Source organism: Spiribacter salilacus, assembly GCF_009649225.1.
GTDB lineage: Bacteria > Pseudomonadota > Gammaproteobacteria > Nitrococcales > Nitrococcaceae > Spiribacter > Spiribacter salilacus.
The window spans coordinates 122,210-179,143 of the sequence record NZ_WJPP01000005.1 but is presented as its reverse complement, the minus strand read 5'-3'; the positions used below and the strand labels follow the sequence as shown (position 1 = coordinate 179,143).

General features: G+C 53.2%; 54 protein-coding genes and 1 pseudogene (2 of these 55 only partly in view). 37 read left to right on the top strand and 18 right to left on the bottom strand.

All coding sequences use genetic code 11. The features are described 5' to 3' along the window. From GH984_RS10225 to GH984_RS10835, 15 genes are all read left to right on the top strand, one after another. Window positions 1-564: the 3' portion of a glycosyltransferase family A protein gene (locus tag GH984_RS10225; RefSeq protein ID WP_153720118.1), read on the top strand. 408 nt of this gene lie to the left of the window's left edge; only the last 564 of its 972 coding nucleotides appear in the window; its start codon lies off the left edge, out of view; it ends in the stop codon at window positions 562-564. Then, complete coding sequence (locus GH984_RS10220) at window positions 564-1,415, top strand: class I SAM-dependent methyltransferase (protein WP_172973226.1); 852 nt, start codon at window positions 564-566, stop codon at window positions 1,413-1,415. Before GH984_RS10225 ends, GH984_RS10220 begins: the two co-directional genes overlap by 1 nt. 36 nt (window positions 1,416-1,451) lie before the next feature. Further along, window positions 1,452-2,291, top strand: coding sequence for a class I SAM-dependent methyltransferase (locus tag GH984_RS10215; protein ID WP_153720116.1), 840 nt, complete (start codon window positions 1,452-1,454; stop codon window positions 2,289-2,291). A gap of 8 nt (window positions 2,292-2,299) precedes the next feature. After that, window positions 2,300-3,553, top strand: a complete 1,254-nt coding sequence (locus GH984_RS10210) for a glycosyltransferase family 4 protein (RefSeq protein ID WP_153720115.1) — start codon at window positions 2,300-2,302, stop codon at window positions 3,551-3,553. A gap of 105 nt (window positions 3,554-3,658) precedes the next feature. Then, window positions 3,659-4,093 carry a DUF433 domain-containing protein gene (locus GH984_RS10205; RefSeq protein ID WP_153720114.1) on the top strand — a complete coding sequence of 145 codons (435 nt, stop codon included), beginning with the start codon at window positions 3,659-3,661 and terminating at the stop codon, window positions 4,091-4,093. A 125-nt stretch (window positions 4,094-4,218) separates the two neighbouring features. Beyond that, window positions 4,219-4,986 (top strand): glycosyltransferase, encoded by a 768-nt coding sequence (locus tag GH984_RS10200; RefSeq protein ID WP_153720113.1) that lies wholly within the window; start codon window positions 4,219-4,221, stop codon window positions 4,984-4,986. Window positions 4,987-5,122: 136 nt separating this feature from the next. After that, a complete protein-coding gene (locus tag GH984_RS10195) occupies window positions 5,123-6,157 on the top strand; it encodes a glycosyltransferase family 61 protein (RefSeq protein WP_153720112.1) in 1,035 nt (344 codons plus the stop codon). Between the two features lie 36 nt (window positions 6,158-6,193). Further along, a complete protein-coding gene (locus tag GH984_RS11000; RefSeq protein ID WP_369692053.1) occupies window positions 6,194-6,340 on the top strand; it encodes an NAD-dependent epimerase/dehydratase family protein in 147 nt (48 codons plus the stop codon). Between the two features lie 40 nt (window positions 6,341-6,380). Then, on the top strand, window positions 6,381-6,614 hold the full coding sequence (locus GH984_RS10185; protein WP_172973225.1) for a hypothetical protein: 234 nt from the start codon (window positions 6,381-6,383) through the stop codon (window positions 6,612-6,614). Window positions 6,615-6,867: 253 nt separating this feature from the next. Next, complete coding sequence (locus tag GH984_RS10180; RefSeq protein WP_216643661.1) at window positions 6,868-7,716, top strand: glycosyltransferase family 2 protein; 849 nt, start codon at window positions 6,868-6,870, stop codon at window positions 7,714-7,716. Window positions 7,717-7,727: 11 nt separating this feature from the next. Next, window positions 7,728-8,834: a glycosyltransferase gene (locus GH984_RS10175; protein WP_172973224.1), complete on the top strand. Its 1,107-nt coding sequence runs from the start codon at window positions 7,728-7,730 to the stop codon at window positions 8,832-8,834. Next, on the top strand, window positions 8,834-10,759 hold the full coding sequence (gene asnB / locus GH984_RS10170) for an asparagine synthase (glutamine-hydrolyzing) (protein ID WP_153720108.1): 1,926 nt from the start codon (window positions 8,834-8,836) through the stop codon (window positions 10,757-10,759). The genes GH984_RS10175 and asnB overlap by 1 nt, the downstream gene beginning before the upstream one ends. Beyond that, a complete protein-coding gene (locus GH984_RS10165) occupies window positions 10,756-12,015 on the top strand; it encodes an ArnT family glycosyltransferase (protein ID WP_172973223.1) in 1,260 nt (419 codons plus the stop codon). The genes asnB and GH984_RS10165 overlap by 4 nt, the downstream gene beginning before the upstream one ends. 236 nt (window positions 12,016-12,251) lie before the next feature. Then, complete coding sequence (locus GH984_RS10160) at window positions 12,252-13,442, top strand: AAA family ATPase (protein WP_153720106.1); 1,191 nt, start codon at window positions 12,252-12,254, stop codon at window positions 13,440-13,442. A gap of 16 nt (window positions 13,443-13,458) precedes the next feature. Beyond that, the gene (locus GH984_RS10835; protein ID WP_216643660.1) at window positions 13,459-13,989 is read left to right on the top strand and encodes a hypothetical protein; all 531 of its coding nucleotides are present in this window, start codon (window positions 13,459-13,461) and stop codon (window positions 13,987-13,989) included. Here the strand turns inward: GH984_RS10835 and GH984_RS10150 are convergent. Together GH984_RS10150 and GH984_RS10145 are read right to left on the bottom strand one after the other, a co-directional pair. Then, the gene (locus GH984_RS10150; RefSeq protein ID WP_369692050.1) at window positions 13,962-14,630 is read right to left on the bottom strand and encodes an RES family NAD+ phosphorylase; all 669 of its coding nucleotides are present in this window, start codon (window positions 14,628-14,630) and stop codon (window positions 13,962-13,964) included. The genes GH984_RS10835 and GH984_RS10150 overlap by 28 nt on opposite strands. Next, entirely contained in the window at window positions 14,627-15,028 is a 402-nt protein-coding gene (locus GH984_RS10145; protein WP_153720104.1) for an MbcA/ParS/Xre antitoxin family protein, read from the bottom strand. Before GH984_RS10145 ends, GH984_RS10150 begins: the two co-directional genes overlap by 4 nt. A gap of 213 nt (window positions 15,029-15,241) precedes the next feature. Here GH984_RS10145 and GH984_RS10140 point away from each other — a divergent pair, with 213 nt between their 5' ends. Genes GH984_RS10140 through GH984_RS10120 form a run of 5 tightly spaced genes read left to right on the top strand, consistent with a single transcriptional unit; the run spans window position 15,242 to window position 19,225 of the window. Further along, complete coding sequence (locus GH984_RS10140; protein ID WP_153720103.1) at window positions 15,242-15,490, top strand: ribbon-helix-helix protein, CopG family; 249 nt, start codon at window positions 15,242-15,244, stop codon at window positions 15,488-15,490. Continuing rightward, a complete protein-coding gene (locus tag GH984_RS10135) occupies window positions 15,487-16,644 on the top strand; it encodes a glycosyltransferase family 4 protein (protein ID WP_153720102.1) in 1,158 nt (385 codons plus the stop codon). The genes GH984_RS10140 and GH984_RS10135 overlap by 4 nt, the downstream gene beginning before the upstream one ends. A gap of 34 nt (window positions 16,645-16,678) precedes the next feature. After that, the gene (locus tag GH984_RS10130; protein WP_153720101.1) at window positions 16,679-17,890 is read left to right on the top strand and encodes a hypothetical protein; all 1,212 of its coding nucleotides are present in this window, start codon (window positions 16,679-16,681) and stop codon (window positions 17,888-17,890) included. Further along, entirely contained in the window at window positions 17,880-18,872 is a 993-nt protein-coding gene (locus tag GH984_RS10125; protein WP_153720100.1) for a glycosyltransferase family 2 protein, read from the top strand. The genes GH984_RS10130 and GH984_RS10125 overlap by 11 nt, the downstream gene beginning before the upstream one ends. Continuing rightward, complete coding sequence (locus GH984_RS10120; protein ID WP_153720099.1) at window positions 18,872-19,225, top strand: DMT family transporter; 354 nt, start codon at window positions 18,872-18,874, stop codon at window positions 19,223-19,225. The genes GH984_RS10125 and GH984_RS10120 overlap by 1 nt, the downstream gene beginning before the upstream one ends. A 109-nt stretch (window positions 19,226-19,334) precedes the next feature. On the opposite strand, the pseudogene GH984_RS10115 reads toward GH984_RS10120, so the two are convergent. Further along, window positions 19,335-19,611, bottom strand: a pseudogene (locus GH984_RS10115) (IS3 family transposase); the annotation flags it as partial. A 109-nt stretch (window positions 19,612-19,720) separates the two neighbouring features. Here GH984_RS10115 and GH984_RS10110 point away from each other — a divergent pair. The 7 genes from GH984_RS10110 (at window position 19,721) to GH984_RS10080 (ending at window position 28,832) form a co-directional block, all read left to right on the top strand. Further along, on the top strand, window positions 19,721-21,004 hold the full coding sequence (locus GH984_RS10110) for a nucleotide sugar dehydrogenase (RefSeq protein ID WP_153720098.1): 1,284 nt from the start codon (window positions 19,721-19,723) through the stop codon (window positions 21,002-21,004). Window positions 21,005-21,250: 246 nt separating this feature from the next. Then, on the top strand, window positions 21,251-22,231 hold the full coding sequence (locus GH984_RS10105; RefSeq protein ID WP_172973222.1) for a glycosyltransferase family 4 protein: 981 nt from the start codon (window positions 21,251-21,253) through the stop codon (window positions 22,229-22,231). Beyond that, the gene (locus GH984_RS10100) at window positions 22,231-23,166 is read left to right on the top strand and encodes a glycosyltransferase family A protein (RefSeq protein ID WP_153720096.1); all 936 of its coding nucleotides are present in this window, start codon (window positions 22,231-22,233) and stop codon (window positions 23,164-23,166) included. The genes GH984_RS10105 and GH984_RS10100 overlap by 1 nt, the downstream gene beginning before the upstream one ends. 6 nt (window positions 23,167-23,172) lie before the next feature. Beyond that, window positions 23,173-24,927: a glycosyltransferase family 2 protein gene (locus GH984_RS10095; protein ID WP_153720095.1), complete on the top strand. Its 1,755-nt coding sequence runs from the start codon at window positions 23,173-23,175 to the stop codon at window positions 24,925-24,927. Continuing rightward, entirely contained in the window at window positions 24,924-26,480 is a 1,557-nt protein-coding gene (locus tag GH984_RS10090) for a hypothetical protein (protein WP_153720094.1), read from the top strand. Before GH984_RS10095 ends, GH984_RS10090 begins: the two co-directional genes overlap by 4 nt. Then, complete coding sequence (locus GH984_RS10085; protein ID WP_153720093.1) at window positions 26,470-26,970, top strand: glycosyltransferase family 9 protein; 501 nt, start codon at window positions 26,470-26,472, stop codon at window positions 26,968-26,970. The genes GH984_RS10090 and GH984_RS10085 overlap by 11 nt, the downstream gene beginning before the upstream one ends. Continuing rightward, on the top strand, window positions 26,967-28,832 hold the full coding sequence (locus GH984_RS10080) for a glycosyltransferase family 2 protein (RefSeq protein WP_153720092.1): 1,866 nt from the start codon (window positions 26,967-26,969) through the stop codon (window positions 28,830-28,832). The genes GH984_RS10085 and GH984_RS10080 overlap by 4 nt, the downstream gene beginning before the upstream one ends. A 101-nt stretch (window positions 28,833-28,933) precedes the next feature. Here GH984_RS10080 and GH984_RS10075 read toward each other — a convergent pair whose 3' ends face one another. Continuing rightward, entirely contained in the window at window positions 28,934-29,944 is a 1,011-nt protein-coding gene (locus GH984_RS10075) for an NAD-dependent epimerase (protein ID WP_153720091.1), read from the bottom strand. 90 nt (window positions 29,945-30,034) lie between these two features. Here GH984_RS10075 and GH984_RS10070 point away from each other — a divergent pair, with 90 nt between their 5' ends. Both GH984_RS10070 and GH984_RS10065 read left to right on the top strand, forming a co-directional pair. Next, window positions 30,035-31,633, top strand: coding sequence for a sulfatase-like hydrolase/transferase (locus tag GH984_RS10070; protein WP_172973221.1), 1,599 nt, complete (start codon window positions 30,035-30,037; stop codon window positions 31,631-31,633). A gap of 13 nt (window positions 31,634-31,646) precedes the next feature. After that, on the top strand, window positions 31,647-32,243 hold the full coding sequence (locus tag GH984_RS10065) for a hypothetical protein (RefSeq protein ID WP_153720089.1): 597 nt from the start codon (window positions 31,647-31,649) through the stop codon (window positions 32,241-32,243). Here GH984_RS10065 and GH984_RS10060 read toward each other — a convergent pair. From GH984_RS10060 to GH984_RS10045, 4 genes are read right to left on the bottom strand one after another with little or no spacing between them, the layout of a single operon-like run. Next, window positions 32,193-33,728: a hypothetical protein gene (locus tag GH984_RS10060; protein WP_153720088.1), complete on the bottom strand. Its 1,536-nt coding sequence runs from the start codon at window positions 33,726-33,728 to the stop codon at window positions 32,193-32,195. The genes GH984_RS10065 and GH984_RS10060 overlap by 51 nt on opposite strands. Next, window positions 33,719-34,318 carry a hypothetical protein gene (locus tag GH984_RS10055; RefSeq protein WP_153720087.1) on the bottom strand — a complete coding sequence of 200 codons (600 nt, stop codon included), beginning with the start codon at window positions 34,316-34,318 and terminating at the stop codon, window positions 33,719-33,721. The genes GH984_RS10060 and GH984_RS10055 overlap by 10 nt, the downstream gene beginning before the upstream one ends. Further along, window positions 34,318-34,692: a GtrA family protein gene (locus tag GH984_RS10050; protein WP_153720086.1), complete on the bottom strand. Its 375-nt coding sequence runs from the start codon at window positions 34,690-34,692 to the stop codon at window positions 34,318-34,320. The genes GH984_RS10055 and GH984_RS10050 overlap by 1 nt, the downstream gene beginning before the upstream one ends. Continuing rightward, window positions 34,689-35,633 (bottom strand): glycosyltransferase, encoded by a 945-nt coding sequence (locus GH984_RS10045; RefSeq protein ID WP_153720149.1) that lies wholly within the window; start codon window positions 35,631-35,633, stop codon window positions 34,689-34,691. Before GH984_RS10045 ends, GH984_RS10050 begins: the two co-directional genes overlap by 4 nt. Window positions 35,634-35,729: 96 nt before the next feature. Here GH984_RS10045 and GH984_RS10040 point away from each other — a divergent pair, with 96 nt between their 5' ends. From GH984_RS10040 to GH984_RS10020, 5 genes are read left to right on the top strand one after another with little or no spacing between them, the layout of a single operon-like run. Continuing rightward, complete coding sequence (locus GH984_RS10040) at window positions 35,730-37,772, top strand: ArnT family glycosyltransferase (RefSeq protein WP_153720085.1); 2,043 nt, start codon at window positions 35,730-35,732, stop codon at window positions 37,770-37,772. Then, window positions 37,765-39,027, top strand: a complete 1,263-nt coding sequence (locus tag GH984_RS10035) for a rhamnosyltransferase WsaF family glycosyltransferase (RefSeq protein WP_153720084.1) — start codon at window positions 37,765-37,767, stop codon at window positions 39,025-39,027. The genes GH984_RS10040 and GH984_RS10035 overlap by 8 nt, the downstream gene beginning before the upstream one ends. Before the next feature lie 2 nt (window positions 39,028-39,029). Continuing rightward, window positions 39,030-39,950 (top strand): glycosyltransferase family protein, encoded by a 921-nt coding sequence (locus GH984_RS10030; RefSeq protein WP_153720083.1) that lies wholly within the window; start codon window positions 39,030-39,032, stop codon window positions 39,948-39,950. Beyond that, window positions 39,943-41,535, top strand: a complete 1,593-nt coding sequence (locus GH984_RS10025; protein ID WP_153720082.1) for a glycosyltransferase family 39 protein — start codon at window positions 39,943-39,945, stop codon at window positions 41,533-41,535. Before GH984_RS10030 ends, GH984_RS10025 begins: the two co-directional genes overlap by 8 nt. Then, complete coding sequence (locus tag GH984_RS10020) at window positions 41,532-42,203, top strand: hypothetical protein (protein ID WP_172973218.1); 672 nt, start codon at window positions 41,532-41,534, stop codon at window positions 42,201-42,203. Before GH984_RS10025 ends, GH984_RS10020 begins: the two co-directional genes overlap by 4 nt. Here the strand turns inward: GH984_RS10020 and GH984_RS10015 are convergent. Genes GH984_RS10015 through GH984_RS10005 form a run of 3 tightly spaced genes read right to left on the bottom strand, consistent with a single transcriptional unit; the run spans window position 42,187 to window position 45,864 of the window. Continuing rightward, entirely contained in the window at window positions 42,187-43,884 is a 1,698-nt protein-coding gene (locus tag GH984_RS10015) for an SGNH/GDSL hydrolase family protein (RefSeq protein ID WP_153720080.1), read from the bottom strand. The genes GH984_RS10020 and GH984_RS10015 overlap by 17 nt on opposite strands. Continuing rightward, window positions 43,868-44,824 (bottom strand): lysylphosphatidylglycerol synthase domain-containing protein, encoded by a 957-nt coding sequence (locus tag GH984_RS10010; protein ID WP_172973217.1) that lies wholly within the window; start codon window positions 44,822-44,824, stop codon window positions 43,868-43,870. The genes GH984_RS10015 and GH984_RS10010 overlap by 17 nt, the downstream gene beginning before the upstream one ends. Then, window positions 44,821-45,864, bottom strand: coding sequence for an acyltransferase family protein (locus GH984_RS10005; protein WP_153720078.1), 1,044 nt, complete (start codon window positions 45,862-45,864; stop codon window positions 44,821-44,823). The genes GH984_RS10010 and GH984_RS10005 overlap by 4 nt, the downstream gene beginning before the upstream one ends. 40 nt (window positions 45,865-45,904) lie before the next feature. On the opposite strand from GH984_RS10005, the gene GH984_RS10000 reads away from it, so the two are divergent. Then, window positions 45,905-47,986, top strand: a complete 2,082-nt coding sequence (locus GH984_RS10000; RefSeq protein WP_153720077.1) for a glycosyltransferase family protein — start codon at window positions 45,905-45,907, stop codon at window positions 47,984-47,986. On the opposite strand, the gene GH984_RS09995 is transcribed toward GH984_RS10000, so the two are convergent. The 6 genes from GH984_RS09995 to GH984_RS09970 are packed head-to-tail and all read right to left on the bottom strand — an operon-like array spanning window position 47,893 to window position 55,096. Further along, window positions 47,893-49,719, bottom strand: coding sequence for a glycosyltransferase family 2 protein (locus GH984_RS09995; RefSeq protein ID WP_153720076.1), 1,827 nt, complete (start codon window positions 49,717-49,719; stop codon window positions 47,893-47,895). The genes GH984_RS10000 and GH984_RS09995 overlap by 94 nt on opposite strands. Beyond that, window positions 49,716-50,690: a glycosyltransferase family 2 protein gene (locus GH984_RS09990; protein WP_369692047.1), complete on the bottom strand. Its 975-nt coding sequence runs from the start codon at window positions 50,688-50,690 to the stop codon at window positions 49,716-49,718. Before GH984_RS09990 ends, GH984_RS09995 begins: the two co-directional genes overlap by 4 nt. 49 nt (window positions 50,691-50,739) lie before the next feature. Beyond that, window positions 50,740-51,732 (bottom strand): glycosyltransferase family 2 protein, encoded by a 993-nt coding sequence (locus tag GH984_RS09985; RefSeq protein WP_153720074.1) that lies wholly within the window; start codon window positions 51,730-51,732, stop codon window positions 50,740-50,742. Then, window positions 51,732-52,697, bottom strand: coding sequence for a polysaccharide deacetylase family protein (locus GH984_RS09980; protein ID WP_153720073.1), 966 nt, complete (start codon window positions 52,695-52,697; stop codon window positions 51,732-51,734). The genes GH984_RS09985 and GH984_RS09980 overlap by 1 nt, the downstream gene beginning before the upstream one ends. Before the next feature lie 6 nt (window positions 52,698-52,703). Next, window positions 52,704-54,011, bottom strand: a complete 1,308-nt coding sequence (locus GH984_RS09975; protein ID WP_153720072.1) for a protoporphyrinogen/coproporphyrinogen oxidase — start codon at window positions 54,009-54,011, stop codon at window positions 52,704-52,706. An 11-nt stretch (window positions 54,012-54,022) separates the two neighbouring features. Then, on the bottom strand, window positions 54,023-55,096 hold the full coding sequence (locus GH984_RS09970; RefSeq protein ID WP_153720071.1) for a glycosyltransferase family 4 protein: 1,074 nt from the start codon (window positions 55,094-55,096) through the stop codon (window positions 54,023-54,025). Window positions 55,097-55,147: 51 nt separating this feature from the next. On the opposite strand from GH984_RS09970, the gene GH984_RS09965 reads away from it, so the two are divergent. After that, a complete protein-coding gene (locus GH984_RS09965; RefSeq protein ID WP_153720070.1) occupies window positions 55,148-55,957 on the top strand; it encodes an ABC transporter permease in 810 nt (269 codons plus the stop codon). After that, on the top strand, window positions 55,954-56,742 hold the full coding sequence (locus GH984_RS09960; RefSeq protein WP_153720069.1) for an ABC transporter ATP-binding protein: 789 nt from the start codon (window positions 55,954-55,956) through the stop codon (window positions 56,740-56,742). The genes GH984_RS09965 and GH984_RS09960 overlap by 4 nt, the downstream gene beginning before the upstream one ends. Here the strand turns inward: GH984_RS09960 and GH984_RS09955 are convergent. Further along, on the bottom strand, window positions 56,684-56,934 hold the end of the coding sequence (locus GH984_RS09955; protein ID WP_172973216.1) for an acyltransferase family protein. It continues 838 nt past the right edge of the window; 251 of the gene's 1,089 nt are visible here — the last part of the coding sequence; its start codon lies off the right edge, out of view; its stop codon occupies window positions 56,684-56,686. The genes GH984_RS09960 and GH984_RS09955 overlap by 59 nt on opposite strands.

The window sequence follows — 56,934 nt, the reverse complement described above, 5'->3', positions numbered from 1 at the left end:
ATTACCGGTAACAATTTCCAACATGGCCAGCGGCGCGGCGAGGCGTCCTACTACTTTTCCAAGTACAACCACTGTTGGGGCTGGGCGAGCTGGCGTCGCGCTTGGCGGCACTATCAAGGCGATCTGCCGTTTTGGCCGGCATGGAGCGCGTCGGATACCTGGCAGCGGCATACCCCAGACACAGTGGAGCGCCGGTACTGGGAAAAGATTTTCGATCGCGTCCGGGCTGGGCAAATCGATTCTTGGGGCTACCCTTGGACGGCAAGTGTCTGGTTTCACGGTGGCCTAACCGCAACGCCGAATGTGAATTTGGTCAGCAATATCGGTTTTGGGCCGGATTCGACGCACACCGCATCTGCCAATAGCCCGTTGGCAGGAATGGCGACCAGCGCAATAGGCGAGCTTACTCATCCAGCATCTATTACCCGAGATCAAGCCGCAGATCGTTATGTTTTTGATCACACTTTCGACGGGAAAAACCAACGCTTTCCATGGTCGTTGCTGCGCCTGCCGCGCCGTACAGGTGGATTTGTCTATCGCAAGTTAAAAAGGAGTTTCGCCTAATGCCTGCAAAATACATCAACCTTGCCTGCGGGCCAGTCTTTATTGATAAGTCGGCCTGGGCAAATTTTGATTTTGTCGCGGCATCGGGTGTCCAACAAGCTGACTTACTTGGTCGGTTACCCTTGACTGATAACTCTGCTCAGTTGGTCTATTCATCACATTTTCTTGAGCATATTCCCAAGCCTCAAGTGGAAAGTTTTCTACGCGAATGTCTGCGTGTTCTCGAGGCTGGCGGTGTGATTCGTCTCGTTCTCCCGGATTTGGAGAACATGGCCCGCACCTATTTGCAATTGCGTGATGATGGCAAGCACGACAAAGCTGATTTTCTAGTGCTGGAAATGATCGATCAATGTGTTCGAAGACAATCGGGGGGCGAACTCGGTAAGTACTATCGAACATTACAAGAGCAAACGAAGCAAGGTGTGTCAGAATCTGGAGAAAACACGGTAATGATCGATTTCATCAGGCATCGCACAGGCGAGCAGATAGGTGCTCCTGATCAGTCGAAGCCTGCTGCGGGGGGGGCACAAACCCAGTTCAAACGCGCACTCAGAGCTGTTCCACGACGGTTGCAGCGTTACTGGGTTCAAGCAGTGCTGCAGGCGCTTCCACCGGCATTCCGCGCGCAAAACGTCAGTCTCGCCGCGGTGGGCGAGAAGCATCACTGGCTCTGGGACTTCCACCAGTTGCAGCAAGCGCTCGAAGCGGTGGGCTTCATTTCAGTGGAGCGCCGTTCAGCCGACAGCAGCGCAATTACAGATTTCCCATTTTACCCGCTCGATCTCGACGCAGACGGACTACCGCGCAAAGGTGCCGAGTCAATGTATATCGAGGCGCGCAAGCCACAGTAGGTACATTGTCCATGACGCTCTCGCGAGGAGAGTGTCATGACTGAGTTAGATAAGTTTGTCCCGGCGTTGGTCCTGCAACATTTGACGACGGCAGAAGCAGAGTACCTGAAGGAAGTTTTTGACCGTTTTGGTGGATATCCGGACCTTGAGCAGATTTGGTCTTTGATGGATGAACCTTGGGTTGAACTGAGTTGTGATCCTTTGAACATGGATGAGCGTGTTACGGCTTATTACCAACATCCGGTTTGGCTGTTGAATGGTTTATTTGTTGAGCGACATGAGCTGAGCCTAGAAAATCGCCGTCAATTTACGCACTGGATCGTCAATCAAGCGCCTCTGCGCGTCGCTGACTTTGGAGGTGGGTTTGGTGGATTGGCACGTTTCATCGGCGAGGCCCTGCCGAACGCTCAGGTAGAAGTCGTTGATCCGCACCCTCATCCGGCTGCGATCGCACTTGCGGCAAATACACCGAATGTCCGTTTTGTGCCCGAGTTGACTGGCGAATATGACATTTTGATCGCCACCGATGTTTTTGAGCATGTACCAGATCCGATTGGCCTAACCGCCAAAACAGCCGAGCACTTGCGTGTTGGTGGGCAGTATTTGATCGCGAATTGTTTTGCTCCGGTGATTCTTTGCCACCTACCGCAGTTGTTTCATTTCAATACTTCTTGGGATGCTGTAATGCAGGCAATGGGTTTGCAACCAGAAGAGAAGGTTCTTTATGGCCGATCTTATCGTCGCAAGGGCGAGATCAATCTGCCAGCTGCACGCGAAAAAGGAGAGTGCAGCCGCAGGGTCTACCCACTGATTTCATGGCTGCCACGCGGAAAAGCGCGAGCTGGTCAACTTCTTATGCAAATATTTTGTCATTGAGACATCGCTTGAAAGTAATCCACCTAAACCACTCTGATATCTCCGGCGGCGCCGCTCGCGCGGCATATCGAATCCATCACAGCCTGGGCGATGCCGGTGTGGATTCGCTGATGTGGGTCAATAAAGCCAAGGCGGGTGATTGGACGGTCGAAGGGCCAGCAAGCAAAGTGAGCAAAGCATTGGCTGCGGTACGCTCGCATTCGGTGAGACCGCTTGTAAACACGCTCAAAACCGGTAATCCCATTATCCATTCGCCCGCGATTCTGCCGTCGCAGTGGGTCAAGCGCATCAACGCCAGCGATGCCGACATCGTGCATCTGCATTGGGTGCAGGGCGAGATGCTCTCTATCGCCGACATCGGTCGCATCCAAAAGCCCATCGGCTGGACACTGCACGATATGTGGGCGTTCTGCGGTGCAGAGCACTACACCGAGGATCATCGCTGGCGCGAGGGCTATCGTCGCGATAACCGCCCTTCGCACGAATCTGGGTTCGACCTTAACCACTGGACCTGGCAGCGCAAACGCAAGCACTGGCAACAACCCATGCACATCGTGACGCCGAGCCAATGGCTGGCCGACTGCGTGCGCAAAAGTGCGCTGATGCGCGATTGGCCGGTATCGGTAGTGGCGAACCCCGTCGATACCGAGCGTTGGAAGCCCTTGGAGCAATCCCTCGCACGCGAGTTGCTGGGATTGCCAGCGGATGTACCTTTACTGCTGTTTGGCGCCATGGGCGGCGGTCGTGACCCGCGCAAGGGTTTCGATCTGCTTTTGCAAGCACTGGAACATCTGCGCGACGATACGCGCGCTCAGGGCATGGAGCTCGTCATCTTCGGCCAACGCGCGCCGCAATCACCCCCCAACCTCGGCTTCCCCATCCACTACACCGGCCACCTGCACGACGACCTCAGCCTGCGCGCGCTCTACAGCGCCGCCGATGCCATGGTAACCCCCTCGCGCCAGGACAATCTGCCCAACACCGGTGTCGAAGCCCACGCCTGCGCCACCCCGGTGATCGCCTTCCACATCGGCGGCCTGCCGGACATCGTCGAGCACCAGCGCACCGGCTACCTCGCCAAGGCCTTCGACACCGAAGACCTTGCCCACGGCATCGCCTGGGTGCTGGCGCAGCGGGCGACAGGGCCAATCGGCGGGCTATTGGGCCAACAAGCGCGGGAGAGGGCGGAGGCGCGGTTTGCCGCCCCCGTGGTCGCGGCGCAGTATCGGGCGGTGTATGAGCAGATTGTTTATTCAGCCTAATCGACATAACTTACAGTTCATGAGGCCAATGGTCGCAAGCGCCATCGTCTGGGTTTTCGTGATGTCGTGTAGTTCAGACTCAAGGGCTCTCTGGAGGCCGAGGGCATGCAGTTGAATCGGGCAGATCGTCGTGATGTATATGCGGTGTTAAGTGCAAAAAAGCGTTCGGCAGGTAGCTGGGAGCGAAAAGGCCTGAAGCTAACCCGCACTGGGGATGTGCCAGTGTCGCTAGACCTGACTAAGATTGTGCGCAGCACGCAGATCGCCTTGCGCATTGCCAAGCGCGGCGCCTCTTTGGTTGAGCGACAGGCCGAAGTGTGTTCGGCCGAGCCAGTGTTTATAGGAACGCGCGTACCGTTGGCGCAGGTTGTTGAGCAGTTTCGCGCAGGCGTGTCGTTTTCGGAGATCGCCAAGGATCGCCCGCGGCTTAAAAAAGAAGCATTGCGCTACGCCCAGTTATGCGCACGCCTGGGCCAGGCGCCCGGCCGACCAATCAAGGCGTTGACATTGCGACGGCCCGCAATTAAAGCTGCTGATTGATGAGAATCTATCGCGGCTACTTGCGCGCTAGGCGAACGAGCAGGGTATTGAAGCTTGGCGCCATAATCAGGTGTCCACTATTGTTGGGCAGGATCAAAGTTTACAGTTAAATCGAAATTCAATATATGAATTCAACTAATTGCTCCATTGTAATTTCTTCTTTTGATGGGTATTCAGATGCTTGGAGACCTTTTTTTGAGCTATTTTGGAGGTACTGGCCAGATTGTCCATATCGAATTTACTTGATTGCCAACAATTTAGAATATCCAGATGAAAGAGTGAGAACAATTAAAATACCAAATGATCAAGGATGGGGCGGAAATTTTATTCAGGCAATCAAAGAGATCAAGACCGACTATATTATTTATTTACAGGAGGATTATTTCCTGAAAAGTAAGGTTAACTCCGGCTATATCGAAAGGATATTGAAATTTACCGCTGATGAAAGAGCGGTCTGTATGAGACTATTTCCTTGCCCCGGCCCTGATCTCTCTTACAAGGGTAATTCTGAAATTGGAGAAATATCAAAGGATGCTCCTTATCGTATTTCATTGCAAGCAGCGATATGGGAAAGTCGTCCATTTCTGGAGTTGATCCGGCCGGAATGGAGCGGTTGGGATATGGAGATCAGAGGAACTATTGAATCCAGCAAACAAAATCAACTTTTCCTAGGGGTGAAGAGAGAGGCGCCATTGGCATTAGATTATTTCTGTACGGCTATCTTGAAAGGGAAGTGGCTGCCGGGGGCGATAGAATTATGCGAGCAGGAAGGGGTGGAGATCGACCTATCGAGGCGGCCAGTCTTGTCTGCTTTTGATAAAATAAAAGGAGAGATTTTAGGGCATATAGCGAAACCCTATTTATTTTTAAGAAAAATATGGCAAGGACGTTAAAAATATATTCTGATAAAAATATGTCCCTGAGGGTGGTTTTCATGAGGTGTTTTTTTCCTTCTGGGAGAAATTTGAATTGGTCAGAATTGAGGGCCGTCAATGAACAGGGATAAAGCCAACGCGAAGGGGTTGCGAGATGAACTATGAGTATCCATTTGAGGTTGTCGAAAGAAAAGCGCCAAAATGTCTTATGCCACAAGATGAAAGTTTATTTGGAAACGAGCTTGTCAGAGAGTTACCAGCAGTTTCCGAGACGGAAGAGGCAGGTGCATGGGTCTTTCCTTCTGGGCACGTGCTCAAAGGCTTAGCTCTCAATCGTAAGCAATTTAATATTAGAGTTGGAGTGAAAGGCTCGTTCAAAGCTTACCTGAAAGCTTTATTTTCCCTGTTGAAGTTGCGTAGGCTGAAAAAGATAGATAAGGCGTACTATGTTACTAATTCTAATTCTAAAAACTTTTTTCATTGGTTTCTTGATGTTTTGCAAAAGCTAGAATTTATGGAGCGGAATTATCGAGTCGCAGCTGAGAAAGGGGTGGTGATCATTCCCTCAAATCATAAAGCAGACTTCATGGTAAGTTCATTATCTGCTTTTGATTTTAGGGTCTTTCAACAAGATAATGATCAATTAATTTTGGTAAAAAATCTTATGGTTGTGCCTGATTTGGCGCCTACTGGGAATTACCGAAGGGAGGTTGTAATAAATCTTAGGGAAAGGCTGCGCAGCTTTTTCCCCATTAAGCGGAATGAGGGCAGGCAAGTGAAGCGAGTCTACATAACTCGTAGAAATGCGAAGAAACGAAAGATTGTAAATGAAGATGAATTATTGCCGGTTTTGAGCAAATTTCGCTTTGAAGTTATTGACATGGATGCCTTAAGTTTTAAACAGCAAGTTCAAGTGATGCTGGGGGCTGAGATGTTAGTGTCATTGCATGGGGCCGGTTTAACTCACATGTTGTGGATGAAGGATAGAGGGAAAGTCCTTGAGATCAGGGCTTCTGGGGATGGCCAAAATAACTGCTACTTCACCTTGGCATCGGATCTTGAACTGGATTACTACTATTCGCTAGCGGAAAAGACGGACGCCGCCCAGAGTACACAGCGAGCTGACTACATTATTGACGCAAAGCACTTCGAAGCCCGATTAGAACAAATGGTCGAACATATTGGATAACCTACATCGAAAGAAAACTACTCGCACCGCTCGCGCATCCTCATCACCGGCGGTGCCGGCGTCCTAAGTTCGCATCTCTGCGTACGCCTGCTGAATGACGGTCGCGACATCATCGGCCTAGCCAACTTATTTACTGGCACTAAGGACAATGATCTGACCCACTTGCAGTGGACACCACAGTAACTTAATGCACTGGAGGTGAACCATAGCAACGAAGGTGAAAATGATATCGGAACAAAAACGCGCTCCCTACAGTGCAGAGTATCGAGGCGAGGCCCTCGCGCTGGCCGAGCGAGTTGGCGCTGAAGCAGCGGCCCGCGAACTGGGGATTTATGCCACGCAGATCTATCAGAGGCGATCGAAGGCGGCGCATGAGCGGGGCGTGAGTGATCGAGAGCGTGAGCTACGCGAGGAGAATTCTTGGCTTAAGCACCGGCTCTCTGAGAGGCTAAAGTAGTAATCGATCTTTGCACCCGCAAGGTAATTGGCTGGGAAAGCAGCCAATGAATCGATGGGGAACTCGCCCGTGGCGCGCTTAAATCAGCCATCGCCCGGAGCAGCCCGCCCCACAGCGTGATCCTGCACACCGACCGTGGCAGTGTTTAATGTGGTTGGCAGCACCGAGGTCTAATCCGCCGCCAGTCAGCCCTTGGATACATCAGCCCAGATGCATTCAAGGGTCAGATTGCGGCATAATCAGGTGTGTACTCTTGCTGGGTAAAATAAAATTTACACAACAGGCAGGAATAGTTACGATCAATCAGCCCTTAATTTCCATCATCACTGTCACCTACAACGCGCAAACTCACATCCGCGAGGCAATTGAGAGTGTCTTGTCTCAGACCTACCCCAACGTTGAATACATCATTATTGATGGCGTGTCCACGGACGGTACGCTAGACATCATTCGCGGCTACGAGGATGCAATTGACCACTGGATCAGTGAGCCGGATGAGGGCATATACAACGCCATGAATAAGGGCATTAGCTTAGCTAGTGGCGATATCATTGGTTTGGTTAATGCGGATGATGTGATTTACCCGGATACCCTGGAGAGGGTGGCTGCGGCACTATCAGAAAACCCCACGGCAGGCTTTACAATGGCGCCTGTTGAGCTTGCGCATGAGGATGGTAAGGTTTTTGGCGTTGCCTCGCCATTGACCGATGATGAGCTCGATACGCGGATGTGGAAAGAAATGCCGTGCCCGCATCAGGGCATGTACGTCAAAACTGAGATTTACGAATCACTCGGCTTATTTGATGAACGTTATCTTTTAAGAGCAGATTATGACTTTCTGCTCCGGTTGCTTAAAGCAGACATCCCATTTGTTCGACTTGATCAGCCGGTCGGCTTTTTCCGGTCAGGCGGGCAAAGCGGTGGGCTTAGCACGTGGCTGGAAACCCGACGACTATTGGCATCCCACGGTCGCCCTAGATTAGCGAGTGACTTAAGCTTTCTATCATCAGTGCTAAAAATGACATTGTCGGAAGTCTTACCCAACCCGCTATTTAAACAGCTAAAACGACTGAATTGTCGCTCAAAGCGAAAGCTTTATTGAAACCTTGCCTTGTGGCTGACGCTAAACTCAAAATTTTGCTCTGCATCACGGGGCTAGAAGTCGGTGGGGCTGAAAAATTGGTATGCGCATTAGCAGATCAATACGCTTCTGCTGGCCATCAGGTAAAGCTAGTTTGTTTGACTGAGCCGATAATCGTTCGACCCAAAAACAGGAACATATCCCTAGAAAATCTAGCGATGAAGCGTAATCCTATTGGGCTGTTGGTGGGCTTGAGGCGGTTGCGCGAGATGGTTAAGTCCTTCCAACCCGATATTGTTAACTCGCATCTCGTTCATGCCAATATCTTGACCCGTATGCTTAGGTTAGTAGTACCCATGCGTTGTCTAATCAGCAGCGCACATAATTCTAATGAAGAAGGCCGTGCTCGCATTTGGGCCTATCGGCTGACGGATCGCTTGGCGGATATTTCCACCAATGTGTCTAATGAAGCTGTTCAAGCTTTTGAAGCGCAGGGCGCAGTTAAGCCGGGCCGCATGATTCCAGTTTATAACGGTGTATCCACGGATGAATTTCGATTTGATACAGCGTTGCGTGAGCAAATTCGTGAGGAACTAAAGATTTCAGCCGAGACGTCACTCATTCTGGCGGTAGGCCGATTATGGGCGCCAAAAGATTACCCCTCCTTACTCAAGGCAATGAGCGCTTTAAAAGACGATCGAAGCTGGCGCTTGGCGGTGGCTGGAGACGGACCGCTTCGAGCGACGCTCGAGGCTCTTGCCGCCGACCTAGAGATTTCAGAACGAATTAATTGGCTTGGAGTCCGGCATGACGTGCCGGCATTAATGTCAGCCTGTGATGTGTTTGTGCTTTCATCCGCATGGGAAGGATTTGGTCTTGTAGTGGCAGAGGCGATGGCCTGTCAGCGCCCTGTGGTGGCCACAGACTGTGGGGGCGTTCGAGAGGTAATTGGAAACCGCGGGTCATTAGTCCCGCCAAAGGATCCAGTCGCGCTAGCGGAGGCGATAAAGTCCGCGCTGGCACAGCCTGCGCAGCAAAACGAGGAATTAGGCCGAGCGGCACGCAAACGCATCCAAGAACGGTACTCGATAACCGCCACAGCCGAGCGTTACTTGGCGGTTTATCGGGGCGAGTACTGATGTGTGGCATATGCGGCGCATGGGGTGGGTCGACTCATAATAAAGCTTCGATTGCGCGCATGGCTGGCCGCCTTCAAAGTCGTGGCCCCGATGCAAATGGGCATTGGAATGATAGTGAACTTAACCTTGCCTTGGCCCATCAACGCCTGGCCGTCCTTGACCTCTCACCAGCTGGGCACCAGCCCATGCAGTCGCCTTGTGGCCGTTTTGTGCTGGTGTTTAATGGCGAAATTTATAATCATCGTACACTGCGGGCTGAGCTTGAAGCGGAAGGTGGTGGGTTTGAGTGGCGCGGTCATTCAGATACTGAAACGCTCTTAGCTGGCCTGAGGCATTGGGGCATAGACGAGGCACTGCAGCGCCTAAACGGCATGTTTGCCTTTGCCCTTTGGGATCGGCAAGAACGTTGTTTAATCTTGGCTCGTGATCGCATGGGTGAGAAGCCGCTCTATTATGGGCATGCTGGCGGCACTTTTCTTTTTGGCTCTGAGCTTAAGGCGTTAACCGCGCATCCCAGTTGGCAGGGGCAGATTGATCGTAATGCATTGGCCGCGTTTATGCGGGATGGCAATGTGCCGGCGCCACGTTCGATTTATCAGGGCATCCATAAATTACTGCCCGCCCATTATGTGGTGGTGTCAGAAGGCGGCCAACGTATTGGCAAACCGACTTGCTACTGGGATTTGGGTGGCATCGCCGCCAAGGGCTCTGATAGCTTCCTTGATGCCAACACCCTTATTGATCAATTAGACCACCGTCTGCATGAAGCCGTGGGGCTGCGAATGGAGGCAGATGTGCCTTTGGGGGCGTTCCTCTCCGGTGGTTACGACTCCTCTGCAATCGTGGCGCACATGCAGGTGCAAAGTTCACGGCCGGTAAAGACGTTTTCGATCGGTTTTACGGAAGCGGATTTTAATGAAGCCGAGCACGCGGCCGCCGTGGCAAAGCACCTGGGTACAGACCACACCGAGCTAACGGTTACCCCAGAGGCGGCCATGGGCGTTATTCCAAACCTGCCAACCATCTACGACGAACCCTTTGCCGATTCCTCGCAAATCCCCACCTATCTAGTCAGCCAGCTAGCTCGATCTCAAGTAACGGTTAGCCTATCCGGTGACGGTGGCGATGAGCTCTTTGCCGGATACAACCGACATGTCATGGCGCCAAAACTTTGGCGCCAGATCCATCGATTGCCCCGCCCCATGCGGCAAGCGGCCGCTGCCTCACTGGCACTGGCGCTGAGGGCAAATTTCCTCACGAGCTCAGCTCGTATCCCCCAGCTGGGTGAAAAGCTGGAAAAGCTTCGCGATGCTTTGCTGGCCAACGACGGCATGGATTTCTATCGTCGTTTGCGCGCCGCCTGGCCGAATCCGGATGCGCTGGTGCGCGGGGCTGATGATTTGGGTTCTATGGCCGGCGGATCGAGTACGTCCTCTGACGCACTAAGCCTTCGCGAGCAGATGATTCTTGCCGACATGCAGAATTATCTGCCAGACGATATTTTAACGAAAGTGGATCGCGCCAGCATGGCGGTAAGCCTAGAAGCCAGAGTGCCCATGCTCGATCATCATTTAGTGGAATTTGCCTGGCGTGTGCCTGATCAATTTAAGGTGCGTGATGGGCAAGGCAAATGGCTGCTGCGGCAGATGCTGTATCGCTATGTGCCCAAAGAGCTGTTAGATCGCCCAAAAGCCGGTTTTGCGGTGCCTGTAGGTGAATGGCTACGTGGCCCGTTACGTGACTGGGCGGAGTCGCTGCTCAGTGAAGACCGACTTCGACGCGAAGGATTTTTAAATCCTACTTTAGTCCGGCGGTGCTGGAATGCCCATCTAACTGGGCGACGTCACGGTCATGCACAAATTTGGAATGTACTGATGTTTCAGGCATGGCTGGAAGAAAACCGGCAGGGCCAAAGGATTCAATGATTGACTTAATCTTTGGTGCCGTTGGCCTGATGTTTGGCGTTTTGCTGACCACTTTTTTGGCGCTGCGAGTACGCGCATTGCGTTGGGTGTTAGGCGTTGCTTTTTCTGTGCGGGCCGGCGCTGCGCTATTTCATCGGTATGTTAGCCCGTTGCCGGATGGCGTTGCTGACGCCGTGAGCTTTGAAAACTATGCATGGAGCCTTGCCCAGCAAGGCTTTGTTGCAGCCCTAGCGCAATTTCCAGGCTATGGGAATGGCTGGGGGTACCCGTGGCTGGTGAGCTTGGCTTACGCCTTGGCAGATCGTAGCCCGCTCTTTATGCAGTCGCTGAGTGTGATCGCGGGCACCCTGTGTGTGCTTCTTGCCTATCGTTTAGCCCAGCGCATTTGGGGTCAGGATGCGGCATTAAGAGCGGCTTGGGTCACTGCTGTGTTTCCCATGCTCGTGATGTATAGCGCGTTAACAATGCGCGAGGCGTTTATCATACTCGCATTATTGTTTGCGCTTTATCAGGCAGTAATTTGGCAAGAATCTGACCGCCTTGGCGCACTGTTGCTCGCCTTTGTGGGTTTTTTGATTGCTGGCTTTATGCATGGCGCAATGTTGGTCGGCGCAGTCATGTTGCTGCTTTTATTACTGCTAAACGAGACAAAGCGACTTTGCGCGGCACTTAAACGGCGGAATGTCTCGTTCATAGGCTTAGGTTTAGTTATGGTTGGGCTTGTTGCCGTTTTGATGCTTGCCTCCGGCAGCCTGAGCATCCCTTACATCGGAACGCTGGCAAAGGGCTTGTCTGTCGATACCTGGATAGCGCTTGCACAGCGCCAGGCTCACGGTGGCGCGAGCTACCCAGACTGGTTATCCCCAGAAAACGCCGCGCACTACCTTCTGCTGCTACCCGCCCGCATCGCTTACTTTATTGGCGCCCCTTTCCCGTGGGACATCCGCAGCTTTCCGCAACTGCTCGGGTTAGTTGATGGGCTTTTATACTTGGCCGTATCCTTCCTTATTCTTAGAAATTTCCATGCAATTTGGCACAATCCCGCCGCGCGCCTGGTATTGCTGATCTGCGCCGCACTGGTTTTCGTTTATGCCATTGGGGTCGGTAACTTCGGCACGGGCCTGCGCCACCGCGCCAAGTTTATTGTGCCGGCCCTTGTGATGGCAGCGCCATGGTTGCCGCATTTGCGGTGGTTAGTGCTGAGAAGGGTTCGATACGTAGAAGGCAATAATGCCTCGGGTTCGGCCTCGGCATGAAGTGGTATTCCCCCCATTTATAACCGGGGCGATAAGTAGAGCTCATCAGGCGGCCATGGCTACCTTCTGTTTCGAACCAAAAACTCCCTGCGGTTCAAGGCGAGCGGTGTCTAATGTTGGCTTTGTGCGTGTGGCCAAGCTCACTTCGCGGGAGTGGTGAGTCATTTAATCACTACGCTTGCTAATTGGGTCGTTCTGCGCGAATATAAACAAAATTTCGTTGGTTTTAGCGCAGTATGATAAAAAGCTACCGTTTTAAAAACTTCTGCTCGTTTCGTGAGGAAGCGATGGTCTCATTCGAGGTTGGAAAGCAGCCGTCTGATTCCGGCTATGATTTGGCGTTTGCTGATCAGAGCCGCGGTAACAAGGTTGTGGCCGTGCTGGGCGCCAACGGCGCTGGCAAAACGCAGTTGCTTAAGCCAATGGCCTTTTTGAGTTGGTTCATTTCTCGGTCATTTCTGAATGCCGAACCACAACAGCCGATTCCGGTGCGTCCGCACAAGTTGGATGAGGAAAGCCCGATCGAGTTTGAGGTCGATTTTGAACTTGATGGGAAGGCCTATCGCTATCAATTGGACGTAACGCCTGAGCATGTGCTGCATGAGGCGCTGTTCGTGAAGACCAGCCGTCTCTACAGCTACCTGTTCGTGCGCGAACGCGGTGGCAACAGTTATGCCGTTAAGCAAAAGGGTTTTGGCATGAACGCGGCCCATGCGCGGGGGATTCGCGGTAATGCCTCGTTGCTGGCCGCCGGGCATGTCTATGACGTTGCGGCTGCCTCCAAGGTTGTCGCCTACTTCGAGCGCTATAGTTCAAATCTCAGGGTTACTGGCCGCGCCCACTATGATCATCAGCAACTGTTGAGTAGCGCGCATTTCTTTAGCGAGAATCAGGCATTGCATGAGCGCGCGCGGCGCACGATCTGCGAGCTGGATCTTGGTTTAAGTGATGTCAAACTCAGAGAGATGCCGGTGCATGATGAAACGGGCGAGCAAACGGACTCCATTCAAGTGCCGTTCGGCGAGCATCGCCTGGAGGGCGGTCAAGGCTTTTCATTGCCATTTTTCGAAGAGTCTAGCGGTACCCAATCTGCATACGTGCTGTTGCGGTATATCTTGCCTGTACTAGAGGGCGGGGGTGTTGCTGTAATTGATGAGTTCGACAGCGATCTCCATCCGCATATGCTGGAGGTCATCCTAGATTTGTTCCGCTTGGAGCACACCAACCCGCATAATGCACAGCTTCTATTTTCATGCCACACCACAGAGGCGTTGAACTTGCTGGCCAAACACCAGGTGTACCTCGTCGAAAAGCAAGATCTTGTCAGCGAGGCTTGGCGGCTAGATGGGGTCGTCGGATTACGCAGCGACGACAACCTCTTTGCCAAGTATCAAGCCGGCGCGCTCGGAGCCGTCCCGAATATTTGAAGGTAGGAAGGCAAGGATGCCGCAACGCAATACAAAACGCAGAGCACTAAAATCGCTCCTGATTGTTGGCGAGGGAGCGCATGATAGGGCGTTTGTCGACCATCTGAAGTCGTTGTATGACCAGCGAAAGTCTGGTCAGACAGTGACGGTAAGGGCTGGTGACGGAGGGTCACCTCGGGATCTGCTGAAGCGGATGGTCAGGTGCTATCAGCACAAGGATTATGACCAGCGAGTGTTGTTGCTAGATGATGATGTGGGAGTAACTCAACCCGCCCGTGACATTGCTCGAAAGCACGATATAGAGATGATTCTTTCCAGTCCGGTCTGTCTCGAAGGAATGTTGCTTGACGTCTTGGGGGTGTCTATCCCCTCTACGGCACAAAGTTGTAAAAGCAGTCTGCGCCCGATGCTAGACGGCCATCCCGCAGAAAAACGAAGCTATCAGCGATGTTTCCCGCAGTCACTTTTGGATCAATCGACCAACTTGGCACTGGCCCGCTTGCGTGTGCTGATCAGCAATCATTCAACCTCAAGTATCGATCCCTGAGCATATTGGTAACGAAGATAGCGCCAGTGGATGGCATTGGAAAGTGCCCGGGGGCGCATCACACCATAGCACTCCCCATCGGCTCTCACGCTGTGATAGTGAACCCCAAAACTCTTGGCTTCGCGCAATGCGTATCCAAGCTCCTGAGCGGCCCCATAGTCGTCAGGATGGTAGATGGCGTGTCCGGATAAATGTCTTACATCGTGCAACGTCACCGGGCCTAGGTGGGCACGAATAACCCGCATCTCTTGTGTGGTTTCTTCAATCCGCGATTCCCGTAAAAAACGCCCCCGATGGAATGACGACTCGGCAATAGCGACGTTCTCGTCGGCAGCGCAGTAGTAAACACCAAAATCACGGTTAAAGCGGCTACCGCGGCCATCCACCGGCGGGTGGGTAAAAGCCGCCATAATCCAAGACGCGCCATCGCCGTATACCCGATCTTCCGCTGGCACCAGGCGAATATCACCCGCTGCGTCGCGCAACCTGGGATTGGTCAGAGACTCAACGGCATAGAGCACCTCCCAATCCTGTGGATTGGAGACACGATCGAACAGGTCAATTTGCGGATAGCGCGCCAGAATAATCCGATAGACGGACTGGTCGACCTCACTGCCGGGCAGGGTGTTGATGTCGATCACCAGCCACCCCGCTCCGCATCAAGAAAATCCCTAACCACCGCCAAGTCCACCACTTGGCCAGCCAGTAAGCGATTCAGTGGTGCTGTGCCATTGAACAGCGGGTTGTCATTGGGTGTAGACACCCACTGATCGGCCAGTGCCGGCTCGGGCAATAGAATCTGCAGGGACTTATAAATACCCAAAATGTAGCTGGCCCGTTCCAACTGGTCCCGAGTTAACCGAGCCTTTTCTGGTTGGCGCTTCCAGTTGTAAAGGGTTTTCTCGTTGCTGAGCCCTAATAAAGTCATCTGCTGGGCGCCGGTCAGGCGCCACTTGCTGAAAATATTGAAAATGGCCGGCAGCAGCGAACGGGTGACCCCCGATCCATATTGCAGCAATTGTTCGGCTTGAGCCGCCATGATGCTCTCCTTTACTGTATTGTTACAGTCTAATGAGGATCCTGCCAGACTGTACTGTTACAGTCAAAGAAAATGGCACGCCCGTGCTGACACGGCTCGTGAGCGAGTTGTTACGCCCTTTAGCTTAGCTTGCATGGCGGATTCTTATTGTGGACTCTGGGCAGAGGTCATGGGCCAATAAGATGCGGACTGATAAAAATATGGGAATAACCTATGGGTCAACTGACCATTACTTTGGATGACGACCTTCATCGTGCGCTTGAAGAGGCATCCGCGCGCCAAGGCCGATCGATTAGCAAGCTAATCGGAGAAAGTCTGCGCCTGAGCGGTATTAAGCCTGTTGAGGATGCGACCGTGCTGGTGGAGCGATCGCGATTACGCGCAGGGCTCAGCGAAGCGGAAGCGTTGGAGATTACTGAAAACCAGGTTCGTGAAGCACGTCAGGCTCGTCGGGCACCATGAAACGAGCCCTCCTCTTCGCCAACACCGAGTGGTATCTCTATAACTTCCGCCTCTCGCTGGCCCGTGCGCTGCAGGCGGCGGGGTATGAAGTCATCCTCATCTCGCCCCCTGGCCCCTACGGCCACAAGCTCCGCGAGCTAGGCTTTGATTGGCGCCCAGCGCCGATGGCGCGGCTCAGTCTCAATCCGTTTAGCGAACTGCGATTGCTGTGGTGGTTAATCCAGCTCTTGCGGCACGAGCAAATTGATGTGGTGCATGGCTTTACGATTAAGTGTGCGGTGTATGGTTCATTAGCCGCGCGCGTGGCGGGCAATCGCCCGCGCATTGGCGCTGTTGCCGGGCTGGGGTATGTGTTTACCAGCCGGTCGATTAAGGCGTTAGTGCTGCGCCCGATGGTGCGATTGGCGCTTAGGTTGGCGCTCGGCGGCAAGCGCGCCCGGCTTATCCTGCAAAACCCTGACGACATGGCGCTATTTGAGTCTGCCCGCCTGGCGCGGCCCGATCAGCTGCGGCTTATTCCCGGTTCGGGAGTGGACGTAACGCGATTTAAGCCGGCTGAGGGGGGAGCTAAGCGTACCGTCGACGACGCCTTTCGCATTGTTCTACCCGCCCGGCTGCTCTGGGATAAGGGTATAGCCGAGTGGGTGGCAGCGGCCGAAAAGCTCAAATCCACCCATCCGCAGATAACGCTGTTACTGGCGGGTGAGCCGGATGCGGGCAACCCCGCCGCCGTGCCGGCCGAAAAGTTCAAGGCTTGGCATAATGCGGGCATTATCGAATGGTTGGGTAAGGTGGATGATATGCCAGCTTTATTCCAGTCGGTGGATGCCGTTGCGCTGCCAAGTTATCGCGAAGGGCTGCCCAAAAGTTTGATTGAGGCCGCCGGCTGCGGCCTGCCGCTTATTACCACAGACGTACCCGGCTGCCGTGAGGTTGTCACCCATGAGCAAGATGGCTTGCTGATTCCGCCGCGCAACGCCGATGCCCTAGCCGCCGCCATCGCTCGGCTGGCTGATGATCCAGAGTTATGCCAGCAGCTCGGCGCGGCCGCCCGCCAGCGGGCCTTGGCCGAATTTGACGAGCAGATCGTAATTGAGAAGACGCTGGGAGTTTATGGGGACTTACAAGATGCGCAAAGTTGCCAAACACATTAAAAGATTCCAATAAAACAAATGGAGCACACCGATTATGTTAAAAAACAATAAAAAAACTCTAATATCGGAATTTCAGCTATCAATGGCTGTCATTTCAATCGTGTCTCTTTTGCTCATTTTTTATCACTTATCGCAAGGGTCTGTGAGCTCCCCAGATACAGGAACGTTTTCAAGGTGGGCGGACCTTTTGATTTCCCACGACTTCAATTTCTTCCGCTATTACTCAGAAAATAATTTTGTCACGCCTTCCTACTTCTATACGGTACCTGTCACTTTCTTTGCGCTGTTGAAAGTTATTTTTGGTGATGCATGGAAGGTTGTTTTTTTCTTTTTTAATTTAGTATTGCTTTGTGGGTGTTTGGTTCTAACTTATAAGATCCTTCGATTGCTCCTAATGCCTTCCATCTGCTGCGCACTAGCCACTGGAGTGCTACTATTATCCGACGCTTATCTTGTTTGGCCCCGATACATTTTGACTGATACGATTTTTTCGGTGAGCGTATTATTTTTACTTTTTCTGATAATCACTAGACTCAACGCAAAAAATTCTGTTCGTCTAAAATTCTCCGTAACTGACTTAGGCGTAATGCTGATGGGCGGTTTTATAATTTTTACTCGACCCACTGCAGCGCCCTATGTGATCGGATTGCTAAGCGGATGGATTTTGATTGTATTCAGGCTTGAGCAGAAGTTGTTTACGTATCGAAACGTCGCTGTTGCATGTGTTGGATTATTGGTTGTAGGCGGGGTTTTTTCTGCTACGCTGTATTGGGCGCAAATTTTTACGCCTTTAGATGTTCGTCAACTAAGCTGGTTGGGAGAAATGCATCTTGAGGGAATGGTTGTACATGACAGGCCAGAGACGTGGACAAGTCCGCCAGAGAGCTGGTTAGGAATCTTTAAAATCTACTGGTTAAAGGTGCTGCATTTTTGGGCGCCTTGGGCTGAAAGTTACTCTTTCGTTCATAAGTTGGCCAACGGGTTGTTTTGGTCTTTTTGTGCTGGCGCCATTTTGGCTTGGCCGTTGGTCAGAAACCGCTTAGAGCCCAACCAGCAGATTTATCTTATATTGCTTTTGATCACCGCGGTTTTTGTGACGGCGTTTCATGCGGCAACGATCATTGACTATGATTGGCGATACAGGTACCCACTAATTATACCGGTCCTTATTGGTGCCAGTTGTGTCTATTGGCAGATGTTCATATGGTTGATGCAAGCACAGGGAAAGGGCCGAGATGAAAGATGAGCAACCTATGATTGCGGTGGTCGTTCCGTGTTACCGGGAACGTGACAGCATCCTCCAAGTGCTAGCAAGCATTGGTGATGAGGTAAGTGGAATATTTGTGATTGACGATGGATGCCCAGATAAAACGGGGGCTCTGGTGCAAGCCTCTTGCGATGATGACCGAGTCCATGTCGTTTACGGAGAAACGAATCGTGGTGTCGGCGCGGCAGTGAAGCTTGGCTATGAGCGAGCTTTGCTTGCTGGTTACCGTGTCATTGTCAAACTAGATGCGGATGGGCAGCACGACCCAAGACTGGTGGGAAGTATCTCAAACCCTATTTTGAAGGGAGAGGCGGATTACGTTAAAGGTAATCGATTTTTTTTCCTGGAATCACTTATGCAGATGCCTCGCAAAAGAGTTGTTGGCAATGCGCTTCTTTCTCTTGTGGCTAAGGTATCAACAGGATATTGGTCGATCGCGGATCCAGCTAACGGCCTAACAGCGATTGATTCGAGAGTACTAAAAAGGATACCCCTAGCAAAAGTCTCGAATGACTATTTCTTTGAGAGCGATATGCTTTTTCGGTTAAGTACACTGCGAGTAAGGGTTCAGGATTTTCCGATTAATGCGATATATGGTAATGAAACGAGTTATTTAAAGGGCTATAAAGCGGTCTTTCCGTTTTTGGGGAAAAGCTTGAGAAATTTTGGCAAAAGGATCTTCTATAATTACTATCTTCGTGGTATGTCCGCGACATCAATTGAACTCCCTGTAGGGACGGTGTTGTTATCCTTTGGGTTGATTTTTGGATTGCAAAAGTGGGTAGAGTCCCTGCAGACCGGAATGCCAGCAAGTGCAGGTACCGTCATGCTGGCAGCATTGCCGCTAGTGGCAGGGATACAAATGTTAATTGCAGTGGTTAGTGCTGACATGTTGCAAGAGCCATCAAAACCGATCTCGCCAAAGTTGTCAGGCGTTACCTACCCACATGAGTCGCGTTAATGGGGTACGTCGTAGCCGTTCTTTGTGTGATAGGCGTTGGGGTTGGCCAGTTGCTTCTGAGGCTGGGAACAGAATTCGCCGAGCGTGATGGGGGTTACTTGACGCCTAGTGTCTTATTGACGCTAGGAGGCGTAATTGGCTTATATGGGCTGCTGTTTCTGGCTTGGTTTTGGGTAGTAGGCAACATTGGGCTTGCTAGAGCCTACCCAATGATGGCGCTATCATTCGTATTAGTCCCGTTTGGGAGTTATCTGTTTTTCGGTGAGAGATTGGGGGTGCAATATTTAGTCGGTTTAGGGCTGGTAGTCGCCGGTATATTGCTTATTATCTATGGTTCCAGTGCTTATCGTTAATACCGTAAGCTTCCTCAAAAGATGAACAGGTCATAAGTAGACACTTCTAAGGAAGCGCTGTAGATTCAGCTTGTCAATGCAACATAAGTACCCCATCACCACGATGTGCCGCATTCTCATGCTTGAGCTTTGCCTGATACCGATAACAGGTCTGGCTAATAGAAAAGCCTGACAGGCACGCCGGATGCTACAGCGGCCGGCTGTGACTGCCTTTCTGGCCATCTCACGGCGATGAGATGGCCTTACCACTTTCCCTCGAGGGCTTCCTGGCGCAGATCCGACTTAAGCCGCTCCTCGGCGTACATCTTCTTCAAGCGCCGGTTCTCATCCTCGAGCTCCTTGAGCCGCTTCATCATCGAGGTGTCCATGCCGCCAAACCTTGATCGTTTTTCGGGCGAATTACCGAATCATCGAACGCGATGGCAGCTCGTTTTTGCTCCGCTGGACTAAGGAATAACTTTTACGCTCGGTGCCGTCTGCCCGTATCATCACCCCATGAAAACTGAAATGGACATTCAAATCGCCGTCATCGGCCTAGGCTATGTCGGCCTACCCCTTGCAGCGGCTTTCTCTGAGGCCTATCCCGTGGTGGGCTTTGATATTGATGCGCGGCGCATCGCCGAGCTAGAGGCTGGGCATGATCGCACCGAAGAGCTCAGCGCTGAAGAGCTTGCCACCGCCGCGGCGCAGGGCATTCGCTACACTGCAGATCTTGAGGCGCTTAAGGGCTGCAACGTGTTTGTGGTCACGGTGCCTACGCCGATTGATGGGCATCGCCGGCCCGATCTCACTCCGCTCATTAAAGCCAGCCAAACCGTGGGCGCGGCCATTCAGCCCGGCGCGGTGGTCATTTATGAATCCACCGTTTACCCGGGCGCAACGGAGGAAGACTGCATTCCGGTGGTAGAGCAGGTCTCGGGCCTTAAGTACGGGCAAGATTTTCATGCCGGCTATAGCCCAGAGCGCATCAACCCGGGCGATAAAGCCCATCGGGTCACAGACATCGTGAAGGTGACGAGTGGCTCATCGCCGCAGATTGCCGATTTTGTGGATGCGCTGTATGCCCGTGTGATTAAAGCCGGTACGCACAAGGCCCCGAGCATTGCGGTGGCCGAGGCCGCCAAGGTCATCGAAAACACGCAGCGCGATGTGAACATTGCGCTGGTCAACGAGCTGGCCGTGCTCTTTAACCGCTTGGGGCTGGATACCGAGGCTGTGTTGGAGGCCGCCGGCACCAAGTGGAATTTTCTGCCGTTTCGCCCGGGCCTAGTGGGTGGACATTGCATTGGGGTAGATCCGTATTACCTGACTCACAAAGCCCAAGCCGTGGGCCATCACCCCGAAATGATTTTGGCCGGCCGCCGCCTTAACGACAGCATGGGCGCCTACGTGGCCAGCCAAGTGGCCAAAGGCATGATTAAGCGCGGCGTAAGCCTGCCGCAAAGCCGCATCCTAATGCTCGGCCTGGCCTTTAAAGAAGACACACCCGACCTGCGCAACACCCGCGTGGTCGACATCATTGCCGAGCTGGCCGACTACGGCGCCACCATCGACGTTCACGACCCCGTGGTCGACGCCGACGAGGCCCGCGACGAATTTGGCCTGACTTTGGTCGCCAACCCCGCGCCCGCAACCTACGACGCCGTCATCTTAGCCGTAGGCCACCGCGCCTTCGTGACCCGCGGCGCCGACGGCGTACGGGCTTGGCTCAAACCCAACGGCTACCTTTACGATGTAAAATACGCCTTCCCTGCGGCGCAGGTGGATGGGCGGTTGTAGGGGATGGGGTTAAGTCGGTTATGCCGCTTTCTAGCCTGGTTACGCGGTGTTCCGGGAATATCGCCCGCTCCCGCGCCCGAGCAAGTTCCGGCTCCCGCGCCAATATCCACGTGGACGCCTGATTTACAGCGTATCGCCACCCATCCGCGCCGTGAGCTAGTACCACCTCAGGCCCCCGTACATTCTAAGCAATTAAACCTTCAATGGATTATTCCGGATGCCGCTAACAAAAGTGGGGGCGGGCACATGAGCATCTTTCGGCATGTGCGCTTTTTAGAGGCCCAAGGTCATCAACAAACCTTATGGCTGCGCCCACCGTGGTTTCACAATTCACCTGAAGAGGCATTAAAAACCTTTCAGGCTTACCAGCCACTCAGCGCTGGTGTTGAGGTGCGCTTTTTACCAGACGACCCTGGCCAGATTAGTGGCGATGCGGTTATCGCTACAGATTGGTGGACGGCTTATCCCGCCCTAGCCGTCAGCCATGTGCGTGAGCGTTTTTATGTGGTGCAGGATTTTGAGCCGCAGTTTCAGCCCATGGGCGCCGGCTACTTGCTGGCGGAAAACACCTATCGCTTTGGTTTTAAATGCCTCTGCGGCGGGAATTGGTTGGCCCAGCGGCTAAGAGAAGACTACGCCTGCTGGACGCGGGCCTGGCCATTAGCTTACGACCCAGAAATTTATTTTTCTCAAGGCAGCGTCAGCACAAAGCACAGTGCCATACCGCGTATTGCCTTTTATTATCGCCCCAGTACGCCTCGGCGTGCCGTAGAGCTGGCTTTGGCCGCCTTTGAGTTGCTGCATGCGCAAGGGCTGCACTTTAGTGTGGATTTTTTTGGTGAGCCATTGGCATTTACCCCCGCCTATTCCTATCAAGATCATGGAGTTTTAACGCCACCCGAGCTGGCAGATTTATATCGCGCAGTTGATTTAGGCGTCGTATTTTCTGCCACCAATTATTCACTCATTCCGCTTGAAATGATGGCATGCGGGCTGCCAGTGGTTGAGCTAGATATGCCCGGCACCCGGGCGGTTTTCCCAGCCGGTACAACGCTGTCTGTGGCGCCTGACCCAGTAAAAATCGCGGCTGGCATTCAGTCTGCACTATCTGAGCCCGCGCAATTAGCGCAAATCCGCCAGGCTGCCGCTGAGCATGTGGCCACACTCAATTGGGCTGCCAGTTGTACTGCTTTTGAGCAGGCGTTAATTGAGGGGTTAACGGCCTGATGGCACTGTCTGCGGCGGTGATAATCCCGGCTCGTAATCCCGGGCCGCGTTTTCAAGAAGTGTTACAGGCCGTTCTCGAGCAGTCGCTTGACCCCGCTATTATTAGCAGCCTAGAAGTACTAGTGATTGATTCGGGGTCTACGGATGGCACCTTGGAATATCTCCCTGCACTGAATGATGAGCGCGTGCGTGTCCATGAAATTGCCCCTGCCGAATTTGGGCATGGGGAAACACGAAACGCCGGGGCTGAGATGACACAGGGCGAGGCATTGGTTTTTTTAACGCATGATGCCCTACCGGCCAATCAGCAGTGGCTCAATGCGCTGGTTAAACCCTTGGTGCAAAACCCAAAAGTGGCCGGTGTTTTTGGTCGGCACATCGCTTACCCAGAAGCGGATGAGCCAACCCATAAAGCGCTAGAGCGGCATTTTGAAGGTTTTAAAGCGCAGCCAGAGGTGTATCTGGAAGACCCCGTCCTGTATGCGGCTGAAGAGGGGTATCGCAAGTTTTTGCATTTCTTCTCTAATAACAACTCAGCAATACGGCGTAGCGTTTGGGCGCAACACCCCTTTGCCGATGTTGCCTTTGCAGAAGACCAAGTTTGGGCAAAAGAAATTATAGAGGCTGGGTACGTTAAGGCCTATGCGCATGAGTCCGTGGTGTATCACAGCCACCAATTTTCAGCATTTGAGCGATTTCAGCGCAGTTTTGACGAGGCCTCCGCCTTTCGGCGGTACTTTGATTACCGCTTATGCCGTGGCCCGCGCATGTTTATAAAGCGCGTCTATCAAGAAACCGCCGCTGACCGGCGGACACTCAAAATGAATCTGGCCAATGTGCTAGGGCATTGGCTGGGCACTTACTCACAGCGCTTACCTAAACGCTTGGCACAGTGGTGCTCTTGGGATAAGCGCTTGCAGCGTGGGCTACGTTAGTTAGCAATGGGCATTCAACGCCGGCTTTATCGTTTTTGTGGGGCTGTTTGGGGCGGGGTGCGGCGCCGTTTAGATCAGCGTGCGTTTATAGAGCGCACTAACGCAAACCTAAGAAGCTGGATCAGGCTGCCGGCCGGCTGGTATGAGCTAAACGCACAATTACGAGTGCATGCCCGCAGTCTTGATCACTTAAGCGCCAATGCACGGCTATATTTAGAAACGGCTCAAGGCGATTGCCCACATACGGCAATGGGTATTCCCTTTAAAAGTGGCCAGCCAACCCAGCGCCTGATTTATATTCATGAGCCTGCCTACATTCGCCTTGATCCGGTTGAGTTTGCCGGGCCGTTTCTGGTGGAGCGGTTTGAAATAAAACCCACAAAGGCGAGGCCAGCGGAGTGGGCTGCGTATAACGCAGGCTTTGAGCGGCGACCTGATGAAACGCTCAGCTACGCCCGCTGGATTGCCGAAATTGAGCCGGCGTTAATCGAGCGCTACGCCGCAACCCCCGCGTCAGATTGGGTGGTGCGTTTAGCGCCAGGCGATCAGCTCGCGCCCCATGCCTATCAGTGTGTGGCCTCAGTAGCGGCGGCACACCCTGATTGTGTGGCGATTTATACTGATCATGATCGTCTTGATGAACAGGGCTTTCGCACTGAGCCGGTGTTTAAACCAGATTGGTCGCCCATTCGCTTTAAGCACCACAACTACATTGGGCGTAGTGTATTTATTCGGCAGGATGCGTTAGAGGCAACAGGCGCTGCAGATGGCCTTGCTTCGTTAGCATCGCTATTGCCTAAATTAGACACAGCGCCGGGCCGGATTCAGCACATTCCTTTACCGCTGCTTCATGAGGCGGCGGACTCGCCTGCGCTGGCTAGTTCTGCTGGGCTGCCGACAGGCGCTGATCCAGGTGGGCAAGTCAGCATTATTATTCCAACGCGCGATGGTCTGCCGCATTTGCAGGTGGCTTTAGCAAGCTTATCCCGCACGCTAGATGCTACGCGTACCGAGGTGGTGCTAGTAGATAATCAAACCCAAGCCCCCGATGCACTGCGCTATCTCAATCAACTCGAGCATCAGGGCCATTTGCCGGATTCGCAGATACCCGTGCGTGTACTGCGCTACCCCCACCCCTTTAATTTTGCCGCCATGATCAATGCCGGGGCTGCCGCCGCAAAGGGTGAGATCTTGGGCTTTTTAAATGACGATATTGAGGCGCTGGAGCCTGGCTGGCTTGAGGCACTGCTGCCGATTTTTAGCCATGCCGATATTGGTTGCGTGGGCCCCATGCTGTGCTATCCCGATGGCTCTATACAGCATGCTGGCGTGGCGCTGGGCTTAGGTGGAGTGGCAGGACATCCCGCCCGTGGGCTTAATCCCAACGATCCTGCGGTAATGGCCGCTATTGGTGGGTTGGGAGAGGCGAGTGCGGTTACCGGTGCTGCCTTGTGGGTTAAGGCCGAGGTATTTCAAGCGCTGGGCGGTATGAGCGAGGCATTAACGGTGGCCTATAACGATATCGACCTTTGTCTCAAAGCACGCGCCGCCGGATTTACTAACGTGTTAGTACCGGGCGTCAGATTGTTGCATCATGAGTCACGCACACGCGGCAGCGATGCCTCGGGCGCCAAGGCCGCCCGGTTGGCTGAAGAGGCTAACTGGATGCATGAGCACTGGGGAGCGGCTTTAACTGATGAGCCTTATTACAGCCCGCGCCTTACCCGGGCTAGAGATGATTTAGCATTGAGTGATTCATGACGATACAACCCGCCATAGTCGATCGCTTGTTGCCGACGCTAACCCAGCCGGCGTTGGTCGTTTTTCACCAAGCTTCAAGATTGGCTCTGCATACACAATTTCCGCAGATCGCAGCGATTAATATCGGTGCTGATGCCAAAGACTTTGCGTGTTTGGGCGAGGAGGCCAATTCTTATTCAACGGTTATTGTCGATGATGCCCTGGCGCGCATTAATGACTACCGCAGCGCATTAGCCGACTGGTTTCGAGTGATTAAGCCAGACGGCACGCTAATTTTGGTGGTGCCACAACAGTTTTACTTCGAAGAAAAATTGATGCCGCCTTCGCACAAAGAGCCTGCTCATAGGCGTTTTTATACGTCAGCAACGCTGCTGAGCGAAGTAGAAGAGGCGCTTGAGCCGTTTTCTTATCAAGTTGTTGAGCATGAAGAGGCGCTGGGTGACCGTAATCAGGCCAGCATTCTGCTGTTCTTAAAAAAATGCGAACCGCCGGAATGGGCCAGTAATGTGATGCGATGGGACAGCCCTGAGATGACGGCAAAGCGGCAGTTCTCTCAAATTAGCCGTGAACAAGCGCCTGGCATGATAGAGAGGCTGATTAAGGTGCTTCCGCAGCAACAAAAACCGCAGCGCTTTTTGCTGTTAAAGCTTGATCATCGCGGTGATTTTTTACTCGCAAAAAAGGCCTTTGAGTTATTTCGCGGTGCCTTCCCAAGCGCGCATATCACCTTATGTTGTGGCGCGTGGAACGTGAGTGCGGCCGAGCAGCAAGGTTTATTTGACGATGTTGTTGCCTTTGACTACTTCAAAGAAAATCCTTCTTTAGGCGAAACACGAGCACCGGATGAATCTGCAGAGACGGCGTTTGAGGAACGGTTGGCAGCGTTGCATTTTGACGTTGCCATCGACTTTAGAATTCAGGGTGATACGCGTCATCTACTAGAGCGGGTTAAGAGCGATCTTAAAATTGGTGTTGGTCGAGCCCATCAGTTTCCATTTCTGGACTTCAACTTAGATCTTAATTCACCGGTCTACCGGGGGCAGGCAATTTCACAACATGTACCGGCATCTGAGTTTTCTGTAACAGCATTGGGTCGGCATGACGGATATAGGGTTGTGCTGGGGCATGGCCCGAGAGGGATTCGAACCCGATTAAGGAATGCACTAGGCCGGTCTTTACCCCACCAGATGCTGATTTTTGGCCCTTACGAAGACCTTCGCCCTGGGCGGTACCTGATAAGACCGATCATAGAAGCGCCATCGCGCTTGCCGACGTTAGGTTATGACATTAGCGTGAATCGCGGGCAGTCAACACTCCAGGCCGGCACACTGACGCAAAAGCACATTAACGAAGGTATCGAATTGGACCTCGAAGAGGCTGTAACAGGGTATGAGTTAAGAATCTATGGCCCACCTGACGCGGTGCTGCAGTTTTATGGTGCGCATGTTTTCAAGCAAGGAGAAAGTGGCGGTACCCATTCAGAAGAGCAAATGGCCATGTTGGCGCTTTTTTGTGCCTTAAGGCTTGAGTTTCCCTATCAAAATGCCACCTAATCTTGTTTTTTGCCCATTTTCGAACGACCTGTTGCGCGATTGGCCAATCAGTTATTACCGCGCACTGGCTGAGCGATGCCTGAACGATTTGCAACTGGTCATTTCGATTTTAGGTGCCCCCGCGCAGAGGCAGTTGGGCAATTTGCTTGTTCGTGGTCTGCCAGCAGATCAGATTCGTAACGACTGTGGCCGGCTAAAATGGCATGAAGTTGAGAAAAACCTAGAAAGTGCCACGGCAGTAGTCGGAAACAATTCTGGATTAGCGCATCTGGCTGGTCAGATTGGCACGCCGACGTTGGTTGTATTTTCAGGAACGGTGCCTTACGTAGAGTGGATGCCGAGAGGGCCCAACGTCATGGTAGTGGCTAAAGACACGGTGTGCGCGCCTTGCCGCTCGGGTTTTTGCCCTTACGATAAACGTTGTTTGCGCGAAATAACGCCCGATACCGTGTATAAACAACTTACCGATCTGCTTAAATACGCATCATGACAGTTAAAAAGCCCAGCGCTGATGAGGCAAACTCCAATGAACTTCGTCGCCGGCTATTAGAAACTCAACGGGCCCAGTTGGCTGCTGAGCAACGCGCTGATGACGCGCTTGCCCGTCTAGCGGCAGCGCGTGAGGAAGTGACCGCATTGCGCAATTCAGCAAGTTGGCGGGTGAGTGCGCCGCTGCGCTGGCCTAAGTTATTCGCGCTGGCATTTGCTGAGTGGCGAGCGGTTATGGCCGAAACTATTTCACGGCACGATGGTTTTATGCGTGCATGTCGTGCCTATTTGGCACAGCGTAATTCATCTAACGGCCCGCAAACGGAAGCGCATTATCAAATTTGGTTGGCTAAACAAAAACGGCTCAACACCCCGCCACCAGAAAAACAGCCCTTAATCTCGGTGATTCTGCCGGTGTATAACCCACCGCCCGAGTTACTTGAGCAAGCCATCGATTCAGTGCGCGCGCAAAATTACCCGCGCTGGGAGTTGTGCGTGGCAGATGATTGCTCAACTGACCCCGCGGTGCGGGAGGTGTTAGATGCGCAGGCGGCAGCTGATCAGCGCATTAAGGTGGTCTATCGCAAGCGCAATGGGCATATTTCAGCGGCGTCAAACTCTGCAATCGAAATTGCGCAGGGCGATTATCTGGCGCTTCTCGATCATGATGACCTGCTTACCGCTGATGCATTATCTGCAGTGGCCCAATCGATTAGTGCGCATCCTGATGCCGTTATTTTGTATTCGGATGAAGATCGTATTCAGGCGCATACAGGGCGGCGCATAGACCCTTATTTTAAATCGAGCTTTAACTATGAGTTGCTCCTTGCCCAAAACATGATCAGCCACTTAGGCGTGTATCGGCGGGCCGAGGTGCTGGCGGCAGGGGGCTTTCGTGAGGGTTTTGAGGGCTCCCAAGATCTTGACCTAGCACTGCGGGTTATTGAGCAAATTAAGCCAGAGCAGGTGGTGCACATTCCGCAGGTGCTTTATCACTGGCGTGCCATTGCCGGTAGCACGGCATTGTCTAACGATGAAAAGGGCTATGCCACGGGCATTGCCGCGCGAGCGGTGGGCGAGCATTTGGAGCGTACCGGGCAAGTTGCTAAGGTTGAACCGTGTTATGACCTAACGATTTTTCAGGCCATTAATTATCGTGAAGGGGCGCATGATTTGCGCGTGACAGCGCTCTTGCAGGATGCGGCTGCGCAACCCGCTTTGGCCGCTTCTGTAGAAGACGCAACGGTTAACTATCAGCCGCTATCGCCCGCCACACTTACACAAAGTAAGGCCGATGTGCTGTTCATTTTAGATGGCATGATTGCCAAAGCGTCTCCCGGTGCCTTAGAGCATCTGGCCGCCTGGGCCATGCAGCGCCGCGTGGGCTGTGTGGCCCCGCGGGTGTGGTCTACTCGCCGCCGGCTTGACCATGGTGGATTAGTCTTTCCTAAAAACGACCAGGCCCATTTCGTATTTCAGGACTGGCAGCGTGGTTTGTATGGCTATGGTGGCCGTGCCGTGCTGCATCAGCGCTATGCCGCAATGTCACCATTTGCCTATGCGATTGCGCGCGAAACCTATCATGAACTGGGCGGGCTGGATTCACGGTTTCAGAGTCACTTAGCCGGTGTTGATTTAATGCTACGCGCCCACCAGGCAGGGCTGCATAACGTGTGGCTGCCGGCGGCCAGCCTAACACTTGCCCCGGGCAAAAGCCGCGCAAAGGCAAACCTATTTGCGGATAAGCGCATACCAGCAAGCGATTTGGCCTATTGGCGCGAGCGCTGGCCGAACTGGCCAGCGGGCGAGGGCGTACATCCTTTGCTCAGTGCCGATGGGGAGTATGATTTGCGGGATGAGTAAAAAGAGCAAAAAGCAGAAAATATCTAAGTTGCTGGCTATGCCAGTGAGCTCTGCAGATGTTGACCTGCCGCTGCCCGAGCGTAAGGTTGATGAACGCCCAATTAGGCTAACCGATAATACTCCAAATACCACTCCACAAACTGACTAATCCCTTCCTCTACCGGCGTTTCGGGCTGATAGCCCACCGCTGTCTTTAAGTCCTCGGCGCTTGCCCAGGTATCCGGCACATCGCCCGGCTGCAGGGGTAGCATTTCCATTTCGGCCTTTTTGCCGAGGCAATCTTCTAATACGCGAATGTAATCAAGCAGCTGCACAGGGCGGTTGTTGCCAATGTTAAAGATCCGCCAGGGCGCATTGCTGGTGGCCGGGTCGGGTGCGTTGCTATCCCAGTTTGGGTTGGAAGTGGCGGGGTTGTCGCAAGTGCGCACAATGCCCTCGGCAATATCTCCCACAAAGGTAAAATCGCGCTGATGGTGGCCGTGGTTAAACACTTTAATCGGCTGGCCCGCCAAAATGCTGCGCGTAAATAAAAATAGCGCCATATCTGGCCGGCCCCAGGGCCCATACACCGTAAAAAAGCGCAGGCCGCTGCAGGGCAGCCCAAACAAATGCGCATAGCTATGGGCCATAAGCTCATTAGCGCGCTTGGTGGCGCCATAAATGGCCAGCGGGTGATCCGCCGGTTCATGCTCGGTAAACGGCATGTGCGTATTGGCGCCATACACCGAGCTGGTGGACGCATACACTAAATGCCCAACGCCGGTATGCCGGCAGCCTTCGAGCACGTTCAAAAACCCGGTGATGTTGGAATCGACATACGTCTGCGGGTTTTCTAGCGAATACCGCACGCCAGCCTGGGCGGCTAAGTTAATAACCCGATCAAACTGATGCTCCGCAAATAGCGCCTGCATGCCGGCGGCATCTGCCAAATCAAGCTGAACAAAGCTAAACCCAGGCCGCTCGGTAAGCTGCTTAAGCCGGGCTTTTTTGAGGGCAACATCGTAGTAGTTGTTCAGGTTATCGAGGCCGACCACGGTATCGCCGCGGCCGAGCAGTTTAAGTGCGGTGTGATAACCGATAAATCCGGCGGCGCCGGTGAGTAGGATTTTCATAGTCCCAAAGATTCCGAGCGGGCTCTATCGCCGCTAGTTGTTTTATGACAATATTTCATTTTTATGACAACACATTGGAATACAGCTACCATGCGAGTGGTTGCTTGGGTAATTGCATCAGGGATGGCTGCATTTGCGTTATCCGTTGTGCTTCAAGATTTTCACTTAGTCTACCGCGGCCAAGCGCGGATTGTAGAATCGATTCTCTCAACATTGCCTGCCATCTGGCTATTTGTCAGCTTGGCCAGCTTTATCTATTGGCCTATTGCGGCAGCGATGATGTTGTTGGCTATTTATGTGTTGTCTGAAATACATAGCCTCAAGTATGCAACAACCGGAGAGCCACTGATTTGGTCAGACCTAACGGCATTCGATAACGCCGGGATTGTGCTGCATTATCTAACGCCTTTGCATGTAGTTGTACTGAGTGGCTTTTTTGTCATTTTGTTAATTATTGGCGTTGGGTTTCGAGCGCGGCTTGTTCAGGTATCGCGCCCCGCCTTGGTTGTTGCCGTTTTGTTATTTCCGCTGGTGTTTCATCCGCCCCTTGCGCGGACGAGCGAAACAATTTCAGAGCCAATCGCTACGCTTTTTGAAACGGCTGGGGTTGAATACCACAGTTGGAACTGGTCATTGAATGTAAAGCAAAACGGGCTGTTGTGGCATTTGCTTCAAACGTCACAACGCTCAATGCCACGCGCACCCACAGCTGAGCAGGCAGCGCATTATCAAGAGTTAATGGCCCGCAAGGATCATTCTGCAGTGGTTGATGAGGTGATATTGGTGTTTTGCGAAGCGTGCTGGCATCAGGATTATCATTTTAGCGATAACTTCCAGCCTCTGGTTGATCGAGGTTTTCAACAATTTCGGGCCATTTCACCCACCTTCGGCGGAGGCACCGTTAACGGCGCCTTTGAGCTTATTACGGGTTTGCCGGCTAACGGCGCATTAAATGGCATCATTTACCAAGAATATGCCGAAGATATTCGTGCCGATGCCCACACTTTGCCCGCTGCGTTGGCAGATAGCGGCTTTGCTACCCTTTCGGCGCATAACAATTCATCTGAATTTTGGCGGCGTGATGAGGTAGTTCCAAAGCTGGGGTTTGATCGGTTTATTGGCCTTGAGCAAATGGGCGAACAGCATGCAGGGTGGACGCGGGATTATGTTTTATATGACACCGCGCTAGCGCTTCGAGATCAAATTTCTGGGCCAAAATTCTTCTTTCTAACAACGGTTTACACGCATGGCCCCTATACCGTTAATAATGATTTTGGGGAGCGTGATTTTGCCTACAAGCTGCAAACATCAATCAAAGACCTTGTGGCATTTACCGATACGGTATTGGCGGATAATCCAGATGCTTTGGTTATGGTGGTGGGCGATCATAAGCCAGCATTAAATCGGTACTTTCGCCGCCATGGCATCCTGGCTCGAGCACCACGCGGCGATGTGCCCGTTTATGCGTACCACTCAGATGATGCGCGTTTGGCCTCTATGATTAACAGGGCTGAAGGAAAGCCATTTTTCTGTGTTGCCAAAGCGTTAAATCATGAGTTTCTTGGTGCTACGGTGCCGGCCTTTGAGTTTTCTAAAGACAATAGGCTATGCTCAAAACCCGCAGCGCAAGATAATAAAGCGCTAACGCAGGCTTACCCAGATTGGCTGTTTCATCGCATTCTTTTTTAAACCGAGGCGCCGCATGTCACTGAAAAAGTCGATGTTTCGTGTGTTGCGGGCTTTGGGTATTGGGTTTCTAGCTGGCTACGGTTTTCTTATGCTCACCTACCCCCGTGCAGAGGTGTCGTTGGGCTTGGATCTAAAGCTCGATGGGGGTGGGTTTGTGGATGTTTATTTTGCGCAGGGTGATGCCCCGTTTAATGAGTACCGCAAAACACGGTTTTTTACTGAGCCGGGCGTCTGGCAGACACATGCAAAAACCTGGGCGCTTGTCCCGCCCATTCGTGTGCTGCGTATTGATGCTGACCCAAGGGCTAGTGCGCTTCATGTTAGCAACCCACAATTGGTCACGCGGGCATCAACCCTTATTTCAAATGTTGCGGAGTTTTGGGATCGTGGCCAGCAGGTCAATCATTTCAGCCTTGCTGAACAAACTGCTGATGCGCTGAGCTTAGCGGTGGGCGGGCCTGATCCGCATATGGTATTTAAACTTGCGCCTAAGGATTATCCGCCGGCAACCGCATGGCTGCGGGAGGCTGCCATTGCCATCGGCGTAGTGGCGGCGTTGCTATGGGGTTTTTTGATCGAGCCCGTTTGGCGGCGTCGGCGTTCGTTTTAGGAGGGTCAAGATGATATGGCCACCCACTTCTATTTCGTGGAATAGCACATAATCTTCGCTAAACCGATCTAAATGCCCCTTGTCTACCCCGCGATAGTTGGAGAGCACGTAATCGGGGTTGGGCTCTGGGGATTTTTGAAACAAAAAGCGCCCGCGCTGTTGCGGCGGCAGCATTCGTTTTGTAATGAGTAGTGGGGTATTGCTGGCCGCATGCACGCTAATTTGGGGCCGATCGTCCGCTTCAGCGATGTGCATTAGCGCATCGTGATTGGCAAGGCCCCAGTAGTCCATCTCCCACCGATAGCGCGGCTCATTGCCGGCAAGCGCGTTGAAATACACGTTTTGCAGTGGGTGTGCCTGCCACATCCAGATGGCAATAAACACACTATGCACGGCAATTACCGCCCAAGAAAATGGCGCAAGCAGCCGCAGTGCCGCCACACAGAAGTAGATCATGATGGGGTAGAGGAAATACAGGTGCCGCCAGCCATCGTACAACACCGATTGAAAATAAATGACTGCACCAAAGGTGGCCATCAAAATGCCCAGCAGAATGAAGTCAAGCAGCTGCCGATCATTGCGCGCGAGCTGGATTAAGCCAATGGCAAATAGCCCTAGGTAGAGGGTGGGTGTGGTAATGCCAATCCAGGTAAACGCGTAATGCCAGGGCAAATCACGGGCATCCACAAACTCGCCAGCGTATAAAACCGCGTAGGGCCAGCGAAAGCTGGACATATTCGAGAAGACTTCAAAAAACCCGCTAATGGGCTTATCCCAAATATAGGGAAATAAAAGCACAAAGAAGCCATAAGACAGCAGGGCATAGCCCGCCCCGTAGGCCGCGGCCTTGCGCAGCGGGGTGCCACCTCTAACAATCTGAACCAATAGGGCGGCTGCCGTGGTGGCCAATATCACCACCGCCATAATGCGAATGTTCATGGCAAAGGCGGTGGCAAACGCATGCAGTAAAAGCGATTTGCGCGTGGGCGTTTGCAAAAAAGCGGCCATCGTTGCCAAGGCAATTACGAAGGCAGACATAAACACGATATCTTTAGAGTTATAAAACGCTTCGGCAAAAAACCGGGGCGATAGGATGAGCAACCCCGCCCCCACCAGCCCCCATTGCCAGCTTTGCCAGCGCCGCTCGATTAAGTTAACTAAGGCATAGGCACCGAGCAAAAAGAAAAGAAACGTCATTAAATGCCGAAATTCGTAAATTTGGCGAGAATCTTGTAAACCAAGCACCTGCTCAAGCGTCACAACGGGTAGCTCAAACGCCACGCCATAATCCTTGTCGCGAAAGCTCTGCAGGTCTGACACATTAAGATGCGCGGTTGAGGAAAACGGAAACAGGGTTTGGCTTAAGTGTTTGGCATTCACCAGCCCGGTCAACCGACTCTGCGGCTCATCCCAAGATATGCCGTAATCGGTATGAACTAGCAGCCCAAGAATGATTAGGCCGGCAAAAATTATGCCTACTCGCATTGGTAATCACTGCGCGGTGCGCTATCGCGAAATGGATCAGTCAGCGCATCGGTGTATTCGCCCATAATGAGGCGTTTGCGGGGCAATAATTGCTGGCGGTAAAACCGACTGGCGCGCACAAGGGTTTCACCCCGGGGCGTTAATTTCACGCATCCATTCTCTAGGGTGATGGTGCCTGATTCAAACTGCTCTGTTAGGCGAATGTCTACCAGCCGATGTTCCACCATATATTCTTCCTTGAATATCGTTTCAAAGGCGCTCTGTTCGATGCCGCCACCACGCTGGTCAATCTTTTCCAGAATATAGAACGATAAAGATCGGTCAATTACAGTCGGCACAGAAATGGCAAAGGCATAGCCGCCGAGCAGCCAAATGACGAGCAGTAAGGTTTTTTCTAGGCCCGTTAGCTGCTGGCACGCGCGCAGAAAAAACACCAGCACCGCAGTAATGACGGCGGCAATCACGGCATCGACCATCGCTGCGTAAAAAACCACGTTTACGGGTAGCCAGCGCATGTGCACAAAATGCACAGAGAGCAACACAACAATGAACAGCAATGTGGCGGCCAGAGCGATGAGAAGTTTTTTCATTAGCGAAATACCAGCCAACGGTTACCTGAGTAACTCAGCGCAAATTGTAAGAAAGTGGCCAGCAAAAAGCCGATGCGATAGTCCAGTGCCAACCAATCTGTCCATAATGCCAGCGTTAGGCCATGAACAACGGCAATGCCGGCATAGAGCAGCAAAAAGCGCACCGCCAGATAGGCGAGCGGGCCACGGGCGTAAGCAAAAACAAAAAACCGATTGCCCAAAAACGAGGCCGTAATGCCAAATCCCGCCGCAATAAAATTGGCGGCGCCGGCAGAGGCCATTTGCAACCCCTCAATTAAAAGGGTGAGCACCAAAAAATGAACCGCGGTGGCAAATAGGCCATTAAGCACATAGCGCACCAGCGTGTGGCTCATGGGCGGGTGTGCACCTGGTCAATCAGTTCCTCGTAGCGCGGCACGCTAACAAAGGCGCTGCCTCTGACTAAACCCGTCATCATCAAGGTAATGAGTGCCAGCGCGCCTGTTTGGATAAAGGTGAGCATTAATATGCCTAGCGCCAACGAGAACCAGCCTGGCGTGGCAAAGCCAATGGTTTTAAGAATGACGGCCAATAGCGCGCCAGCAATCGCGGCAGACGCAATAGCAGCGCAAGCCAGGCCCACGCGCACCAGCACATCTTCAGCAAACACCATCAGTGCCTTAAAGCCATGTAGCACCAAGCCCACCAAGCGCATCTTTGATTGGCCGGCATAGCGCGTGCCACGATCCACAAGACAAGACCCAAGCCGGAGTTTTGAGGCCAGCACCGTGGCAGCGGTGTGGGTGGCAAGCTCACGCATGGCCACCAGCCGCTGCACGGCGGCGGGTTTTAGCGCCATAAAGTTACCAAAGCCAATGGCACGGCCTGTGAGCAGGCGAAACAGCCGCTTATAAACCGCATAAAAAATCTGAAAGCTTTTGCTTTCGGTGCGCAGGCCCCGCGCGGCCACAACAACATCAAAGGTGTCTTGGTTAAGTTCTTGTAATAACAGTGGGATGGACTCTGGGCGGTCTTCTCCATCACAGTCCATAATTACCACCCGGTCTTCAGGATTAAGCTGCGTGCTGATGTGTTGCAGCCCAATAGCAATTGCTTGTTGATGCCCAACGTTGCGCCGAAGGGTAATAATGGCGCCGTTAATAGCTTGTTTTTCAAGGATATCGCTGGGTAGCGGGTGTTGTACCGATGCATCATCCACCGCCACCACATAAAACCCATCACCTAGCGCGCCGGTTAGCCCCTGCAGAAGCTGTGTGAATGCCTCCACATCTTCAAATACCGGCGTCACAATCCATGTTTTTTGTTTGTTTTCCATCATTTGTCTATTTTGGGGGATGGCGGTAAAAAATTCGACCTCATATCCATTGTGCGGCTGAGCCTGCTAATCTTGCCGTATAAACGGAGATTATTCATGGCCCGCCTGGTCGTTTTGCAAATGCTGGCTGCATTGGTTGCTATTGTGGTGTTAATTGCGCCGCAGCGGCTAGATGTTTATGTAGAAGGCTATGCGCCACAAGCAGGGGATATTGAACTGTTTATGGCCGCGCCAGGGCACGCATTTTCGGCCGACAGGCGCCTGCAGCGCGAGCTAACGCCCAATGAATGGGCCACCGCGCACTTTTGGCATCGCGGCCTACTCCCCATCAAACACCTGCGCATCGATTTAGGCCAGTCGCCCGGTGAGTTTGGCGTGGCTGAGTTGCGCGTTAAAACCCGTTGGTCAGATCGAGTACTTAGCGCCGATGCGCTGGTAGATGCCATTCAAACCACCGCGGGTATCGGCCAAATCCGTATCGAATCAGATGCCGTTTATTTTGAGTCTATCGGCAACGACCCCTACCTAGAGCTAAAGCCCAGCCATGTTTTAGCGGGCCCCAGCTGGGGGTGGATGGCCGGGGTGGGTCTGCTGGCGGTTGTTTTGGTCAGCGTTGTCTGGCTGGTAGCAACGTTGCTGGGCTTTTCGGGCGCCAGTGCAATGCGTGGGGTGGCTTTAGTGATTTGCATGCTCGGGTTAACGCTAATGGCCGGGCAAAAGATTTCTGAAAGAGGCTTTCCGGGTGATTCCTCACAAAACTATGCAATGGCGCTAAACCTCGTTGAGCACGGGGTGCTAGCGCATTCACGGGGGTCATTAACCCCTCAGCCGAGTAACCTGCGTGAGCCCTTGCCGCCGATTACTGCCGCCGCGTGGATTATGACACTGCAGGCCACAGGCGTGATTAGCGATGTAGGCGATATGCAAACGCGCCATGGGTATTGGCTCTTTAAGCAGGTGAATTTGCTGTGGGCGTTTTTGGGGCTAATCTCAACGTATCTGCTGGCCCGGCATCTTTCTGGGTCCATGCCGGTGGCCACCCTCGCGGTGGTGGGCGCCTATTATTTTCTTTATGCGGTGCCGCAACGCATTGATATGTTTTATACCGAGCTACACGGCGCGGCTTTGCTAACCACCAGTTTGTATCTATTGATGCGCGCTTTTGCCAAGCCGAGTTTTTGGCGATATTTAGCCGCCGGCGTGGCGTTTGGGTTGTTGATGCTCACTAAAGCGGCGTTTGTTTACGTGGGCCTGTTCTTTGCGCTGCTCTATCCGCTGTGGGTATGGGTTTGGCATAGAAAAATGCCGGGGCAAGTGGCTGAGGCTTTTAAGCTTAGTGCCGTGGTGTTTTTAACTGCAATGGTGTTTGTGTCTGCTTGGGTGATTCGTGGCTATATTCATTTTGACCGCATTGAAATGACCTCTGAGCGTAATTCGCATGTGGTGTACATGCGCGCGCTAATGAATGGCATGGATACCGAAGAGATGAAGGGCATGATCACCTTGTATGGGCCTTTTACCATGAATCGATGGGTGGCGGGCACGAGCTTTGAGCGTCAAGACGGTGATTTGCAGCGCGCCGGCCGCTGGGCGCGCTTGAATCATGGGCCATCCGATTTTTCTGGCGATGATTGGGCAGCGCGGCGCAGCGGCCAGCCCGATCAAGCCATTAGCTTTCATCAGGCCGCAGCAGCCGAGATGATTCATCAGCGCAAAGTGCATGCAGAGCTCGATGTGCCCTTTCCCAATATGCAGGCGGGCGATGTGGTGTCTGCAAAAGCGTTTCAAATGTTTCAAGAGCAGCCCATGGCCCATTTAATGGTGAGCGGGTTGGTGTTTTGGAAAAGTTTTTGGACATTCTCTTTAGCGCCAAACGAGTTTTTAAAATGGAACACCGCCATCCAACTGCGCGATGGCGTGAATTTAGCGGCTGGGTCTGCCCTAATTATTTTGGCATTGGTGGCATTTTTTACGGGCCGTCAGCAAGATTTTCTGCTCACGGCCATCCCTTTTGGCATGTTGCTGTTTTACGCGCTGCTCTCGCAGGGGGTAGATCGGTACGCGGTGCCTTTGCACCCATTAATGATCGTCTGTCTGGCGGTATTGCTGCATCGGTGTATCCTTAGGCGCCATGATTAAATCGGCTTTGCGTTCTCTTTTGTCGCAGCGGTGGCTGCAGGCCGCGCTTAGGGCGGTTTATGGCTATTTCTTTGAAGAAATTAGCCGAATTCGGCATGCCAACCCTGAAGTTGGCGAGATTAACCCCTTGCCGGCGCGGTCGGTGGCCTCTGAGCGCAGTCGGGTAACGCTGCTACTGCCCGGTATCTCAGAGCGGCATTATTTTGGCGGCATTGCCACGGCCATGGCTTTTTTAGAAGGTTTTCGGCCGCTGGTGGATGATTTACGCATTGTGGTAACAGACGAATCCGCGCTGGCGGATTCAGAAAAAGCCCGTTTTCCTGATTGGCAAATAGGCACGCTAGCAACAGATGCCCCAGGCTATTGGATTATTCCAGCGGGCGGGCGTGAGCAAGCGCTTAGCATGCGCCCCAATGAATGCGTGATTGCCACCGCCTGGTGGACCGCGCACATGGCCGCGCGTTTAACGCCTGATCATCCATTTATTTATCTAATTCAGGATTTTGAGCCGGGCTTTTACCCGTGGTCTGCCCGTTATGCCTTGGCCGCTCAAACCTACGCCAACCCAACGCGTGTGCTGCCGGTGTGTAACAGCCAGTTGCTGCGCGATTTTATGGCGCAAAATCAGTACATTGCTGCCGATGCCTTGTGTTTTGATCCGGTGTTCAATCCTGATCTTAAAGCGGGTTTAAACGATGGCCCCTGGCCACGCGAAAAACGCGTGCTCGTGTATGGTCGCCCCACGGTAGAGCGTAATGCGTTTCCGCTTGTTATTGATGTGCTCAGGCAGGTGGTTGCCACTGGAGCTGCGGCGGGGTGGCAGTTTATTTCGGTGGGTGAGCCGCATGCTGATATTGGGCTTGGTGATGGGCTGGTGCTGGAGTCACACGGCAAGCTGAGCTTATCGGCCTATGCCGCCGAGCTGCGGCGCTGCTATGCCGGCGTTTCTTTAATGATTTCTCCGCACCCGAGTTATCCGCCCTTAGAAATGGCGGCAGCTGGCTTGCAGGTGATCACCAATCAGTATGCCAATAAAGATCTGACCCAGTGGGGCGGTGGGCTGCAAGCCTTTGCGCCAGGCGATACCCCTGCCATGGCAGCGGCATTGTCACAGCATCTTGCCCGTTATGATGAACGCCTAATTGGGGTGCATGATGGCAGCGGCCTACTCGGCGCCTACCAAACAGGCGAGGTGGCCTTTGCGCCGCTGGCAGAAAAAGTTTGGGCCCGCTGGCTTAACATGAGTGCGTCTTAGCCATGCGGGTGGGGGCCGTTATCGTGGCCTATCAAGCGCCCGATGCGCAGCTAGAGGCATTGCTCAGCCGCATAACGGCAGAGGTCAGCACCGCCGCTGTGGTGTTAAACCAGGCAGCGCCTGAAGAAAAACACGAGCTACAAGCCCGTTATTCGCAGTTGCACTGGCAACGTAATGCAGCCAATTTAGGCTTGGCTGCAGCGCAAAACCAAGGCATCACCGCCTTGCTGGCCACGGTAGATGCCATTTTGCTGCTGGATCAAGATAGCCTGCCTGATGCGGGCACCGTAACCGCGCTCAGTGAAGTGCTGGCTAGCTTACAAGCCGCTGATAAGCCAGTTGCCGGGGTAGCGCCAGCGTACCGACAGGGTCAATCTGCGCATTGGCCGGGGTTTGTGCGCATTAGCCGCTGGGGGTTTGTTCGGGTGCGCCCTGCGCCCAACGAAGCCGCCATTCCCATCGATTTTGCGATTGCCTCTGGTACATTAATGCCCGTTAAGGCACTGCAGGCGGTGGGGCTAATGGATGAGCCGTTGTTTATCGATCATATTGATACTGAGTGGTGCCTGCGCGCGGCTAACGCAGGCTATCAGTTGTTTGGCACCGAACGGGCGGCCTTTTCTCATTCGCTTGGTGAGCAGCGGTATACCTTTTGGTTGGGTCGAAAGCGACAAGTCAGCACGCACGCCCCCTGGCGGTATTACACAATGTTTCGTAATAGTCTGCTGCTGTATGCACGCCAAAGTCTGCCCGCGCGCTGGAAGCGGGGCGATGCATTACGGCTACTCCAAATATTTTTGTTTGTTTTGCTGTTTGGCGCGCATCGCTGGGCTTCGCTGCAGATGATGGGCCGCGGGGTGGCTGATGGCATTAAAGGCCGCGCCGGGCCGCCACCTTTTTTTAGTGGGGTTGAGCATGTCTAGCCGTTGGGCATCTATTAGCACAGCATTGTTAGTGGCAATACTGGCAACCTATATGGCGTTGTTCGTGACCCCGTTGGGTGACACGCCCGATGAATCTGGTCATTACTCTTACGTGCATGACATTGCCAATGGCACCGTGTTTCCGCTGTTTGGCGAGGCAAAAATGACCAGTGGCCGCTGGGGCTATGATGTCGAGCGCTGGGGCGAAGACAATCGAAGTAATTACATGGCACAACACCCCCCGCTTTTTTATGCGGTGGCAACCATTCCGTATCTACTGGCAGATCAGCTAACCGATGGAAAGTGGTGGATAAGCCGCGCGCCACGCCTAGTGTCGGCCCTATCACTGGGGCTGCTGGTGTTTGTGTTATTTAAAAACCTAACCTTAATCGGCTTAGATGCGCCGCGCGCCGCGATTGGCAGTGTAGCGATAACCTTAGTGCCCAATTTGTTGCATCTATCCTCTGGCACCACCAATGATGTGTTTTTGTTGCTGCTCTGTGCCATCGCCACGCTGTATTTTACGCAGTTTATTTTGCGCCATCAGATTTCAGCGGCGTATTGGTGTGCGTTTTGGCTCACGCTAGCCGGCATCACTAAGATGAACGCCTGGGTGCTGATTGCACCGTTCGTTGCCATTATGGTGTTTGAATTACGCGGGCCCTTTAAACACTGGCTAACCCATAGTGTGGGGGTTAGTTTGCTGGCTTTGGCCGGGCCGCTGTGGTGGATGGGCCGCAGCTTTTATCACCATGGCTCACCGTTTTATCGATCAGGCTCTGAGGTTGATCCGCGGGCGGGCTTGGGCAGCAGTAGCTTTACCGAGCTTTTAGGTGACTGGCCCGTTATGGAATGGCTATTTGGGCATTTTTTGGGCCTGATTGGTTTTTCGGGTTACTGCGTAACACCTGAGCTGCGGGAGTTCTGCACCGGTATTCGGATGACGCAGATTTATGGCTTTTCTCGAGAAGCGTTTACCTGGGTGCTGTTGGGCACCCTCATTATCTTTGCTTTGTTTTTATTGGTGCTGGTATACCAAGCATTACGCCGCAAAACCCGCAATGAGCCGGCATGGGGGGTGAGTGTGCAATCGTTCATTGCCGTGCGATTGCCGTTATTACCGCTTAAATGGGGGTTGCTGGGCGCGCTTTTAATTGGTGGCACGGCCTATTCGGTAATTATTTTTATCTCTAGTGGCGTTCCGGCCCAGCCTAATGGGCTGCTACAGCTGCTGAGTATGTCAGCGCCCCCCATGCTGGCGGCATTGGCTTTAGGTTTATTGTTTTTCCCCCAGCAGGCAACCTCACGTCTGGCGCTGTACGCGCCGATTATTTTTCTGTTTTTTGGCTCGATATTGCTTTACCAAATCTACATTGGTTATTTGATCTTGGGTTATCCGAGTGCCACGCAGGGGCGGTATCTCTTCCCCATTTTGCCTTTGCTGGTGGTGGCATTTGGGGTAGCGGTGCAGGCGCTGAAAGTACCGCGATGGGTGTTGGCGGTGGGTTTTGTTTTGCTGGTGTTTGGCCTTGCCAATGCGTACTTAGACCAAATTATTCCCTTTTATATTGAGAGTCAGGTATGACGGGCATGGCACGGTATTGGATTGTGGGTCTGCTGGCGTTTGCCATTCTATTGGGTTGGATGGCGTTGCGTGAGGCGGGTCAGATTCAAAACTATGGGCAAGTGAACCTGGGCGAAAAACCCCATCCGGTAGAGGCAGAGCTCTCACCCAAGCTATCGCCTGGTGTAAGTCTTCGCCAACCACTGGAGTGGGATCGTCTTGTCGGTGCCCCGATGGCGCGGCATTACGCAAATCAAGCGGTGTGTTTATCGGTTTATATGGCAACGCATGGCGGCTCGGCGCGGGGCGGGCAATTGCAGATGACCCTTGAACAAGACGAGGTGGTATTAGGCACTAGCCAATTGGCATTTGATCAGCTGCAGGATTTACGCTTTGAGTCGTTTTGCTTTGATGACCTAACCCTTGGCGAGGTTTATGGCCAGCCGGTGGATATGGTGATTCAGGCAACACAGGGCGTCGAAACGGCCGCCCCTTCGGTGTATTTTGATCGTGCAGTGGAGGGAGCTGAGCGGGTCACGATTGGCAATGTGACCCACCCCAGCCATGGCATCGTTCATCGCCTGCAAATTAAGCGCGACGCCGCTCAGGCGCAGTTTAGCGCTTGGTTTATTTTGGCCGCACTCGCTTTACTGGGTGCCGTTGTTTTAACCACTAGAACTGACGACTAATAGATAACAACCCTTGGTCTGCCAGCTCTCCATCTTGCTCCGCTACGGAGTAGCCCAAATAAACGCTGATCCCGTTGTGGAAGTTTAGGCCCGCACCCATGCCCATTTTGCGGCGTTCCATATCGCCTAAATCTACAGATTCTTTTTGCACAACACCGCTGAGCGCCGATTCAGTAAACGATAGCTCGATGGAGTCACGATACAGGCTTTGCTCAAGGCTTAATGAGGCATTCAGCTGGAGTTCGGCGCCATGAGCAAGGCTGATGGGGTGGCCGATAATATTTAGCCCGCTGCCCGCCATCAGCGTGTTGTAGCCGCTGGCCTGCACCCGCGTGGGCGAGGTGTAAAGGCTTTGATGGCGGTCGGTATCCATTTCCAGCGTATGGTGGGTGAAACCAGCCCAAGGTGCGAGCGTTACGCCGCCAAGATTAACCAGGCTAGAAAAGCGCTGCTGCACAGATAAGCTGCTGGAGTTGGCCCGAGTTCGAATGCCAAAATCCATCAAATCGTCGTAAGCGCGATCGCGCCGCGTGTGCTCAAGGGCGCTGATTTGCGTTTTGCTACTAATGGGGCCCATATCCGCCCGAATGTAGCTGGCAAGCCCCGTACTATTAAGCGTGCCATCGGCATCTGACACGGGGCTTAGTGCGTTGCCAAAGTCTTGTTGCTCCGTTAACAAGGCCACGCCTAAGCGGCTGTTTTTGCCCGGTAGGCTATTCATGGCAAAGTCTAAGACCATGCCTGACTCAGCAGAATCAGGCCCAAGCTGAAAGGCCTCGACCGAGTCATTGGTTTGTTGGAGCTGCAGGTAAAGTAATCCACTATCAATATCCTGCTGCAACCGACCCGCTGCACTGGCGCCAGCGGCCAAGCTATTCGCCCAATCCCAACCCCGGGTGAGGTAGTGGTTGTAAGTGCGGGCAATAATGGAGGCGCCTTTGGTGCCAAAGTGCAGGCCATCATAGTAAAGAAAGTCAACGCTACTGCGGCTGGGGTTGACGTCTGTTACGTTTACTAGCCCAAATGCGGCAGGGTCTTGATAAACGCGCTCAAAAACGGTGAAAAGATCAACCGCCACAATGTTGGGCGACTGATTGGCAACACTGGCTACAAAGTCGTTCCAAGCAACCACTTCACCTTTTAAAGCGGGGTTAACGCGAGGGTTGCTGCTCCAGTCGTGAATTTGGGTAACAAATAAACGCCGCTCGCCCGCAATGGCGCCCGCGTCGATTAACCGATTAACGCCAAGCTGGTAGCCGGCACGGGCAATACCCAGACCATCAACGCTACCACCGCGGCCAATATCGTTATAGCCAAAATAGGCTATGGTGAGGTCTCGATCGCCAATGCCAACGCCGGTGTTTTGAAACCGATCAATTTGCACATTAAACGAATTGCTTAAACCGACGGCGGCTTGGGCCCCACCCACCGCGTAGTTATCTAGCGTTTGTACGCGGCCCTGTGCAACCAGCATTTCATTCCACGGTGCGCCCCAGCCTGCGGGCACCGAGTAGCTATCGCCAAAGGTTCGCATGGTAGCCACTTGCACCCCGCCGCTGGGAATAACGTACGGGTTGGGTACGGCAGAAACGCCATCGCCACTGCTTGAGCAGCCGCTTACCACCAAAACACCGACCAAGCTGAGGGTGCTTAAAATGGCACCTTTACGATTGGCTTTCATAGTTGATTTCCTTGTTTTTTTGCGCCCATCCAATGGTCAGCCCAGCAAGAAATGCGGCGCCGTCCCCCAATGTTGTTGCTACTCGCATGCTAAGCCCGATTGCCGCAGCCGGCCCTGCCCCGAGTAAAGGGGTGAACAACAACAGCATCATGGCCTCTCGTATGCCAACGCCCCCGGGTGCCCCCGGAATTAGGTAGCCCGCAACCCACGCGCTGGCAAACAAGAGCGTAAATGTAATCACCCCCACATCTGGCGTGTCAAATAATGCGCTGGACTGCGCTTTGAGCATGAGGCCGAAGATGATAAAAGTCCCTAAAAACAGGGATGTCAGTAGTATGGCTGCGCCCAGGCTGGGTGGCATGATTTTCTGGCCTTTGCCCAGTGCCTCCGACAACGTAGGTAGGAAGTGGTTGAGCACAAAAATGCCAATCCAAGGCAATGCGATTAACAGCACAAATAGTGGGATGAGCCGGCCAGGGGTAAAGGCAGGCATCCAGCTCACGCCACTGGTTGCTGCCGCTTCGATGAGCCCGGCGCTACCCACGCCCACGCCTAGGGCAATCAGCCAAACCGTGGAGATACCTAAGGCGGCAACCGAGACACCCACAGGAATACCCACCGCACGCGATAGCGCCACCTGCCCCACAAAATGGCCCACATTGCCGGGCAGGTATTTACCAATTTGTGAAAGGGCAACCAGCCGTATGGCCGTTGGCCAAGGCAGTTTGAAGCCCTGGTCGGCTAACAAAATGCGCCAGGCAACACCGCCAAGTAGCGTGATGGCGAGCATACCCACAATGGATCCCACCATTGCCAGCGCAGCGCCCCCCGACCAGTTAATCTCGGCAAACACCGCGCGTTGCGCGTAAAGCGCGTACACAAAATAACCCGTGGCTACTAGCACCAGACAAAGGCCGATGGTTTTGATGATGGATTTCATCGTGAAAATCGACCCAGCGACCATGGCAGCCAACGTTCAATAAACCAAACGGTGGGGATGGATAAAACCGCGGTTGCGGCTAGCACAACTAGCCCAAGGGGTAGGCTGTGTTCAATGTCATAAAAAGAAACACCACCGGCAAGGGATAGCATCACTTTGAGGCTTTTAATGATCAGCATGTGGGTAACAAGAATGGCTAAACTATGATGCCCAATGGCAGCCAGTAAACGCTGCACAGCAGATGGCGCAAGGCGAACAGCCATCACGCAGACGGCAATCCCATTGATTGCAAATAACACGAATAAGGCGGGGTTATTAACCGTAGGGCCCGCCAGCCCAACCGGGCCATTAGCCCGAGCGAATAGCGAGATCAATAGGGTCACCATTAAAAGTGCGATGGTGTAGGCATCAGTATTTGGGGAGGGGTATCCGCGTTGTCGATACTCATAGCCAAGCTGCACAAATAAGATTGCGATAACGCCGGTTGATAGCCCTAGTGGAGTCACAACGCGCTCAGCCAATAGCAAAGCGCTGCCGCTGAGCCCGACAATCAGGCTCAGCCGTAGGGTGTGGTTGCGCACAAGCCGATTAATGCCATGGGTAAGCCCCAGTGCAATCAGCAGCGCAGGCAGAAACCATACCGGGCTATTAACTAGTCGCCCGTCGCCCACGCGGCCCTCTAAAATCCCAATAAGTGGGCGTAAAAGCCCATAGTCAAAGGCGGCTGGCGCAACGCTAAGGTTGCGTGAAAGGCCATAACCGATTAAATAGAAGACATAGCCAAGCAACGCATAGACGAGGTATGGCAGCATTAGTTGAACGGTACGGCGACGCAGAAAACCAAATAAAGCGGTTTTATCAGGCCTCAGCGTAAGGCCTGAAGCAAAGAAAAAGACTGGCACATGGAAAGCAAAGAGCCAAACATAAAACTCAGGCGGCTGTTCGAGGGACCAAACATGCCCCAGCACAATCAAGCTGATTCCCAGCCCTTTCAGGGCGTCAATCCACTCGATGCGTGTTTGTTGTGCTTCTAACATCATTGCGAATGGATATTAGCACGCACACCCCAGAGGCTAGACGATGAGGGCGGTTATGCTGGGTGGAGCCATCGCCGCGGTGCTAACCGGCGCACTGTTGCTATTCAGTCATACGCACGAAGTGTCAGTCACGCAGACAAACGAGCAATTTACGCGGGCTGAATTATTTTATAGCGCGGGCAACGCAGGCTTTCATGCCACTCGGCGTATGAATTGGACGCAGCGCAGCAGCGATACCGTTGAGCCGTCGCTGCAATTTCAAACGCTAAGGCCGATCGATCGCATTCGCTTTGACCCCTCTGAGCAAGTGGGCGATCAAATAGCGTTTGGGCCGGTAACCATCAAAACACGCTGGGGCACTCAAACCTGGGCGGGTGAAGCATTGCGCGAGGAAATTTTCCCAAGCCTTTATCAGGTTGAAATTGATGGGGTAAAGGGTGATGCGGTGATGTTGCGAGCAACCGGTACTGATCCGAGCTTCCATTTGGTGTTGCCGCATGAGTTGCAATGGCCGCCTTTAATTTTTATGGGTGCCGCGCTACTTGGCGCACTGGTTGTTGGCGGTGGCCTGGGTTGGAGTCTGCAAAAGGCAGGCCTGCCGGCCTGGGCCGCTGTGCCGCTGTTGCTGTGCGCTGCGTTAACCTGGCATGCCAGTGGGCACATTACCGAGCGCAACATCTATGGCGATGGCATGGATAACGTGCGCACGGCCTATAGCTTTGCCGACACTGGCACCTTGTCTTTAGATGCCGGTAGTGCACAGCCAGTACCCTCTAGCCTGCGGGAGCCCGTGCCACCGCTGGTGGCTGGCAGTTATTTATGGGTGCGCTCTTTGCTGGAGCCTTTGCCGGCCGTTGGCGAGTTTCAAAATGGGCCAGAGGCGCGCTGGATTAAGCTAAGCCACTTAATTTGGGTGGCGTTGGGGCTGCTGGGTGTGTGGTATCTAACGGCAATGCTCACGTCAACAACGTGGGCGCCCGTGGCAGCAACGCTGCTGGCTTATCTTTATTTCTTTGGCGCCCCTGAGCGGTTAGATACGTTTTATACCGAGCTACATGCCGGCACGGTAATGGTGTGGGCTGCCGCGGCATTTTATCGTGCGATTCAGCGCCACACCGTGGGGGCTGCGGCCGCTGCGGGGTTGCTACTGGGGTTATTGGCACTGACTAAATCGATCATGCTGTTTGTGGGGTTGGTGGCTGCGCCGTTGTTAGCACTATTTTTAGTGACGCAGGCAGGCAATCGACGCTGGATGCCGGCTTTGGCCTTTGTGCTGGTTGCGATAACGGTGGTGCTGCCATGGGGCGTGAGGAATCATCTAGTAGCCGAAACGGGCAACTTAAACCCTCGTGCCTCGGGTGTGCTTTATGGGCGCTCCCTCATGAACACGATGACCGCCGATGAAATGAAAGGGGCCTTTTATCTGTATGGCCCAGAAATCTATCAGTTTAGGGTGGCAGGTACAGACTGGGCGCCCATCGATAACGACTTTGAGCGCGGGGGGCGCTGGCAGCGGTTGAATCGATACCACTCTAGTTTTGCGGGTGCTGATATGGCCGCCGCACAGGCGGGGCGGCCTGAAGAGGCGATTAGCTTTCATCGTAAAATTGCCGCCGAGTTCAATCGGCGTATCGCAGAGCTACGGCAAGCCGGGCATCCCACACCAGAGCTAACAGTGAATGCCACGCTGCAGGCCCAGGGGGTGCAAGATATTATGCGGTATTGGGACAGGCACCTTTTAGTGAGTGGAGCAATTTTTTGGCGCGGCTTTTGGAGCTTGCCGAGTGCCGAGCTGCCCGCCTTTTCGGTGCAACGGCAGGTTTCACTGGGTGAGTGGCTGAATTTGGCGGCCGGCTTAGCCTTTTGGGCACTGTTTTTGGTTGCGTTGCTGCGTTGGCAACCCGCGCAATTGGCATGGCTGTTGTTGCCCGCTGGTATGTTTTTGGCCTATGCGCTACTCACCCATGGGTTGCCGCGTTACACATCACCTGCGCACCCGCTTATTTTGATTGCCTTAGTGGTTTTGCTTGCTCAAATTGCCGCTGCGTTGGGCGCTGGGGGGCGAGGCGGCTCAAGCGATAAAGCCGGGGTGGTTGATAGAAGCGATAGGTTGGGGTTGAAGTAGGGGTCAATCCACTCTGTTCGATAGCCCCCGTACGCCGCGCGCGAGCCAATAAAATCTTGCTCAGGAATCTCGGGTGACCGGCTCTTAGATTCATGATGAATTAATTGGGCTTGTGCACAGAGCACATTAAACCCCGCCGCCTGTCTTGCACGCAGTGCAAATTCGATATCACTGCCGCAAATAATAAAATCCGTGTCATTAAAACCGCTTAGTTCATCAAATCGTGCGCGGCTCACCGCCATACATGCGCCGGTAACGGCCATGACATTGCGAGTTAGTAGGGGGGATACAAACGGGTTATGCGGGTTGGCATGCACGGCACCGTCGCCACGAAACACATGGTCGGCCCATCCGCCCATACCAATCACCACGCCACTATGCTGAATGGTGCCATCTGGGTAGCTCAGTAATGCGCCGGCCACACCAACATCGGGCAATAACGCATAGCCCGCCAGCGCGCAGAGCCAGTTGGGCGTTGTAACCTCAATATCGTTATTGAGAAACACTAATACCGAGCCTTGGGCCCGTGTAGCGCCAAGATTATTAACTGCCGACCAGTTGAACGGGCGGGGGTCAGTGCACACCTGACAATCAGAAGACTGTTTGAGCGTTTCCAAGTACTCAAGCGTATCTGGCTCGGTTGAGCCATTATCAACCACAATAATTTCGTAACGAATAGGCCCAGTGTGGCGGCGAATACTCTCAATACAGGGCTCAAGGTATTGGCGCTGATTACGCGTGGGAATAATGATGGATGCCATTTGCGCCGCGCAGCTTTCACTAAAATCGAGCTGATAGGTCAGGGGGTAATCGCCGGGTATGACCTTGGGCGTTGGCTGGCTATTTGCGTACCGTGAATCACAGTAAGCCGCTGCGGCTCGTAGGCCAGCATCATCGGCATAGGGTTTAGCATCACCGCCCTGCGCGGTGCTACCTTGATGCACGCGCCAGTGATAAAGAATGCGCGGAATATGGCAGACCGCCTCATCGCCGGCATGAAGGCTGGCGGTAAGCCATAGGTGGTAATCTTGAGCGCCGTTGTACGCTGAATCGAAGCCGTTACCAACAAGATCGCGTTTTATACAGACCAAATGGCCCAAGTAGGCCTGGCTTAAAGCCAAATGCGGCGACCAGTCGGGTTTGAAAAAAGGGCAAAAGTGCCTGTCCTTTTCATCAATTTGATCTTCGTCGCTATAAAAGATTTTCCAGCTAGCGTTTTTTTGTATGGCTTGGGCAAGCCAAAACAGGGCATCGCGGGCGAGGCAGTCGTCATGATCCAACAAAACCAGCCAATCGGCAGAGGCCTGTTCTAATGCGCTGTTGCTGGCTGCAGAAATATGCCCGCGTGTTTCACGAAACTGCACTTTAATTCGTGTGTCTGTCTGTGCCAGGTTCGCTAGCCAATCCCGAACGGATGCTGAGGCAGAGGCGTCATCCGCAATACACAGCTCCCAGTTTGGATACGTTTGGTTTTGCACAGAAGCAACCGCTGCTTTCAGCCAAGGCAGGGGCGGGTCACACACGGGCAGCAAAATACTAAAGCGTGGTGCATCGGGTTTTTCTGCCAGCGTAGGGCCCAGCGTTTTGGCGGTTTTTAGGCCGTGTTGTTGGTGCAAGCGCAGCCATTGGGTATAGCTGGGCTTACCAAGATGGTTACGAATAAATGCGGGCCAGCCGCGTAATGGGGTGCGGCGCAGTAACCCAAGGAATAGCCGGGTTTTGGCAATGCTCATTTTAGCGTGTGCTTTTTGCCTTGTTCGGGCTCGTCAAACCGCAGCCTTAAGGCATGGGACCGTATTTCTTCGAGCAACTTGCGATTGGCCGCAAGCAGATCGGCCACAAAGGCAATTAAAAAGGTCTGAAAACCCACGACTAGCAAAGACCCGGCAAGCACTACGGATTGAACGTTGCCAAGCCCCTGCCCCGTCCAGCTTAAATATACAAATCGAAGACCAAGCAGTACCCCGGCGCCAAAAATAATCGCGCCTAGCGTGGCAAAAAACCGAAAGGGCCGGTAAATCACCAGTACGCGAATAATTGTGGCAATGCTGCGTTTGATATAAGACGGAATGCTGTGCATCAGCCGTGAAGGGCGAAGGTCATCGTTTACACGCACGGGCACGGTGCGAATGGCCATATTTTTTTGGCCGGCCTGAATGATGGTTTCTAGCGTGTAGGTGTATTCGCTAAACACAACAAGGTGCCGCGCGGTATCCCTTGAGAGGGCACGAAACCCGCTGGGGGCATCATCCACCTGCGTGCGGCTGGCCACACGCACCACCCAGCTGCCGAGTTTTTGCAGCAGCTTTTTAAGTGGGCTGAAATGCTCGATGGTGCTAATGGGCCGGGTGCCGATCACAAAATCGGCCTCACCCGCCACGATGGGGGCGGTGAGTGCGGGAATGTCGTCGGCGTTGTATTGATTGTCGGCATCGGTGTTCACAATCACATCGGCGCCGCGCTCTAGGCAGGCCTGTATGCCCGTCATAAACCCGCGTGCCAAGCCCTGATTATTCCGATGCCGCACCACATGATCCACGCCATTTTGTTGTGCGACGGCCACGGTGTCGTCGGTGCTGCCATCATCAATGATCAGCCATTCCACTACATCAAAGCCGGCTACCTCTCGCGGCAGTGCGGCCAGGGCAATACCAAGCGTTTCGGCTTCGTTATAGCAGGGAATTTGAATAATCAGTTTTTTCACAAATTTAGGCTCCGCGCGCAAGAGTTGATCTGGTTATCATGATAGCGGACTATTTAATCCCTTTGATACGGCCCCATCCTAGGCCCGCCAAACGCAATAGTTCGACTGGCATTAGCGCCATCAGGCCGGCGCTTACTTTAATTGTCCAGCATTGGTACCGAGATCGCGCTAAGGCGGTCCAGCCCTGGCGTAATCTTTTATGGGTGTGGGTATAGGCGTTGCGATCAGCGTAGCCAGCCTGCAGCATTAAAAGCATCAGACGCAGCGCCGATCGACAAGCCCGTGTTTTAAAGGTGGTTGCAATCGAGCCTGAGCCTGCCTTTAGATAGCGCGTTTCCGCTAGCTCCAGTGCCTCAAGGACGGTCAGGTCCTGCGGTGATATTTGCTTGCTGTGGCGAGCTTTTTGGGTGATTGAGTTTGGTTGTTCGTGATAGTGATACAGCGGCCGTGGGTCGATGGCCGCGGTAACGGTGTGTTGCAGAAAATCACCGAGAAATACTAAGTCTTCCGCAAATCGAACATCATGAAATGTAATATGATGGGTGGTGATGATCTGGCGGCGAAAGACTTTATTGCAGGCGGATAGGCCAATAAAATTGGTTTCTAATATCAGTTGATAGAGCGTTTCGAGTGCAATAGGGCCTGCGTTTACAGTAATCGCATCGCGCTCGCTGATAAAACGATCGATGCCCACCACAAATAAATCGCAATCTTTGCTGCGCATGTAGGCCATTGCACTGGGGTAAAACGCCGGCGCAACGGTATCGTCGCTATCTAAGAAGGTGACATAAAGGCCTTGTGCTATTTCTAACCCGTTATTACGAGATTGGGAAGGCCCTGCATTTGGTTGCGATTGCACGGTAATGCGTTTGTCTGTTTGCGCAAACTGTTGGCAAATAGAATGACTATGATCGGTGGAACCATCATCAATTAAGATCAGTTCAAAATCTTCAAACGGCTGCGTGAGAACAGACTCAATGCAGGCTTTTAGGGTATCGGCAGCATTGTAAATTGGCACAATGATGCTGAGCTGCGGGGGCATTATGGTCTCCCGGGCCAGCGCAGCGCTTGGCGGGTTTTATAGATGGCTTGCTTTACAGATCGTTGAGATACTGCGCTGGCTAGTTGTGGCTGAAGCGGCCGCTTGCCCACAATCATAAATCGCCCGAGCCGCATAAGCTGTTTAGGTGGCGGTATTGCCGGTAGGCTATCGGCATGCGCATGGCAGGTTAGCCCCACATCAATACCTTTGGCATGGCAGCGCCGAATTACTTGTTCTGAGTAATTACCGTTAGGATAAGCCATGCAGCGCGGCTCATGGCCCAGCATGTCTTTAAAAAACGCATTGGAGCGATCAATTTCCTCATCAATCACGGCATCGCTACGCTGTGTTAACGAAAGGTGATGGTAGGAATGATGGCCCAGTTCGATGCGACCAGATTTCAGTAGAGTATCGAGTTCGTCACGAGATAGCGGCCGAGTCAGTGGTGTGGGTTTAAACGCATTGGGGTTGGCCGTGAGTAGTTGTGCGCTAAGCGTGGCAGGATCTAAATCAATTAGCGCCTTCATTGCGTTGCCATGCCCAGCGGCATACGCCGCATCGGGCCAAAACACGCTTTGCTCAGCAATGGGTGCCGGCGCTAAAAAAAGCGTGGCCTTGGCGTTATAGCGCTCAAGCACAGGTAGGGCACGCAGGTTGTCGTGATAGCCATCATCAAAGGTGAGCATCACGCAACGATTGCCCAACGTTTTGGCTTCTAGCAAGGCCGAGGCGGTGATGAACTCATAGCCACGTTCTGCAAAAAACCGCACAACGGCCTCAAACTGATCCACGCTCACGTGTTCATGCCGGTAAATATCGGCTTTAAGCTCTTCAGGCTCAAAAAGCCGATGAAAAAGCAGCGAGATCACCTGGGTTTTACCCGGGTGGGGGCGCCTATCGCTGGGCCAATAGGTTTCTTGCAGGCTATCGAGGCGCTCAGTGATTTGGTTGACCACCCCTCGCATAACGGGTCAGCCGCCGTTTAGCACATCAGCCACGCGTTTGCCGCTCATCATGGAGTGATCCATGTTGTAGTACTCCCAGTCACCAAACCGCCCGCAGGGGTGGATGCCGATACTAATCAGCCACTCATGAATGGTGCCTACGTTTTTATGATAATCCAGATCATAAATCACATAGGCCGGGTCAATGGGCAGCACGTCGGCGGCCAAGACTTCGTCGTCTTCTCGCATAATGCCGGCTTTAACTAGGCCATCAATCACGGACTGAATTAGATTGTCGCGCCCTTCTACACGCGGTGGGCGATGCTTAGAGCTGGCCACTTCGCAGCAAACCGAGCTGGTGCCCGGCGGGCAGGTGGCCGCCGAGAAGTTCTGCGGAAAGCTGATGCGATGGAAGATAAAGTCATCTTCATAAAAGTACAGCCAATGATGCGGGCTCATGTTGGGGCGGTTAATGCCAATGTTCACGCAATCAATGCGGTTATGCTGCAGCCCATCAATGGCGGCGCGCACGCTATTGGGCACGTCTTGAATAAACTGTGGCAAATGCACTAGCGGAAGGGTGTAAACCAGTTTGTCATAACCCGTTTGGCTGCCGTCTTTAAAGCTTACGGTTTTGGCCGTGGGGTCGATGGCCGTTACGGTGTGATCGAGCCGAATATCAGACACCCGCGCGGCCAGCGCTTTGGGCAGCGCTTCGATCGCGCCTTCGATGGGGTACCAAAATTCTTTGGTGGCGCCAGACTGGGCACTTTCATCGTGCAGGGCGCCGCGGAGCACGGTTTCAATATCGGGCTCGGGCACGCGGCGTGCAATCCAGTCAAAGTTCATGTGCTTGGGGTCAATCGTCCATACACGCTCTGAGTACGGAATCATCAAATGCTCGGCAATGCCCTTGCCAAAGCGCCAATAAATCCACTCACGATAGTTTTGTGGCTCGGGGCGATCTGTTTGTCGCATCACATCAACAAGCCCTGCCACGCAATCAACAATCACATCCACCGGCAGCCCATGCAGATGAGACTGAAAAGGGAATTTGGAGTAAAGATCGTATTTGAGGTGATACAAAAATGCCTTACGGCCCTGCACGTTGATGTTATCGCCCAGCAGTTCCCGAATCAGCTTGGCGGCATACTCGGTTTCAGGAAAAAGAATGTGCGGTGCGTAGTCAAATAAAAAGCCGTTAACCTCTTCAGAGCACGCTAAGCCACCGGGGCGGCTGCCTCTTTCATACACCGTGGTGGGGCCGTTGAGGTGATAGGCTGCTGAAAGGCCGGTGAGCCCGCCGCCAAGAACAACGTTTTCAGTATGTTGCATCAATGCTGATCCTATAAGTCGTTGAGTATGCGGTCGAACCCCGCGCCAAGTTGACTAATGGTTCCATATTCAAGGAAGCGTGCATAGCCAGCCTGGGCCATGGCATCGCGTTTAGCGGGGTCGGTGCCTAGGGTGCGAATAGCCTGTGCAAGCGCCTCGGGGTTAGCCGGTGGTACTAAATAGGCCGTTTCATCATGGGTGAGTAGCTCGCGAACCGGCGCGTTATCTCGCGTAATGAGCGGTTTGCGCATGCCAATAGCCTCAACCACTTTATTGGTAATAACCAATTCGGCGCGATGATTATTGCCAAAAATACCCAAGCAGATGTCGGCTTTGTCCATTAAATCGGCCAAATCGGGATAGGGCACGGGGTCAATAAACCGAATATTGGCTACGCCAAGCTCAGCGGCTAATGCGCGGTCTTGCTCGTAGGTAATGCCTTTGCCAACCACTTGAAAAACCACCGGCTCAGCGGCGTCTTGCAGAATTTTGGCGGCCTGAATAATGGTGGAAACGCCATGAAATGGGGTGTATTCCCCATGAAAATGCACGAGCAACGGTTTCTCAGGGGTTGGTAGGGTGGCCGGGCTGGGTGTTTCCGTGCGGGGGTGAAGGACGGTGTCGTCCACCGCTAAAAATAGGCGGCGTAGCTTGTGAGTAGAGCAGTTAAATAGGCGGCCAAAATGGTCGATCACATGCTGACTGTCGAGTATGCTAATGCGCGCCAGCCGATAGGAAAGGCGGTCTGAAAGGCCATAAAGCCAGGCTTTTAAAGAGCCGGGCTTGGCTTTGGCGCGATCGAATACCATTGTGTCGTAAGTGGTAATGTAGGTATCGAAAACAATCGGTTTACGGGTGGCAAGCCATACCAAGGGTAGAAGGAGTTGGCCATAGAAGCCAACGAGTACCACATCGCACTGCCCGGCGTTGCGGAACACTTGCCAGGCTAAGCTGGGGTAGTGGCGAAAGCGGCGGTCAGGGGGTAAGCACAGCGTAAGATCATGCCCACGGGCACGCAGAGCCGCGATGACGATACGGGTGCGGGAATATTCGGCCTCCCTGCCGGCAACATAGAGTATTTTCATGTCTCGTGTATATTGGCGAGTTATCTTTTTGAATCAACTGAATAGCATAACATGACTGGAGCCGTACGCCTTGCTGCTGCCGAGGGCTTTGAGGACATTGTCGCGGCCTTACGCCGTGGCCATGTCACATTAACGCTGGGTTGGCAGGATATTGCCACCCGTTACCGGCGTTCTCGAATTGGTCCTTTTTGGCTCACCATTAATAAAGGGGTGCTCATTGCCGCTTTAAGTTTGGTGTTTGGCAATTTATTTCAGCTCGATATGCCAGAGTTCATTCCGTACCTGGCGATTGGGCTTATTTTGTGGACGTATATTGCCGCCGCATTGGGTGAGGGCTGTACCGCTTTCATTGATTCAAGCGGCACGATTTTGCAGGTGCGCATGCCGCTCAGTACGCATGTTGGGCTTACAATTTATCGTAACTTGCTGATTCTTGCGCATAACTTACTCATCATTCCGCTGGTTTTATTAGTCTTTTTGCGGCCGGTGGGTTGGGATGCGTTGCTAGCCATTCCTGGGTTGATATTGCTCACCATCAATTTGCTTTGGATTGCCTTGGTGTTGGCTGTGGTTTGTGCGCGCTATCGTGATGTGACGGAAATTGTGGGCAATGTGCTGCAGGTCAGCTTTTATCTGACGCCGATTATTTGGACCGAAGCGTTATTAAGAGCCCGTGTAGATATTCCGGTGCTTGATTTTAACCCGTTTTATCACTTCCTAACGATTGTGCGCTCGCCTTTGCTTGGCATGCCAACGACCCTGCTGAACTGGGTTATTCCGTTGGTGATGGCGGTGATTGGCTGGGCCTTTGCGATTGCATTTTTTGGTCGCTATCGGCGGCGGGTGGCGTATTGGTTATGAACAAAGATCTACAACAACCCGCGCGTATTACCCTTGATGGCGTTTGTGTCGACTTTCCCGTTTTTAATGCGGCAACGCTATCGCTAAAAAACCGCGTGCTCAGTTCGATGACCGGTGGCAGCATTAATCGTGCAGCCGACGGGCAAGTTACCGTGCGGGGTTTAGAAGGCATTGATTTAGACCTTAAACCGGGCGATCGACTGGGTCTTGTTGGGCATAATGGCTCGGGCAAGAGCACGCTGCTGCGCGTGTTGTCTGGGATTTATTATCCTACTGAAGGCACCGCTGATATTTCTGGCGAGTGTGTGTCTTTAATCAATATTAGCCTCGGCATCGATCCCGAGGCAACGGGGCGGGAAAACATTCGCCTGCGCACCGCCATGATGGGGCTCACCCCAGCGGAAACCCGGGCCCGGATTGATGAGATTATCGAATTCTCGGGGTTAGGCGATTTTATCGATATGCCCTTTCGCACTTATTCATCCGGTATGCAGTTGCGCTTGGCTTTTGCGGTATCGACTGCTATTCAGCCGCAGATTTTGGTGATGGATGAGTGGTTATCAACGGGCGATGAAGATTTTCGGGTGCGTGCAGAGCAGCGAATGCAGTCGCTGGTCAACAACACGGATATCTTAGTGCTGGCTAGTCACAGTCGGCCGCTGATTGAGAGTGTTTGTAATCGAGTGATCTGGCTTGAGCATGGCCACATTCGGATGGAGGGTGAGGTTAGTGAGGTGCTAGCGGCCTACTTTTCTGCCCCAACATCCACGGGAACCAACGGATAATAACCGCGCCGGTTGGCAGCATGATCAAACAAGTGATGGCCAGCACTGCTAAACCAAGCAGCACACTATGCTCCATGGTATCGATAGAGATGCCCGTGATGAGATACAGCCCCACCTTGACCGCCTTAATAATGAGCATATGGGTAACGAGAATGACCAAACTATGCCGTCCAATTCGCGCCAGCCAGCTCT

Bases quoted from the DNA above. Each gene is read 5' to 3' on its own strand.
- GH984_RS10220 (WP_172973226.1), top strand. From the start codon at position 564: ATGCCTGCAAAATACATCAACCTTGCCTGCGGGCCAGTCTTTATTGAT.
- GH984_RS10215 (WP_153720116.1), top strand. From the start codon at position 1,452: ATGACTGAGTTAGATAAGTTTGTCCCGGCGTTGGTCCTGCAACATTTG.
- GH984_RS10205 (WP_153720114.1), top strand. From the start codon at position 3,659: ATGCAGTTGAATCGGGCAGATCGTCGTGATGTATATGCGGTGTTAAGT.
- GH984_RS10200 (WP_153720113.1), top strand. From the start codon at position 4,219: ATGAATTCAACTAATTGCTCCATTGTAATTTCTTCTTTTGATGGGTAT.
- GH984_RS10195 (WP_153720112.1), top strand. From the start codon at position 5,123: ATGAACTATGAGTATCCATTTGAGGTTGTCGAAAGAAAAGCGCCAAAA.
- GH984_RS10185 (WP_172973225.1), top strand. From the start codon at position 6,381: ATGATATCGGAACAAAAACGCGCTCCCTACAGTGCAGAGTATCGAGGC.
- asnB (WP_153720108.1), top strand. From the start codon at position 8,834: ATGTGTGGCATATGCGGCGCATGGGGTGGGTCGACTCATAATAAAGCT.
- GH984_RS10165 (WP_172973223.1), top strand. From the start codon at position 10,756: ATGATTGACTTAATCTTTGGTGCCGTTGGCCTGATGTTTGGCGTTTTG.
- GH984_RS10160 (WP_153720106.1), top strand. From the start codon at position 12,252: ATGATAAAAAGCTACCGTTTTAAAAACTTCTGCTCGTTTCGTGAGGAA.
- GH984_RS10835 (WP_216643660.1), top strand. From the start codon at position 13,459: ATGCCGCAACGCAATACAAAACGCAGAGCACTAAAATCGCTCCTGATT.
- GH984_RS10145 (WP_153720104.1), bottom strand. From the start codon at position 15,028: ATGGCGGCTCAAGCCGAACAATTGCTGCAATATGGATCGGGGGTCACC.
- GH984_RS10140 (WP_153720103.1), top strand. From the start codon at position 15,242: ATGGGTCAACTGACCATTACTTTGGATGACGACCTTCATCGTGCGCTT.
- GH984_RS10135 (WP_153720102.1), top strand. From the start codon at position 15,487: ATGAAACGAGCCCTCCTCTTCGCCAACACCGAGTGGTATCTCTATAAC.
- GH984_RS10130 (WP_153720101.1), top strand. From the start codon at position 16,679: ATGTTAAAAAACAATAAAAAAACTCTAATATCGGAATTTCAGCTATCA.
- GH984_RS10125 (WP_153720100.1), top strand. From the start codon at position 17,880: ATGAAAGATGAGCAACCTATGATTGCGGTGGTCGTTCCGTGTTACCGG.
- GH984_RS10120 (WP_153720099.1), top strand. From the start codon at position 18,872: ATGGGGTACGTCGTAGCCGTTCTTTGTGTGATAGGCGTTGGGGTTGGC.
- GH984_RS10110 (WP_153720098.1), top strand. From the start codon at position 19,721: ATGAAAACTGAAATGGACATTCAAATCGCCGTCATCGGCCTAGGCTAT.
- GH984_RS10105 (WP_172973222.1), top strand. From the start codon at position 21,251: ATGAGCATCTTTCGGCATGTGCGCTTTTTAGAGGCCCAAGGTCATCAA.
- GH984_RS10100 (WP_153720096.1), top strand. From the start codon at position 22,231: ATGGCACTGTCTGCGGCGGTGATAATCCCGGCTCGTAATCCCGGGCCG.
- GH984_RS10095 (WP_153720095.1), top strand. From the start codon at position 23,173: ATGGGCATTCAACGCCGGCTTTATCGTTTTTGTGGGGCTGTTTGGGGC.
- GH984_RS10090 (WP_153720094.1), top strand. From the start codon at position 24,924: ATGACGATACAACCCGCCATAGTCGATCGCTTGTTGCCGACGCTAACC.
- GH984_RS10085 (WP_153720093.1), top strand. From the start codon at position 26,470: ATGCCACCTAATCTTGTTTTTTGCCCATTTTCGAACGACCTGTTGCGC.
- GH984_RS10080 (WP_153720092.1), top strand. From the start codon at position 26,967: ATGACAGTTAAAAAGCCCAGCGCTGATGAGGCAAACTCCAATGAACTT.
- GH984_RS10075 (WP_153720091.1), bottom strand. From the start codon at position 29,944: ATGAAAATCCTACTCACCGGCGCCGCCGGATTTATCGGTTATCACACC.
- GH984_RS10070 (WP_172973221.1), top strand. From the start codon at position 30,035: ATGCGAGTGGTTGCTTGGGTAATTGCATCAGGGATGGCTGCATTTGCG.
- GH984_RS10065 (WP_153720089.1), top strand. From the start codon at position 31,647: ATGTCACTGAAAAAGTCGATGTTTCGTGTGTTGCGGGCTTTGGGTATT.
- GH984_RS10060 (WP_153720088.1), bottom strand. From the start codon at position 33,728: ATGCGAGTAGGCATAATTTTTGCCGGCCTAATCATTCTTGGGCTGCTA.
- GH984_RS10055 (WP_153720087.1), bottom strand. From the start codon at position 34,318: ATGAAAAAACTTCTCATCGCTCTGGCCGCCACATTGCTGTTCATTGTT.
- GH984_RS10050 (WP_153720086.1), bottom strand. From the start codon at position 34,692: ATGAGCCACACGCTGGTGCGCTATGTGCTTAATGGCCTATTTGCCACC.
- GH984_RS10045 (WP_153720149.1), bottom strand. From the start codon at position 35,633: ATGGAAAACAAACAAAAAACATGGATTGTGACGCCGGTATTTGAAGAT.
- GH984_RS10040 (WP_153720085.1), top strand. From the start codon at position 35,730: ATGGCCCGCCTGGTCGTTTTGCAAATGCTGGCTGCATTGGTTGCTATT.
- GH984_RS10035 (WP_153720084.1), top strand. From the start codon at position 37,765: ATGATTAAATCGGCTTTGCGTTCTCTTTTGTCGCAGCGGTGGCTGCAG.
- GH984_RS10030 (WP_153720083.1), top strand. From the start codon at position 39,030: ATGCGGGTGGGGGCCGTTATCGTGGCCTATCAAGCGCCCGATGCGCAG.
- GH984_RS10025 (WP_153720082.1), top strand. From the start codon at position 39,943: ATGTCTAGCCGTTGGGCATCTATTAGCACAGCATTGTTAGTGGCAATA.
- GH984_RS10020 (WP_172973218.1), top strand. From the start codon at position 41,532: ATGACGGGCATGGCACGGTATTGGATTGTGGGTCTGCTGGCGTTTGCC.
- GH984_RS10015 (WP_153720080.1), bottom strand. From the start codon at position 43,884: ATGAAAGCCAATCGTAAAGGTGCCATTTTAAGCACCCTCAGCTTGGTC.
- GH984_RS10010 (WP_172973217.1), bottom strand. From the start codon at position 44,824: ATGAAATCCATCATCAAAACCATCGGCCTTTGTCTGGTGCTAGTAGCC.
- GH984_RS10005 (WP_153720078.1), bottom strand. From the start codon at position 45,864: ATGATGTTAGAAGCACAACAAACACGCATCGAGTGGATTGACGCCCTG.
- GH984_RS10000 (WP_153720077.1), top strand. From the start codon at position 45,905: ATGAGGGCGGTTATGCTGGGTGGAGCCATCGCCGCGGTGCTAACCGGC.
- GH984_RS09995 (WP_153720076.1), bottom strand. From the start codon at position 49,719: ATGAGCATTGCCAAAACCCGGCTATTCCTTGGGTTACTGCGCCGCACC.
- GH984_RS09985 (WP_153720074.1), bottom strand. From the start codon at position 51,732: ATGCCCCCGCAGCTCAGCATCATTGTGCCAATTTACAATGCTGCCGAT.
- GH984_RS09980 (WP_153720073.1), bottom strand. From the start codon at position 52,697: ATGCGAGGGGTGGTCAACCAAATCACTGAGCGCCTCGATAGCCTGCAA.
- GH984_RS09975 (WP_153720072.1), bottom strand. From the start codon at position 54,011: ATGCAACATACTGAAAACGTTGTTCTTGGCGGCGGGCTCACCGGCCTT.
- GH984_RS09970 (WP_153720071.1), bottom strand. From the start codon at position 55,096: ATGAAAATACTCTATGTTGCCGGCAGGGAGGCCGAATATTCCCGCACC.
- GH984_RS09965 (WP_153720070.1), top strand. From the start codon at position 55,148: ATGACTGGAGCCGTACGCCTTGCTGCTGCCGAGGGCTTTGAGGACATT.
- GH984_RS09960 (WP_153720069.1), top strand. From the start codon at position 55,954: ATGAACAAAGATCTACAACAACCCGCGCGTATTACCCTTGATGGCGTT.